The following is a 56919-nucleotide window of genomic DNA, read 5'->3' as shown; positions in this document are numbered from 1 at the left end:
CCCCTGCTGCCGACGCCGCGCCAGTGCTCAAAGGCACCGTGGTCCGTTCGCCAATGGTCGGCACCTTCTACCGCAAGCCATCGCCGACCTCGCCGAACTTCGCTGAAGTCGGGCAGAGCATCAAGAAAGGCGACACCCTGTGCATCGTCGAAGCGATGAAGATGATGAACCACATCGAAGCCGAAATCGGCGGTGTCATCGACGCCATCCTGGTGGAAGACGGTCAGCCGGTTGAATTCGACCAGCCGCTGTTCACCGTCGTTTGATCCTCGGAGAGCCAACGATGTCTGCGAAGCTGGAAAAAGTCCTGATCGCCAACCGTGGCGAAATCGCCCTGCGTATCCTGCGGGCCTGCAAAGAGCTCGGCATCAAGACCGTCGCTGTGCATTCCACGGCTGACCGTGAGCTGATGCACCTGGGTCTGGCGGACGAATCGGTCTGCATCGGTCCTGCGTCGTCCAAGGATTCCTACCTGCACATCCCGGCGATCATCGCTGCCGCCGAAGTGACTGGCGCTACCGCCATCCACCCAGGCTACGGCTTCCTCGCCGAGAACGCTGACTTCGCCGAGCAGGTCGAGAAGTCCGGCTTTGCCTTTATCGGCCCGAAAGCCGACACCATTCGCCTGATGGGCGACAAGGTTTCGGCCAAGGCAGCCATGATCGAAGCTGGCGTACCGACCGTACCAGGCTCCGACGGCCCACTGCCGGAAGACGAAGAAGAAGCCCTGCGCATCGGCCGTGAAGTCGGCTACCCGGTGATCATCAAAGCCGCTGGCGGCGGCGGTGGTCGCGGCATGCGCGTGGTGCACAAGGAAGAAGACCTGATCGCTTCGGCCAAGCTGACCCGTACCGAAGCCGGTGCTGCGTTCGGCAACCCGATGGTCTACCTCGAGAAGTTCCTGACCAACCCACGTCACGTGGAAGTCCAGGTGCTGTCCGACGGCCAGGGCCAGGCAATCCATCTCGGCGACCGTGACTGCTCGCTGCAGCGCCGTCACCAGAAGGTTCTCGAAGAAGCACCGGCTCCGGGCATCGACGAGCAAGCGCGTCAGGAAGTCTTCGCCCGCTGTGTCAAGGCGTGCATCGACATCGGTTACCGTGGTGCCGGGACGTTCGAGTTCCTCTACGAGAACGGCCGCTTCTACTTCATCGAAATGAACACCCGTGTTCAGGTCGAGCACCCGGTTTCGGAAATGGTCACTGGTATCGACATCGTCAAGGAGATGCTCAGCATTGCCGCTGGCAACAAGCTGTCGTTCACTCAGGATGACGTGGTGATCCGCGGCCACTCGCTGGAATGCCGGATCAACGCTGAAGACCCGCGCAAGTTCATCCCGAGCCCAGGCACCGTCAAGCACTTCCATGCCCCAGGCGGCAATGGCGTGCGGGTCGATTCGCACCTGTACAGCGGCTATTCGGTTCCGCCGAACTATGACTCGCTGATCGGCAAGCTGATCACCTACGGCAAGGATCGCGACGAAGCCATGGCGCGCATGCGCAATGCCCTCGACGAAATCGTGGTCGACGGTATCAAGACCAACATCCCGCTGCACCGCGACCTGGTGCGTGATGAAGGTTTCTGCAAAGGTGGCGTCAACATCCATTACCTCGAGCACAAACTGGCCAACCAGGATTGATCTTGAAGTGATGCGCTGAACAAACCCCGGCCCTGTGCCGGGGTTTTTTATTGCCGCTCGTACCTCGCTTGCCTCTCCACGCGCACAAACCGCACACACTGAAGTAAACTGCCCTACTTTGCGCAGCGCAGTCGCTGCCCCCACGGATTTTTTAAGGTACCCGCCATGCCCTGGCTGCAAGTACGTCTGGCCATCAGCCCGGAACAAGCCGAAACCTACGAAGATGCCCTGCTCGAAGTAGGCGCTGTCTCGGTAACCTTCATGGACGCCGAAGACCAGCCGATCTTCGAGCCGGACCTCAACACCACGCCGCTGTGGTCGCACACCCACCTGCTGGCCCTGTTCGAAGCCGACGCCGAGCCTGAGCAGGTATTCGCTCACCTGCGCCTGCTGACCAACGCCGAGCTGCCCGAGCATCAGGCTGAAGTCATCGAAGACCAGGACTGGGAACGCAGCTGGATGGACAACTTCCAGCCCATGCGTTTTGGCCAGCGTCTGTGGATCGTGCCAAGCTGGCACGCAGCCCCTGAGCCGGAAGCAGTCAACCTGCTGCTCGACCCGGGCCTGGCGTTCGGCACCGGCACCCACCCGACTACCGCGCTGTGCCTGGAGTGGCTCGACGGCCAGCAACTGGCTGACGTGCAGGTACTGGACTTCGGCTGTGGCTCGGGCATTCTGGCCATCGCTGCGCTGCTGCTGGGCGCGCGCGAAGCGGTCGGTACCGATATCGATGTGCAGGCGCTTGAAGCTTCGCGCGACAACGCCGGACGCAACGGTATCGAAGCCGAGCGCTTTCCGCTGTACCTGCCTGAAGACATGCCGGCGATGCAGGCCGACGTGCTGGTGGCCAACATTCTGGCTGGGCCACTGGTCTCGCTGGCGCCGCAGTTGTCGGGTCTGGTACGACCGGGCGGCCTGCTGGCGTTGTCGGGAATCCTCGCCGAACAGGGTGAAGAAGTCGCCGCCGCGTATGCTGCAGACTTTGACCTGGACCCGATCGTCGTCCGCGACGGCTGGGTTCGCATCAGTGGCCGCCGTCGCTCGGCAGGCCTGAAATAATCACCTGCACAGCCCCCCGGATCGCCGCATGACCGACAGTTTCGTCACCCAGTGCCCGCATTGCCAGACCAGCTTTCGCGTCACGCATCATCAATTGAGCGTGGCCCGCGGGGTGGTTCGCTGCGGCCAGTGTCTGCAAGTGTTCAACGCCGCCAAGCAACTGCTCGAGCAAAACCGCGTAGCCACTGCCGAGACGGCGCCTGCGCAGCCGGAGCTGGCTACCCCGGTCGAAGCACCAGCGCCTGCTGGGCCGGCGCCGAGCCAGGACGACTGGCAGGCCAGCGCTCAGGCCTTTGACGAAATCGACCTGGACCAGGCATTAGCCAATCTGGAGCGTCGCGATCGGGCCAGCGAAGGCCACAGCGAGGCGCGCAGCGATGCCCTGCAGGCAGTGCGCGAGGTGCACGACCCGGACGAAGACGTCGGCCGCCCGTTCGGTAACGCCACCGATGAGCCTCTGAGCGAGCCTTCACCGCTGGTCCTCGAGCCGCCGCTGATCGAGCCCGAAGCGCTTGAGCAAGAGCTGTTTGAGCAGGAAGCCTTTGAGCACGAGCCATCGCCCCGCGAGCGCACCGAGCCAAGCATTGGCCTGGTGCTTGACCCGGACGATCAACCCAGCCGCCAGCAGCCCACGCTGGGCGCGCCGTTGACCGCAGCCGAAGCGCTGAGCCGCGAGTCTCTGGCCGCCGACGACGGCCATGACACTGTTGTAAGCGGCCTGTCGGCGCTCGATGATGGCCGCCGCAAGGAAAACCTGTCAGCGCTGGACGCCCACGACGATGAACTTGAGCAGCCGCTCGATGAGCGTATCGAACCGGGCCTGAACAGCCGCGCCAACCGACGCAAGGAGCCGCTGATCGATGTGGTCGACGACCCGCTCCAGCTGGACTGGCAAAAACCCCAGGTCAACTGGGGCAAGCGCTTGCTGTGGGGCACGCTGACCCTGCTTGCCGCCGGCTTGCTGGCCTTTCAGTACGTGTGGTTCCACTTCGACGAAATGGCCCGCCAGGACCAGTACCGGCCGTGGTTCCAGCAACTGTGCCCGACGCTGGGCTGCAAGGTGCCGACCCGGGTCGACATTGCCCGGATCAAGAGCAGCAACCTGGTGGTGCGCAGCCATCCGGACTTCAAGGGCGCCCTGATCGTCGACGCGATCATCTACAACCGCGCGCCGTTTGCCCAACCGTTCCCATTGCTGGAACTGCGCTTTGCCGACCTCAACGGCCAGTCGATTGCCAGTCGTCGTTTCAAACCCAGCGAGTACCTCTCCGGTGAATTGGCCGGGCGCGGCGAAATGCCCAGCCAGACGCCTATCCATATCGCCCTGGATATCCTTGACCCGGGCCCCAAGGCCGTCAACTACAGCCTGAGCTTCCGCTCGCCGGAGTGACAATTGCCTGCAGACGCCGGTTTACCGGCGCCTGCAGCTTGTCCAGAACTGCTAGGCATAAGGCCGCAGCTGTTCAGATTTTATCCAAATTGACCTTTATCCAGTCATCCAGAGCGGGTATTATGCCCACCCTTTTTGACCTCAATGATTCGGCCCCACAACAGGGAACACCTATGTCGGCGGTACGCATCGGCCCATATACGCTTCGCAACAACCTGATCCTTGCGCCTATGGCCGGGGTTACGGACCAGCCTTTCCGCACGCTTTGCCAGCGCTTGGGCGCAGGCATGGTGGTGTCGGAGATGGTCAGTAGCGACATGAGCCTGTGGGACAGCCGCAAGTCACGTTTGCGTCGCATCCATGAAGGTGATCCCGAGCCGCGCTCGGTACAGATCGCCGGGGGTGACGCACAGATGATGGCGGCGGCGGCCCGGGCCAATGTCGAGGCCGGCGCGCAGATCATCGACATCAACATGGGTTGCCCGGCAAAAAAAGTCTGCAACAAAGCTGCAGGCTCTGCTTTATTGAGAGATGAAGTGCTGGTCAGCGAGATCCTCGATGCCGTCATTGGCGCTGTGGATGTCCCGGTGACCCTGAAGATTCGTACCGGCTGGGACCGTTCGAGCAAGAACGGCCTGAACGTGGCAAAAATTGCCGAACAGGCCGGCATCCAGGCGCTTGCGGTGCATGGCCGCACACGCGCCGACCTGTACACCGGTGAAGCCGAGTACGACACCATTGCTGCGATCAAGCAGGCAGTGTCGATCCCGGTCTTTGCCAATGGCGATATCACCTCGCCAGAAAAAGCCCGGGCGGTGCTGCATGCCACCGGTGCCGACGGCCTGCTGATTGGCCGTGCGGCCCAAGGCCGGCCGTGGATCTTCCGCGAGATCGAGCATTACCTGCAGACCGGTGAATACCTGCCGGCGCCAGGGCTGGACGAAGTTGAACGCATTTTGCTGGAGCACCTGGCCGCGCTGCATGCCTTCTACGGCGATGTAATGGGCGTACGTATCGCCCGAAAGCACGTTGGCTGGTATCTGGCAACCCGACCCGGCGGCAAGGAGTTCCGCTCCCGGTTCAACGCTTTGGATGAGACACACGCGCAATGCGCCAACGTTCGCGAGTTTTTCTCCGAATGCCGACAGAGCCTTGAAACAAAGGACGAACAAGGGGTGGCCGCATGACGATGATGACCGAGACTTTAGTGAGTGGAACAACGCCCGTGAGCGACAACGCCAACCTCAAGCAGCACCTGAATACGCCGAGCGAGGAGGGCCATACCCTGCGCGACAGCGTCGAGAAGGCGCTGCACAACTACTTCGCCCACCTCGAAGGCGCCTCCGTCACGGACGTGTACAACCTGGTGCTCTCGGAGGTCGAGGCGCCGTTGCTCGAAAGTGTGATGAATTACGTCAAGGGCAACCAGACCAAAGCCAGCGAGATGCTCGGACTCAACCGTGGCACCCTGCGCAAGAAGCTCAAGCAGTACGATTTGCTCTAAGGCCAGAATCCCAATCAGAAAAGGCGGCTCCCGCAGGAGGCGCCTTTTTTGCTGACTCCACCGCGTTATGGAATCCGAAATGACCGACCAGACTACCCGCCTGCCGATCCGCCGCGCCCTGATCAGCGTCTCCGACAAGACCGGGATCCTCGAATTCGCTCGCGAGCTGCAACAGCTCGGCGTCGAGATCCTGTCCACCGGTGGCACCTACAAGCTGCTCAAGGACAATGGCGTCGACGCGGTGGAAGTGGCCGACTACACCGGCTTCGCTGAAATGATGGACGGCCGGGTGAAGACCCTGCATCCAAAAATCCACGGTGGCATCCTCGGTCGGCGTGGCACCGACGACGCGATCATGAACGAGCACGGCATCAAGCCAATCGACCTGGTGGCAGTCAACCTGTACCCGTTCGAAGCCACCATCGCCAAGCCTGGCTGCGACCTGCCGACCGCAATCGAGAACATCGATATCGGCGGCCCGACCATGGTTCGCTCGGCAGCCAAGAACCACAAGGACGTGGCCATCGTGGTCAACGCCGGTGACTACGGCCAGGTCCTCGAAAGCCTCAAGGCCGGTGGCCTGACCTACGCTCAGCGCTTCGACCTGATGCTCAAGGCGTTCGAGCACACCGCCGCCTACGACGGTATGATCGCCAACTACATGGGCACCGTGAACCAGGCTGCCGAGACCCTGTCGACTTCCGACCGCAGCCTGTTCCCGCGCACCTTCAACAGCCAGTTCGTCAAAACCCAGGAAATGCGCTACGGCGAGAACCCGCACCAGAACGCGGCGTTCTACGTTGAAGCGAACAAGGGCGAAGCGAGCATCTCTACCGCCACCCAGCTGCAGGGCAAAGAGCTGTCGTTCAACAACGTGGCCGACACCGATGCCGCCCTCGAGTGCGTCAAGAGCTTCGTCAAGCCGGCCTGCGTGATCGTCAAGCACGCCAACCCGTGCGGCGTTGCCGTGGTTCCGGAAAACGAAGGCGGCATTCGTCAGGCCTACGAACTGGCTTACGCCACCGACACCGAGTCGGCCTTCGGCGGCATCATCGCCTTCAACCGCGAGCTGGACGGCGAGACCGCCAAGGCCATCGTCGAGCGTCAGTTCGTTGAAGTGATCATTGCGCCGAAGATCTCCCAGGCTGCCCGTGACGTAGTAGCCGCCAAGCAGAACGTGCGTCTGCTCGAGTGCGGCGAGTGGCCAGCCGAGCGCAGCGCTGGCTGGGACTTCAAGCGGGTCAACGGTGGCCTGCTGGTGCAGAGCCGCGATATCGGCATGATCAGCGCCGACGATCTGAAGATCGTTACCCAGCGCGCGCCGAGCGAGCAGGAAATTCACGACCTGATCTTCGCCTGGAAAGTAGCCAAGTTCGTTAAGTCCAACGCTATCGTCTACGCCAAGCAGCGCCAGACCATCGGTGTCGGTGCTGGCCAGATGAGCCGCGTCAACTCGGCACGCATTGCTGCAATCAAAGCCGAGCATGCTGGCCTGCAAGTACAAGGTGCTGTCATGGCCTCGGACGCGTTCTTCCCGTTCCGCGACGGCATCGACAACGCTGCCAAGGCAGGCATCACTGCAGTGATCCAGCCAGGTGGTTCGATGCGCGATGCTGAAGTGATCGCTGCTGCCGACGAAGCCGGCATCGCCATGGTATTCACCGGCATGCGCCACTTCCGCCACTAATTTCGCCCGCCCCACCGCACCCCTGTAGGAGCGGCCTTTCGCGACGCAAGGCCACTCCTACAGAAAAGCGTCTGGGGTCGTCGCTAAACAGTTTTCGAGGTTTTAGACATGAAAGTTTTGATCATCGGCAACGGCGGCCGTGAACACGCCCTGGCCTGGAAAGTTGCCCAGGACCCACGCGTCGAAAAAGTCTTCGTCGCCCCAGGCAACGCTGGCACCGCCACCGAAGCCAAATGCGAGAACGTCGACATCCAGGTGACCGCTCTGGAGCAGTTGGCCGATTTCGCCGAGCAGAACGTCGACCTGACCATCGTCGGCCCGGAAGCGCCACTGGTTGCCGGCGTCGTCGACCTGTTCCGCAGCCGCAAGCTCGACTGCTTTGGCCCAACCAAGGGCGCTGCGCAGCTTGAAGGCTCCAAGGCATTCACCAAGGACTTCCTGGCCCGTCACCAGATCCCTACCGCTGATTACCAGAACTTCACCGAAGTCGAGCCAGCCCTGGCCTACCTGCAAAAGGTCGGCGCGCCGATCGTGATCAAGGCCGACGGCCTTGCTGCGGGCAAAGGCGTGATCGTTGCCATGAGCTTGCAGGAAGCCGAGGACGCCGTGCGCGACATGCTCGCCGGTAACGCCTTTGGTGATGCAGGTTCGCGGGTCGTCATCGAAGAGTTCCTCGACGGCGAAGAAGCCAGCTTCATCGTCATGGTCGACGGTGAAAACGTGCTGCCGATGGCGACCAGCCAGGACCACAAGCGCGTCGGCGACGGCGACAGCGGGCCGAACACCGGCGGCATGGGCGCCTACTCGCCAGCCCCGGTGGTTACCGCCGAAGTGCACCAGCGGGTGATGGACCAGGTGATCTGGCCGACCGTGCGCGGCATGGCCGCCGAAGGCAACGTCTACACCGGCTTCCTGTACGCCGGGTTGATGATCGACAAGGCCGGTAACCCCAAGGTGATCGAGTTCAACTGCCGCTTCGGCGACCCGGAAACCCAGCCAGTCATGCTGCGCCTGGAGTCGAGCCTGGTGCTGTTGATCGAAGCCGCCTTCGCCAAGGCCTTGAACAAGGTCGAAGCACAATGGGACCCGCGGCCAAGCCTGGGTGTGGTGCTGGCTGCCGGCGGTTACCCGGCCGACTACGCCAAGGGCGCTACCATTCATGGCCTCGACACTGCGGCCAAGCTGGAAGGCAAGGTCTTCCATGCCGGCACTGCGCTGCAGGACGGCCAGATCGTGACCAACGGCGGTCGCGTGCTGTGCGCCACTGCCCTCGGTCAGACCGTCGCCCAGGCCCAGGAACAGGCTTACCGCCTGGCCAAGGAAGTCAGCTGGGACGGTAGCTTCTACCGCACCGACATCGGCTACCGGGCCATTGCCCGCGAGCGTGGTGAGGCGCAGTAACAGCGCTTTGGCGAATGGCCGTGACACCCTTTGGTGCACGGCCTTCGGCTCGTCGACAGGATGCCGATGGGCCTTGCCTTCGCCTTCACACGCCGCGCATAGTTGTGCTTCGGCACACCCGCTAAGAAAGGATCTCGTCTTGCGTCGGCTTCGGATTGCCCTTGCCCTGTTCGTCAGCTTGCTGACCCTGCTCTGCCTGCCGCCGGCCTCGGCCGAGCAAGGTGCTGGCTGGTCGCTGCTGCTCGATGAACAGGCCAACCTGCAACTGAGCGACGTTCGCTCCGAACGCTACCGCAACCAATTCAGTCCGCTCCAGCTCAACGAGCTGGAGGCTGCCGAGCCTGATCAAGCGCTCTGGCTGCACTACCGGCTGGAACCGGATGACCAGCAACGCCTGCTGCGCATCTTCGCTCCCGACCTGTCCCGCCTCGATCTGTATGTGCTCAACGGTGACAAACTGCTGCGCCAGCGCCACCATGGTCCGCAGGCCAACACCGTCAGCGAGCCGACCCTGCTCGGCAGTGACCACTTGCTGACTTTACCCAACAGCAGCCAACCACTGGACGTCTACCTGCACCTGGTCTCGGAACACCAATTGCGCCCAGCCATCAGCCTGCTGTCTGCTGCCGAGGCTGCGGGTGACCAACACTTGCTGCTGTTGTTCGGCCTGTTGTTCGGCGGTCTGGTTATGCTGATCCTGCACAACGTGATCCGCTTCCTCTACGTGCGCTCGAGCACCACCCTGATTCTTGCCCTTTACCACGGCCTGATGCTGCTCAGCGCGCTGATCCTGCTCAACCTCAGCGGCCCCTGGTGGCACGTCTGGCACAGTGCACAGACGCCTGCCGCCTACCTGACCCTGGTCATGGCCGGGCTGGCCGGTCTGTACTTCACCCAGCACTTTTTCAGTACCGGCAATTCGCCGCGGCTGAATCGGCTGTTGCAGGGCGAGATGCTGTTGGTTGGCGTCAGCAGCCTGATCCTGCTGTTCGTCGACACCCTGCCGCTAAACCTGATGACCTACGCCCTGCTCGCGATTGGCAGCGCAAGCATGCTGCTGGTCAGCAGCTATCACTGGTACAAGGGCTACAGCCCGGCACGTTTGTTCGCCTTGGCGATGCTGGTGTACAACCTCGGCGGGCTGGTGTTGCTGCCAGCGTTGCTCGGCCTGACCCGCACGCCGACGCCATGGTTGCTGTGCATTCTGATGGCACTGGCGGTAAGCAGCGGCCTGCTGCTCAACCTGGCAGTGAGTGAACGCTTGCGACGCATCAACGAGGACCGCTTCCGCGCCAGCCGCGCGCTGGCAGCCAGCGACGCCGAGCTTAACGCCAAGGCCGAGTTCCTGGCCAAGATCAGCCATGAAATCCGCACCCCGATGAACGGCGTGCTGGGCATGACCGAGCTGTTGCTGGGGACGCCGCTATCGGTCAAGCAGCGCGACTACGTGCAGACCATCCACAGCGCCGGCAACGAGCTGCTGACCTTGATCAACGAGATCCTCGACATCTCCAAGCTGGAGTCGCGGCAGATCGAGCTGGACGATGTGCAGTTCGACCTCAACGCCTTGATCGAAGACTGCCTGAATATCTTTCGAGCCAAGGCCGAACAACGCAACATCGAGCTGATCAGCTTTACCCAACCGCAAGTCCCGCGGGTCATCAGCGGCGACCCGACGCGCTTGCGTCAGGCCCTTTCCAGCCTGCTGGAAAACGCGCTGAAAAACACCGAGCAGGGCGAAATCCTGTTGGTGGTGGCGCTGGATCAACGCGGCGAGCTGCCTCGCCTGCGCATTGCCGTCCAAGACAGCGGCAGCGCCATGCCACCGGCCGAGCGCGAAGCCTTGCTGCAGGCCGAGCTGCACAGCCATCAGTTTCTCTCCAGCAACAAGCTCGGCGGCCATCTGGGGCTGGTGATCGCCAAACAATTGATTGGTCTGATGCAGGGCGAATTCGGCATCAAGAGCAGCAGCAACATGGGCAACACCCTGTGGTTGACCCTGCCGCTCGACCCGTCACGTCTGGAGCAGCCACCGGCCGACCTGGACGGCCCGCTGCGCGACGCACGAGTACTGGTGGTCGACGATAACGACACCTGTCGCAAGGTCCTGGTGCAGCAATGCAGCGCCTGGGGGATGAATGTCAGTGCCGTGCCGTCGGGCAAGGAAGCGCTCGCCCTGCTGCGTACCAAGGCGCACCTGCGCGACTATTTCGACGCGGTCCTGCTCGACCAGAACATGCCCGGCATGACCGGCATGCAACTGGCAGCCAAGATCAAGGAAGACCCAAGCCTCAACCACGACATCCTGGTGGTGATGCTGACCGGCATCAGCAACGCCCCGAGCAAGGTCATCGCGCGCAACGCCGGCGTCAAGCGCATCCTCGCCAAGCCGGTGGCCGGCTACACCTTGAAGACCACCCTGGCCGAAGAGCTGGCCCAGCGCGGACGTGAGCAGGCCACGCCGCCGGCCGCGCTGGGCATGCCGCCGGCGACACTGGAAGTTCCAGCCGACTTCCACGTGCTGGTTGCCGAAGACAACAGCATTTCGACCAAGGTCATCCGTGGCATGCTCGGCAAGCTCAACCTCGAACCTGATACCGCCAGCAATGGCGAGGAGGCCCTGCAGGCCATGCAGGCTCGTCGCTACGATCTGGTCTTGATGGATTGCGAGATGCCCGTGCTGGATGGATTCTCAGCAACCATTCGCCTGCGCGAGTGGGAGGCGGCCAACCAGCGCCAGCGCACGCCGGTTGTCGCTCTGACCGCCCACATCCTCAGCGAGCACAAGGAACGTGCACGCCTGGCTGGTATGGACGGCCACATGGCCAAGCCGGTCGAGCTGTCGCAACTGCGCGAACTGGTCCAGTACTGGGCCGGGCAGCGCGAGGCGAGAGCCGCTGAGGTGGATGCATCATGACCGGCAGCGCTGAGTGCAGCCGGGCAAAGCTCAAACCCACCGCCTGAGCGGCTGATACACTTGCCGCACCCATCCCTTCGCCATGGATCCTGGCCATGCTTCATGAGTTGTTCAGCGTTTACCTGAAGATGCTCGTGCTCTACAGCCCGTTCTTCGTGCTGTCCTGCTTCATCAGCCTGACCCGCGGCCACTCCAGCAAGGAGCGCAAGCAACTGGCCTGGCGCGTGGCGATTGCCGTGCTCATTGCCAGCGTGCTGTTGTACCTGTTTGGCCGGGTGATCTTCGGCGTGTTCGGCATCACTGCCGACGCCTTTCGTATCGGTGCCGGCAGTGTGTTGTTCATTTCTGCGCTGGGCATGGCCCAGGGCAAGCCGGCGGTGCAGAGCGACAACGTCCAGCAGGACGTAACCATCGTACCGCTGACCATCCCGCTGACCGTCGGCCCCGGCACCATCGGCGCGCTGCTGGTGATGGGCGTCAGCCAGCCGCACTGGGATGACAAGCTACTGGCAATCGTCAGTATTGCTCTGGCCAGTTTCACTGTCGGCCTGGTGCTGTACCTCTCGCACCGTATCGAACGAATCCTGGGTGACCAGGGCTTGCAGATCGTCAGCCGCTTGATGGGGCTGTTCGTCTGTGCCCTGGCTGCGCAGATCATCTTTACCGGGATCAAGGGCTACTTGCTGAGTTAGGTTTGATAGTCCTCGATATTCAGCAGCGCTTGCTTCACCTCGCCAGCCAGAACCTTGGGCAGGTAAGTACTGATGAACGCACGAGCATTGAACCGAACCAGCTCGGCGCGCACGTTTCGGTAGCTACGCTTGCGATCCATGAAGCCCGTCGAGAAGCTCGACTTCTTGTCATTCTCGAAGTATAGGACCATGTCGACCCGACCGTTGCCGGCCGGCGCACAGGGCAGAAATTGAATGCACTGACGCTCTGCGGCTTTTCGCTCGAATGAGCGCAGCGTGGTCGGATTGGCCATCAGCCGGCTCAAGGCGAACTTGGTCGATTCGGCAAAATGTTCACCTGCCGTAACCGCGATGGTCTGCAGTGCCTTGTCGACCAGTTTCGGCCGTTTGTCAGACGGCCAGTGAATGTCTTCAGCCGACACCGCATCCCAGCCCATGAACTTGAGCTGATTGCGAAAGTAGCTCAGCCAGTCCTCGATCAGACCATCATTGAACACGCTCAGGGTGGCACGCTCAGCCAACGCAACCGCCGTCTTCACCGCATCACGCTGTTGCAGATCAAGGCCAGGCAGAAAACTCACGATCGATGAGCCAATCAATGCCGCTTGGTTGTTCACCATAATGTTCTCCTATGCGGTAGTTCCCAAGTCGAGCACGTATGGGGTCTGCTGTTGTTTACTGGCTATCAGCGTATGTAACTTGCTACGCATGGGTTCGAATGCCTGCACGTCGCACACCAGCGAGATACAGCGCAATTGAACCTCTGCCGGCAACGCTGCCATTTCGTCCAGGCTGGGTTGCATCGTCCCCTCGACAGAGGCCGTGCATTGCCAGGTCAGGCTGCACAAATGCAGATGCGCCTGCGCGTCCAGCAGCCCGATTTCCAGCACTACAGGTTGCTGCAATTTATCGACCGGACAAATGAAGCCTTCGAGCTGTCGCTGCCCTGCGCAATGGTGGCGCAGGCCTCCGATAGCCCTGCGCAAGACCTGAACGCCGTCGATTCCGGCCTGCCCGAGCCAGGCCTGAAGCGGCTCAGAAATGACCAGCTCAGTGATGGCCGTGACGTTTTGCGTATCATGGGCCTGACCAGTCACGAGCCACTTGATCTCGCCATACACCGCTCGATAAGCGCGATACCAGATGGACGGCTGTGCAAAGCGATTGCCTGCACGCTTGTTCGCGATCAACTGCGCGTAGAGCAAGCAATCGATGGCGGCCTGACGTTGCGCAGCAGTGATCTGAGGAGCAATCAACAAAGCTGTTCCGGCTACCAGCACTAGAGATTGATTTTGTGTTTGCATGGGATGCCTGCTATCTGCAAGACGCTGGAGTGACAGCGACCTAGGTCGCCGCCAGCCTAATCAGATCTCGTATTCGAGAATGTCTTCAACGGAACGTACCCCGAGCTTGTTCTCGACGTGATCACGTACGCGGTCGTAGATAGTTCGGTTGAGCGACAACACTGCGCTGCCGGCGTAGTACTCCGAGGAAGTAATGTTCCACTCCACACCAAGCAGATCGGTGTTGGCCTTTGGCGCGGCGGCGTTGACGCAGCTCATCACCAGCACCACTTCGCCGTCCGGCGTCTCTATGCACGCGCCCAGTCCGACCATGCCGCTTTGCTTGTTCTTGCGATCGGTGATGAACACCCGCTTCTCGCCTTCGATGGAGCCGAGTTTTTCCATCGCCTTTTTTGCAAGTGTGCCCAATGCGTCACCGATAGGTCCGCCCAGCACTGCAGTACCGGCAGCGGCCATAATGCGGAACACCACGGCACCGACGGTGACGGTCACCGAAGATGCGGTTTCCAGTTCGAAGCTGCGGCGCGCGGCAACAAAGCCGCAATCCTGCATGACCTTCAAAAACTGGTCGTACCAAGCTTTACTCTGCACTTGCGGGTCATACAGTTTGTCGGCCACCAGGGTGGCGAAATGGAAGGCATTTTTGACATCGTTGCGGCTTTGCAAGGACATCCCGGCACCGCAGGCGAGCAGCGAATCCTGAACCAGAATGGCGGTATTGGAGCTTTGGATGTTGTTGATGTCAGACATGGCGAAAACCCTCAGTGGTAGCCCCTGCGATTCAGGGGCTACCACCCTATGGGGATACCACTAGGCAAACAGCGCTGCAGGATTTCCGCAGGACATCAGCTCCGTGCCGGGTACCAGCGCGGGGTGTAGACCCAGGTGCCACCGTCAGCACGCGGTAACGTGCAGGTTGTAGAAGACCCGACCAACACCATGGTGCGCATGTCGACCATTTCTGGCAGCAGTTCGGCCAGTGTGACTACGCGCAGCGTCTGCCCTGGCCTACCAATATCGCGACCAAGGACTACCGGCGTGGCGCCTGAGCGATGACGGCGCACGACGTCCAGCGCTACACCCAATTGCCAGGGTCTGGCTTTCGAAATCGGGTTATAGAACGCCAGCACCAGATCAGCCTGGGCGGCAAGGTCCAGGCGTGTCTCGATGATCGACCAGGGTTTGAGGTTGTCCGACAGCGACATCACGCAGAAGTCATGCCCCAGCGGCGCGCCAGCCTGAGCAGCGGTAGACAACGATGCCGATACGCCAGGTAGGATCTGCAGATCGACCTGATGCCAGGCCGGGTCGGTCGACTCGTGCAAGGCCTCGAGCACGGCGGCTGCCATGGCGAACACGCCGGGATCACCCGACGACACCACCACGACCGAACGGCCCTGTGCGGCCAGCTCAAAGGCATGCCGGGCGCGCTGCATTTCTTCGCGGTTGTCGGTGTTGTGCAGTACCTGATCCGGGCGGAACGGGCCAGCCATACGCACGTAGGTTTCGTAACCGAGCACATCCTCGGCCAGGCTCAGCTCGCGCTTGACTGCAGGCACCATCAGTTCGGCCGCGCCGGGGCCGAGGCCGATCACTGCCAGCCGGCCACGACCGCGACCGACCTGGGCAGGGTCGATGGGCGCGCTGGCAACTGCCACCAACAACCCCGAGTGTTCACTCAAGCGGGCGCCAGGCACGCTCTGTTCGACCATCTCGGCCAGGCTCACTGCCGGCGCGGCAAAGCGCAGTGCGACACCGAGTTGCTGCGCCGCCTGGTGCAGGCCCGGCAGGGCCATGTGCTGGTCACTGGCAAGCAGGCACGCCAGCGCTGGCTCGGCAATATTGGCCTCGCGCAGAGCCGCGCGCACGTGTTCGGCAAGCTCGGCAGACTCGGCACTGACGGCGACCAGCACCGAACGTGGATGGATCAGCAGTTCGTCACGGCTGGCGGGGCGCGCTTCGCAGCCCACGTGAATGGTTCGTTGCGCTGCCGCATCGGCGGGCAGTTGCGCCTGCGCAAGCCACGGCGCATCACCCTCGATACGCACGCTCTGACCGGCCAGCAGGTCGGAGACAAAGCGCTTGCCCTGCTCCAGGTCTGCCAAGGCATAGCCAACCGGCGGATTGAGCAGGCAGGTGCCAAAACGCAGTTCACCACTCGTGGTGATCGCGGCAGCGACCGACAACGCCGCGCCGATCTCGCGCGCCATCACGTTGACCCCGCCGAGGCCGCCGAGCAACGGCACTACGGCACTGCCATCTTCGGCAACCACCAGTACCGGAGGCTCGACATCCTTGTCGCTCAGCACGCTGGCCAGGCTGCGGATGACGATGCCGGCAGCACACAGGGCAATGATCGGCGTGTCTTGCAGATACAGCTCGCGCAAGGTGCTGCCAAATGATTCATAGCCACTGTCGGCGCCCGCGACCCGGCCATTCAGGCCATGGATGCTGGCCTCGGGATACAGTTGCTGGAGGCGCTGCGCAGTAGCCAGGCTGGCCTGGCCGAGGATGATGATGGCCGGCGCTTTGCGTGGGTTCAGCCCTGCCATTTTTCACCCGGCACGATGATCAGCGAAAAGTAGGGCGACGACTGCGGATCGACCGCGTCCAGCGCAACGATTTTCTGATTGGCCATGGTCGCACGCTCAACGTACAGCGCGCGCTGGTCCAGGCCCAACTCGGCCAGCACCTGGCGCACCTTGGGGAAATTGCGCCCCAGTTTCATGATCACAGCCGCATCGGCGTCGGCCAGCCGCCGCTTGAGCTCTTCGGCAGACAACACACCGGACAATACGGTCAGGGTCTGGTTGCGGTAGACCAGCGGCGCGCCAAGCACCGAGGCGCCGCCAAGCATCGAGCAGACACCGGGGATCACCTCGGCCTCGAAGCGCTGCGCCAGCCGATCGTGCAGGTACATGTACGAGCCGTAGAAGAACGGGTCGCCTTCACAGATAACTGCCACATCGCGGCCGGCATCCAGATGCGCAGCCACCTGCTCGGCCGCTTCATCGTAGAAATCGCTGATCACCTGCTCGTACGACAGCGGCGCCGGCAGCGCCTCGGTAGTCACTGGGTAGACCAAGGGCAGCAAGGTCTGCTGCGCCTGCAGGTGTGCCTCGATGATGCCGAAGGCATTGCCGCGTTTGCCCTTGGCGACGAAGTAAGCCACCACCGGCGCCTCGCGCAGCAGGCGCAGCGCCTTGACCGTGATCAGCTCCGGGTCGCCGGGGCCAACGCCAAGGCCGAACAGTCGTCCGCGTGGGTTCATCATTCCACCTCCGTGGCCAGCGAGTTGACTGCGGCGGCGGCCATTGCGCTGCCGCCGAGGCGGCCCTGCATGATCACGAACGGCACGCCGCGGCTGTCGGCAGCCAGCATCGCCTTGGACTCGGCAGCGCCGACAAAGCCTACCGGGAAGCCAAGAATCAGCGCTGGTTTCGGCGCGCCCGCGTCGATCATCTCAAGCAGGTAGAACAGCGCCGTCGGTGCATTGCCGATCACCACCACGCTGCCTTCCAGGTGCTCGCGCCACAGCTCCAGCGCGACTGCCGAGCGAGTATTGCCCTGCTCTTTGGCCATCGCCGGCACGCGCGGGTCGCGCAGGGTGCAGATCACCGGGTTGTTGGCCGGCAGCCTGGCGCGGGTGATGCCCTCGGCAACCATGTGCGCGTCACACAGAATCGGCGCGCCCTTGGCCAGGGCTTCGCGCCCGGCAGTGCCGGCGCCCGCGGAAAACTGCAGACCATCGATCGCCTCTACCATGCCGCAGGCGTGAATCACCCGCACCGCGAGCTTTTCCAGATCAGCCGGGATCCGCTCCAGGCGGGCCTCCTCGCGGATGATCCGGAAGGAATTGCGATAGATCTCCTGACCATCGCGAATGTAGTCAATCATCAAGGTGCTCCGTGGGCAGGTCGAGCATGGCGCCTGCTGCTTTCAAGGTAAGGTCGGTCGCACGCAGGGCACCAAAGCCGGGCTGCTGCGCGTCACGCAAATAAAGGTCGTAGCGGCCCGGCGAACGGGCCAGCAAGGTCGCCGGGGCGACATGGGCCACAGCGCAGGAGCGCGGGCAGCCGCTGAGGTGCACGCTGGCCGGTGCGCCGGGCGCAATCAGCGCGGCGAGCTGGACGGCATCGGCCTTGGTCTCGGCCAGTGCCTTGGCACAACCGCTGGCGCCGCTGCAGGCGGTCACTCGTGCCAGTGGCTCGCGGCTGGAGCAGACCAGGCCGAGCGCCTGCAACTGGGCCTGGGCGGCCTGCAATTGACTTGTTGCGATGCTGCTCAACACCAGGCTCTGCCAAGGACTCAAGTGCAATTCACCGTCACCACAAACGCGCGCTACCTGGGCGGCGCCACGCAGCGTCGCCGGGGTCAAGCGACCCAGCGGTGGGGCAACGCCAAGCGCAGTGCCCTGGGCTTGCGCCAACGGCCCGAGCCAGTTAGTACAGGCCTTGGCCCGCCGCCATTGGAGCACTGGCGGGTCGCGCCGCAGCTCGATGCCGAGGCCTTCGACGAAATGCTCGACCGGGCAGGTCTGCAGCAACTGGCGCATACGCGACTGCTCAGAACTGGCTAACTGGAGAAAACGCTCCAGCACCGCCCGAGTCAGCGCCAGCCCAGCGGCCAACGGCACCGCGCCCAGCGGCTGATCGGTGCCTGGGCAACCGGCCAGACCGAAGGCCAGCCAGGTCTGCTGCTCCAGTTGCAGCGGCGACAGCCACAGGTCATGCGGGTGTTCGAGCATGGCCAGGTGCTCAGCGCCATCCAACTGCACGGCAAACTTGGCCGAAAGTTGATGCAGATGCGGCGTGCTTTCGAGCATCTCGAGGATCTGCCCGGCCAGCGGCCGGGTATCCAGCAGCATGGCCGGGTCGCGCCCGGCCAGCGGGCTCAGCATCAGGTTGCGGACATCGTCGCCAGCCGCCTGGCGCGGGCCGAGGCCAGCCGCCAGCAAATGTTCGATCAGCGCAGCGTGCTGCGCGCCGACCCCGCGAATCTGCAGATTGCCACGGTTGGTAGCCTCGATCACACCGCCAGCAAAGCGCTCGGCAGCCTCGGCCACAGCGTCGGCCTGATCGGCCAGCAGCAGGCCACCCGGCAGCTTGATCCGGCAGATGCCGCCATCGCGGGCGGCGACGATGCGCCACAACCCCGGGCAGGCCGAGGGGCGGGGCGAAACGGCAGGGTGTAGGGGCGGGTTCAAGAAGGCATCCGGCAATCGTCAAAGTGCGCTTGAGTGTAGAAGGCGCGGTATTATGCCTGCTTTGCTCGACGGCATGAAAAACCGGCGGTCGAAGATCGTGTGAATTTGCGGCCGTTGTGGCCCACTCAAGCTTGATGAGGAAGCAGATGGCCCCCTGGCTGACAGTTGTAGGTATCGGTGAAGACGGTTTCAGCGGCCTGGGCAAACCTGCCCGGCGTGCCCTGCTGGCGGCTTCGCGGATCTTCGGCAGCCCGCGCCAGCTGGCGCTGTTGCCGCACTGTGTCAGCGCCGAGCAACTGCCTTGGTCGAGTCCGTTCAGCCTGGAACCGGTGCTGGCCCTGCGCGGCGAGCCGGTATGCGTATTGGCCAGCGGCGACCCGATGTTCTTCGGCGTCGGCGCCAGCCTGGCGCGGCAGGTGCCAGCCGAGCAGTTGCAGGTTCTGTCGGCGCCATCGTCCTGCGCCCTGGCAGCTGCGCGCCTGGGCTGGCCATTGCAGGAGGTGCAGATCGTGTCGCTGGTCGCCCGCCCGCTGGCCGCACTCAACGCCTACTGCTACACCGGCTTGCGCCTGCTGGTGCTGAGCAACGATGGCGACAGCCCGGCACAGATCGCTGCGCTGCTGCGCGACAAAGGCTTCGGCCCGAGCCGCTTGCAGGTGTTCGAGCACCTTGGAGGGCCGCAGGAACGTCATGTGCAAGGCACGGCCGAAGACTGGCCACACGGTCAGCTGGCTGCGTTGAATGTGGTCGCCATCGAATGCCAGGCTGCAGCGGACACACCGCGCTTGTCACCTGCTGCCGGCTTACCGGACTCGGCCTTCGAACACGACGGCCAGCTGACCAAGCGCGATGTTCGCGCGATCACCCTCGCCCGCCTGGCACCGCAACCCGGCGCGCTGTTGTGGGATGTCGGCGCTGGGTGTGGCTCGATCGGCATCGAGTGGATGCGCGCCCACCCCAGCTGCCGCACCCTGGCGATCGAAGCCGATGCAGGCCGGCAAGCGTTGATCGAGCACAACCGCGACGCGCTTGGCGTGCCGGGGCTGCGCCTGATCCGCGGCAAGGCCCCGCAGGCGCTGGCCGAACTGGAGCGGCCCGACGCGATCTTCATTGGTGGCGGCGTCACCGGCGAAGGCATGCTCGCCCTGTGCTGGGAGCGCCTGCGCCCCGGTGGCCGGCTGGTAGCCAATGCCGTCACCCTGCAAAGCGAAATGGCCCTTGCCCAGTTTCGCGAAGCGCACGGCGGCGAGCTGACCCGCATCCACATTGCCCACACGCAACCGCTGGGCAACTTCGACACCTGGCGCCAGGCCTTGCCGATCACCTTGCTCGACGTAGTGAAAGCCCTGGATGCGTGAGGAAACCCGCGAACAACCCGCGCCCCTACGCAGCGGCCTGACCACCGGCAGCTGCGCCACGGCAACCAGCCTCGCCGCCGCACGTCTGCTGCTGAGCGGTGTCGACGCCGACGCGGTGCACATCACCCTGCCCAAGGGCAAGGTGGTGCAGATGCGCCTGGAGTTCTGCAGGCGTAACGGCGACTGCGCCGAGGCCGGCACCTTGAAGGACGCCGGCGACGACCCCGACGTGACACACGGCGCCCTGCTCTACAGCCAGGTGCGCCTGCTCGCCACGCCCGGCGTACGTTTTGTCGCGGGTGTCGGTGTCGGCACCGTAACCCGGCCCGGACTGGTGCTGGCGGTCGGCGAGCCGGCCATCAACCCGGTACCGCGACGGATGATCAGCGAGCACCTGCAGCAACTGGCCAACGACTGTGGCTACAGCGGCGGTTTCGAGGTCACGGTGAACGTGCGTGACGGTGATCAGTTGGCCCTGAAAACCATGAACCCACGCCTGGGCATTCTCGGCGGTCTGTCGATTCTCGGCACCAGTGGTATCGTCCGGCCGTTCTCCTGCGCGGCCTACATCGCCTCGATCCAGCAAGGCATCGATGTCGCCCACAGCAACGGCTACACGCATGTCGCTGCCTGCACCGGCAATGCCAGCGAAGACACCATGCGCCGGGTCTACAACCTGCCGGAAATCGCCCTGATCGAGATGGGCGACTTTGTCGGTGCGGTGCTCAAGCACCTGCGCAAGGTGCCGATGGCGCGCCTGAGCCTGTGCGGCGGTTTCGGCAAGATCAGCAAGCTGGCTGCAGGCAACATGGACCTGCACAGCCGTCATTCCAGTATCGACCTGCCGCAGTTGGCCGGTTGGGCTCAAGCGCTGGGCGCCGATCAGTCGCTGCAGCAGGCGATCATCACCGCCAATACCAGCCAGCAGGCGCTGGCCCTGGCGCATGCAGCAGGCATCGCGCTGGGCGACGCAGTGTGTGCTCATGCCCGCGCCTTTGCCTGCAGCGTGGTGCCGGCGCAGGTGCAGGTCGAGGTGTTTGCCATCGACCGCCAGGGCGGCATCGCCGGCCGGGCGGGTGTGCAATGAGCGAGCGGATTCTGCTGCTTGGCGGTGTTACCGAAGCCTTGGCCATTGCCCGGCGGCTGGGCCCGCAGCATGTCTACAGTCTGGCCGGCGTCGGCCGCGTGCCGCAAGATCTGCCCTGCCAGCTACGGGTCGGCGGCTATGGTGGCGCCGAGGGCCTGGCGCAGTACCTGCGCGAAGCCGGCATCAGCTTGCTGATCGACGCGACCCATCCCTACGCGGCGCAAATCAGCGCCAACGCCGCGCAGGCTGCGCGCAGTGCCGGTGTGGCCTGCTGGGCACTGCGCCGCCCGGCCTGGCAGCCCCAGCCGGGAGATGACTGGCGTGAGGTGGCGGACTGGGCCGAGCTGGTCACGGTCCTCTCGCCGTTTGCCCGGCCACTGTTCACGCTGGGCCGCGAGCCCCTGGCGCATCTGCACGAAATACCCGAGCAGCAGTTCTGGACCTTGCGTGCCCTCGATAGCTACCCGGGCAATGACCGCTGCGAAGTCATCGCCGCCCGCGGGCCGTTCGCCCTGGCGGATGAGCACGCATTGTTCGCCCGCCGCCAGATCGACGTGCTGATCAGCAAGAACAGCGGCAGCGTCGCCACCGAGCCCAAGCTTGAGGTCGCCCGCGAGCTGGGCATACCGGTGCTGGTGCTCAAGCGCCCACTACTACCGACAGTGGATCGTGAATTTGCTCAGGTAGACACCTTGCTGGCCGCGCTGGGGCTTTGATCGCGCTGCTGGCGCCAGCGGGCGGACTGGTAGAGAAATTTCCTGCACAGCTTTAGGAACCGGCTTAATGGCCGCCATCCGGCCATCTGCCGTAAACTGCGCATTCCCCTCCTGGAAGGCCACCCATATGGAAATGCAATGGTGGATCTGGCTCGTCTTCGGCGTTGCCCTGATCCTGCTTGAACTGGTCCTGCCCACGTTCTTCATTCTCTGGTTCGGCATCGGCGCCGTGCTGGTGGCGCTGATCGCCCTGATCGCACCCAGCCTGCAACTGGACAGCCAGGTGGTGCTGTGGGTGCTGTTCTCGTCGGCCACTACCCTGCTCTGGTTCAAGCTGTTTCGCCGAAAAAAACCCGACGTGCGCTGGACTGCCGACAGCGTGATCGGCGAGGTCGGCCTGCTTACCGTGGCCGTCTCGGAGTTTCAGAAGGGCCGGGTGCGCTTCCAGAAGCCGATCCTCGGCAACGAGGAATGGGTGTGCATCGCCGACAGTGACATCGCCGCCGGCGAGCGCGTGCGCCTGACCGCCATCGAAGGCAACACCGCCCGGATCACCCGGGCCTGAATCCGTACTTAAAGGACGCTGCACCATGACCAGCCTAATCGTCGTCGCCTGCCTGGCACTGTTTGTTCTGATTACCGTATTCAAAGGGGTGCGCATCGTGCCCCAGGGCGAAGAGTGGATCGTCGAGCGCCTGGGCCGCTACCACAGCACGCTCAAGCCCGGCCTGAACATCCTCATCCCGTACATGGACGTGGTTGCCTATCGCCTGCCGACCAAAGACATCATCCTCGATGTCCAGCAACAGGAAATCATCACCAAGGACAACGCCGTCATCGTCGCCAACGCACTGTGCTTCGCCAAGGTGATCGACCCGCAGAAGGCCTCCTACGGCGTGCAGAACTTCTCGTTTGCCGTGACCAGCCTGACCATGACCTCGCTGCGGGCGATCGTCGGTGCCATGGACCTCGACGAAGCGCTGTCCAGCCGCGAGCAGATCAAGGCGCGCCTGCGCGAAGCGATGTCCGAGCAAACCGAAGACTGGGGCGTGACCGTGCGCTCGGTAGAAATCCAGGACATCAAGCCGTCGCCGAACATGCAGCTGGCGATGGAACGTCAGGCCGCCGCAGAGCGTGAGCGTAAAGCCGACGTGACCCGCGCCGAGGGTGCCAAGCAAGCGGCCGTACTGGAAGCCGAAGCGCGCCTGCAGTCGGCTCGGCTCGACGCAGAAGCGCAGATCAACCTGGCCGAAGCCTCGGCCCGAGCGATTACCCTGGTGCGCGAGGCGGTCGGCAGCGAGACCACTCCGGCCATGTACCTGCTTGGCGAGCGTTACATCGGTGCGATGGAAACCCTCGCTGCGAGCAACAATTCCAAGATCGTGGTGTTACCGGCCGACCTGCAAGAAACAGTGCGCGGGCTGCTCGGGCGCAAGGCCTGATACACCGCCGCCCCGCTTAGGTCAGGGCTGGGCGGCCATTGCACAGGCGCAGCTGCGGCACTTCACCGCACCGGGGTATTTTTACCTATACTGCGCCTTACAATGGCCACCACGATTCCTGACCGGATCTCTCCATGCCCCCACGTCGGCCCATCGCCTGGATCGCCTGCCTTGCAGTGCTGTTCAATCTGCTGGCCATGCCGCTGTCTTCCGCTGCGCCGAAAAGCGCGGCCGAGCAGCTGCTGTGGGGGGCGTTCTGCTCCAGCATGGGCGTCAAGCCCACGCCGGCAGTGCAGGCGCTGGCCAAGATCGACCTCGGACCGCAAGGCGACGAGCACGCGAGCATGCAGCATTGCTGGTGCTGCTCAGGCGGCCTGACGCTGCTGGCCTTGCCTGGGCATCCGCCGCAGTTGCACAGCCCTGTCGCCATGGACAACGGCACTGCGAGCATTCTTGCCAGCTACCAACCAACGCCGCGCCAGTTATGGCCTGCGCTCAATCCGCGCGCCTCTCCTCTGACCTGAGTTACAGCCGCCCCGCGTCCTGAACCTGTCCAGATTGGAGATTTACCCATGCTCAAGCAAGCCCTCGTCGTGGCCGCCCTGTTGCTGCCTGGCGCATTCGCCAATGCCCATGAATACACTCAGGGTGACCTGCACATCGCCCACCCGTGGTCACTGCAGCTGCCGCCCAATGCGCCCAACGTGGCGGCGTATTTCACCGTGCACAACAGTGGCAGCAGCGACGACCGCCTGCTCAGCGTCGACAGCCCGATCAGTGATGACGCGCAGCTGCATGAGCACGCCATGAACGCAGCAGGCCTGATGAAAATGCAGCAGGTCGACGGCGTGACCATCCCCGCCGGCAAGGACCTGCTGTTCGCCCCGAGCGCCTACCACGTGATGCTGATGCAGCCCAAGGACCGCAGCCTGCTCACCGACGGCAAGCGCTTCCCGCTGACCCTGCACTTCGAAAAAGCCGGGGACATCACCGTGCAAGTGGCTGTCCAGAAGCAGCCGCCGGCCGACCAGCCGGAACAGCAACACGCGCACTGACCGCTGACAGGCGCCAGCCGTGAACGTGCTGGGCAAACACAGCTACCGCCGTACCACCCGCCCTGCTCGCAGGCGCGCCGGTGGCGGCTGGCTGAGCCTGTTTGCCATGTGGATGATCTTCATCGGGCCGCTGATTTCTCAGTCGATGCCGATGGAGCACCACACGGGCATGAGCATGAGCATGTCCAGCGACATGGCCATGAACATGCCCATGCCCGCCAGCCATGCCCACGCCGACAGCAAGCAACACCACAACCACAGCGATGACGCCGAGCTGCACGCGCTGTGGGCCAAGTGCGGCTATTGCACCCTGCTGTTCAACTGCCCGGCGCTGCCGCAGAGCTTCAGCCCGCTCAACGCCAGCCGCGTTCCACCTGCCCCGCCCCCGCCAAGCGTCACCCGCCACGGCCACGCGCGCCAGGCAATTTTCCCCGGCGCCCGCAGCCGGGCGCCACCTGCCCAGTCTATCTACGTCTGAACATCCATTGACCGCACGCAGCCAGGAGGCTGTGCGCTCATATTCGACTGATCGACTGGAATCACTATGTCCGGCTGCATCCCCGTTTTCACCCTTTCCCTGCGCGGCACTATCGCCGTGCTCTGCGGCTCGCTGCTGAGCCCCTTGGCTATCGCCGCCGACAGCGGCCATGTTGGCCACGACCACGACGTCGCCGAGCTGAGCCCGACGGTAATCACCGCCGTCGCCCCCAGCTCGCCGCTGACCATCGTCACCAACCCCAAGGACCCGCGCCAACCAGTGCCGGCCAGTGATGGTGCCGACTACCTGAAGACCATCCCCGGCTTCTCGGCGATCCGCGCTGGCGGCACCAATGGCGATCCGGTGCTGCGCGGCATGTTCGGCTCGCGCCTGAACATCCTCACCAATGGCGGCCAGATGCTCGGCGCCTGCCCCAACCGGATGGACGCGCCAACCTCGTACATCTCGCCGGAAACCTACGATCGCCTTACCGTGATCAAAGGCCCGCAAAGTGTGATCTGGGGCCCCGGCGGCTCGGCCGGGACGATCCTCTTCGAACGCGAGCCGGAGCAGTTCGGCGAGCTTGGCAGCCGAGTCAACGCCAGCCTGCTGGCCGGCTCCAATGGCCGCTTCGACAAGCTGCTCGATGTCGCCGCCGGCAATAGCGAGGCGTATGCGCGCTTCGTCGGCAACCAGTCACGCTCGGATGACTACCGCGACGGCAACGGCGACAGCGTGCCGTCGCGCTGGGACAAGTGGAACGGCGACGTCAGCCTCGGCTGGACGCCGGATGCCGACACCCTGCTCGAGCTCACCGCCGGCAAAGGTGACGGCGAAGCCCGTTACGCCGGGCGCGGCATGGACGGCTCGCAGTTCAAGCGCGAAAGCCTGGGCCTGCGCTTCGAAAAATCCGACCTCGGCGAGGTGCTCGATAAGATCGAAGCGCGGGTCTATTACAACTACGCCGACCACGTGATGGACAACTACAGCCTGCGCACCCCGTCCGGCAGCGGCATGATGGGCATGCCGATGGTCGCCAACGTCGACCGGCGCACTCTCGGCGCACGGATCAAGGCCACCTGGCGTTGGGCCGATGTGCAGTTGATCAGCGGTATCGATGCGCAAAGCAGCGAGCACCGCCAGCGCAGCGGCATGGGCGTCGACGCACACCGTGGCCAGCCGTGGAGCAAGGATGCCGAGTTCCACAACTACGGCGCGTTCGCCGAGTTGACCTGGTACGCGAGCGGCGAAGACCGATTGATCAGCGGCGCCCGCCTTGACCGCGCTTCGGCGCGCGATCTGCGCAGCGACCAGGCCACCGCCGGCAACACTCGCGCCGATACCCTGCCCAGCGGCTTTGTGCGCTATGAGCATGACCTCAGCGCGCTGTCGGCCACCACCTACATTGGCCTTGGCCATGCGCAACGCTTCCCGGATTACTGGGAGCTGTTCTCGGCCGACGGCCCGGCCGGCACACGCAACGCCTTCGACGCGATCAAGCCGGAAAAAACCACCCAGCTCGATTTCGGCATCCAGTACCGTGACGAACGCCTGGAAGCCTGGGCCTCGGGCTATGTCGGGCAGATCCGCGACTACATCCTGTTCGATTACCAGACCGGCATGATGGGCATGAGCACCACCCAGGCGCAGAACATCGATGCGCGGATCATGGGCGGCGAGCTGGGCGCGGCGTACAAGCTGTCGGAAAACTGGAAGGCCGATGCGACCCTGGCTTACGCTTGGGGCAAAAACAGCAGCGACGGCAAGGCACTGCCGCAGATGCCGCCACTGGAAAGCCGCCTGGGCCTGACCTACAGCCAGGACAACTGGAGCACCGGGGCATTGTGGCGGTTGGTCTCGGCGCAGAACCGCGTCGCTGAAAATCAGGGCAATGTGGTCGGCAAGGATTATCAAAAAAGCGCAGGCTTTGGCGTGTTCTCGCTCAACGGCGCCTACAAGGTCTCGCGCAATTTCAAGCTCAGCGCCGGCGTCGACAACCTGTTCGGCAAGGCTTACGCCGAGCACCTGAACCTGGCCGGCAACGCCGGTTTTGGATACCCGGCGAACGATCCGCAGCCGGTGCCTGAACCTGGCCGGACCTTCTGGACCAAAGTCGATCTCAGCTTCTGACAATTACAACGGGCGCGGCCATGACCGCGCCCCTCTGATGGGAGGTTCCATGGGCGGACCGCGTATTTCCTTCTACAACCTGGCCTGGCGCTGGCACTTCTATGCCGGGCTGTTCGTTGCGCCATTCATGATTCTGCTGGCGCTCACCGGGATCATCTACCTGTTCAAGCCACAGCTCGACCCGCTGATGTACCGCGAGCTGATGGTGGTCGAAGCCGGCCACCATCGCCAAAACGCCGACGCGCTGCTGGCGCAGGTTCAGCAGGCTTATCCACAGGGCCACGTCGGCCAGTACCTGCCGCCGCTGAACAGCGAGCGCAGCGCGCAATTCGTGGTGCATGACGGCGGCCGTGAGCTGAACGTGTTCGCCGATCCGTACAACGCCAAGGTGCTCGGCGAGCAGGACGCCAAGCAGAACCTGCAGGCCATCGCCCGTGCCCTGCATGGCGAGCTGATGGTCGGCACCGTCGGCGACCGGCTGGTGGAACTGGCCACTGGCTGGGGCATTGTGCTGGTGGTGTCGGGGCTGTACCTGTGGTGGCCGCGCGGGCGCAGCAGTGCCGGCGTGCTCTGGCCGCGCTTTGCCGCGCGCGGCAGGCTGCTGTGGCGCGACCTGCATGCGGTCAGCGGCTTCTGGGGATCGGCGCTGTTGCTGCTGATGCTGCTCAGCGGCATGACCTGGACTGGCATGTGGGGCAAGCAGTATGCCGATCTGTGGAACCGCTTCCCGGCGGCGATGTGGAATGACGTGCCCAAGTCGGACCAGCAGGCGCGGGTGCTCAACCAGGCGCATCGGCAGACCGTGCCCTGGGCGATGGAGAACACGCCGATGCCGCAGTCGGGCGCCCATGCCGAACACGCCGGGCACCATATGATGTCGAGCAAGCCAGCGGCGCCGCAGGTCAGCTTGCAGCAGGTCGAGGACATTGCCAGCAGCCGCCAGGTCGAGCCCGGCTACAGCATCACCCTGCCGACCACCGCCGATGGCGTGTTTACCATTGCGGTGTTTGCTGATGATCCCCGCAACGACGCCACCCTGCATGTCGACCAGTACACCGGCCAGGTGCTGGCCGATGTGCGCTGGCAGGATTACAGCCCGGTCGCCCGTGCTACTGAACTGGGAGTGATGCTGCATGAAGGCAAGATGTTTGGCGCGCTCAATCAGATCGTGATCTTGCTGGTGTGCCTGATGATTCTGCTCGGCTCGGTGAGCGGTCTGGTGATGTGGTGGAAGCGCCGGCCCGAGGGTGGCCTGGGGGTGCCGCCGTTGCGCCATGATTTGCCGCGCTGGAAGACGGCGACGGTGGTGATGCTGGTGTTGGGCGTCGCGTTTCCGCTGGTAGGGGCGTCGATGCTGGTGATGTGGGTGGTCGATCGCTGCGTGGTGCGGCGGCGGGCGGTGGTCAGCGTTTGAGATTTGCTGGGGCTGCTGCGCAGCCCCAGCCTGCACTGCAATACTCGTGTCGATCTGTCACGCCCCGATCTGGAACGGGCGTGTTAGCCTACTCGGCTAGCAAAAAAAGACTGAACCAATAATGGAATGCAGCCAATGACCGTGACCTCCACCCCCGAGCCAGATGATCAGCATCTGCAACGCAACCTGAGCAACCGCCACATTCAGCTTATCGCCATCGGTGGCGCCATCGGCACCGGCCTGTTCATGGGCTCGGGCAAGACCATCAGCCTTGCTGGCCCGTCGATCATCTTCGTCTACATGATCATCGGTTTCATGCTGTTCTTCGTCATGCGGGCGATGGGCGAGCTGCTGCTGTCGAACCTCAACTACAAGTCCTTCATCGACTTCTCGGCCGACCTGCTCGGGCCCTGGGCCGGTTACTTCACCGGCTGGACCTACTGGTTCTGCTGGGTCGTCACCGGTATCGCCGACGTGGTCGCGATCGCCGCCTACACCCAGTTCTGGTTCCCTGACCTGCCGCAGTGGATACCGGCGCTGAGCTGCGTGGCGCTGCTGCTGTCGCTGAATCTGGTGACGGTGAAGATGTTCGGCGAGATGGAATTCTGGTTCGCCCTGATCAAGATCGTCGCCATCCTCGGCCTGGTCGCCACTGGCCTGTATATGGTCATCACCGGCTTCCAGTCGCCCTCTGGCAGCACTGCGCAGCTGGCCAACCTGTGGAACGATGACGGCATGTTCCCCCATGGCCTGATGGGCTTCTTTGCAGGCTTCCAGATCGCCGTGTTCGCCTTTGTCGGTATCGAGCTAGTCGGCACCACCGCCGCCGAAGCGAAAGACCCGGAGCGTACCCTGCCGCGGGCGATCAACTCGATCCCGATCCGCATCATCGTCTTCTACGTGCTGGCCCTGATCGCGATCATGGCAGTGACGCCGTGGCGCGACGTGGTCCCGGGCAAGAGCCCGTTCGTCGAGCTGTTCGTCCTCGCCGGCCTGCCTGCGGCGGCCAGCATCATCAATTTCGTGGTGCTGACCTCGGCCGCCTCGTCGGCCAACAGCGGCGTGTTCTCCACCAGCCGCATGCTGTTCGGTCTGGCCCAGGAAGGCGATGCACCGAAGGCCTTCGAGAAGCTCTCGCGCCGCGCGGTCCCGGCCAACGGCCTGTTCTTCTCCTGCGCCTGCCTGCTGCTGGGCGCGGTGTTGATCTACCTGGTGCCTAACGTGATCGAAGCCTTCACCCTGGTGACCACGGTGTCGGCGGTGCTGTTCATGTTCGTCTGGACGCTGATCCTGCTGTCGTACCTGAAGTACCGCAGCCAGCGCCCGGCGCTGCATCAAAGCTCGATCTACAAGATGCCCGGCGGGCGCTTCATGTGCTACGTGTGCCTGGTGTTCTTCGCCGCCATTCTGGTGCTGCTCAGCCTTGAGGCCGACACCCGCTCGGCGCTGGTAGTAACGCCGATCTGGTTCCTGCTGCTGGCAGTGACCTACCAGTTCGTGCGCAGCAAGCGCCAGCCGCGGGCTGCAATGGACCGCTGACTGCTTGGGGCCGCCCAGCGGCCCCAATACCGTGCACGCCTCGGGCGCCAGCACCAAGCTGGACCCAGCAACCCCACCCTTCCCCCGCAAAGCCCCGAAAACCGGGACTTTGGCCGTGTCCAAAAAGCGGGCACAGCGCTTGCAATGTCTCCTGCAGAGTCGCCAACAGCACAATAAAACTCAGCGGAGAGAGCACATGAAGCGTCGCAGTCTGATCAAGGCCTTTACCCTTAGCGCATCGATTGCGGCGATGGGCCTGAGCTGGAGTATCCAGGCCGCCGAGACCATCAAGGTCGGCATCCTGCATTCGCTGTCGGGGACCATGGCCATTTCCGAGACCTCGCTCAAGGACATGGCGTTGATGACCATCGAGCAGATCAACGCCAAGGGCGGGGTCAATGGCAAGATGCTCGAAGCGGTGGTGGTCGACCCGGCCTCGAACTGGCCGCTGTTCGCAGAGAAAAGCCGCCAGTTGCTGACCCAGGACAAGGTCACGGTGGTGTTCGGATGCTGGACGTCGGTGTCGCGCAAGTCGGTGCTGCCGGTGTTCGAGGAGCTCAATGGGCTGCTGTTCTACCCGGTGCAGTACGAAGGTGAAGAGATGTCGCCAAACGTCTTCTACACCGGCGCGGCGCCTAACCAGCAAGCGATCCCGGCGGTGGAGTACGTGATGAGCGAAGACGGCGGCAGCGCCAAGCGCTTCTTCCTGCTCGGCACCGACTATGTCTATCCGCGCACCACCAACAAGATTCTGCGGGCCTTCCTGCACAGCAAAGGTGTGGCCGACAAGGACATCGAAGAGGTGTACACGCCGTTCGGCCACGCTGATTACCAGACCATTGTCGCCAACATCAAGAAGTTCTCTGCCGGCGGCAAGACCGCGGTGATCTCCACCGTCAACGGCGACTCCAACGTGCCGTTCTACAAAGAACTGGCCAACCAGGGCCTGAAGGCCACCGACGTACCGGTAGTGGCGTTCTCGGTGGGCGAAGAAGAGCTGCGCGGTATCGACACCAAGCCGCTGGTCGGCCACCTGGCGGCGTGGAACTACTTCGAGTCGGTGGATAACCCGGTCAACCAGAAGTTCGTCGCGGACTGGAAGGCCTACGCCAAGGCAAAAAATCTGCCGGGCGCCGACAAGGCGGTGACCAACGACCCGATGGAAGCCACCTATGTGGGTATCAATATGTGGGCGCAGGCGGTCGAGAAGGCCAAGTCCACCGATGTCGACAAGGTCCGCGAAGCGCTGGCCGGGCAGACCTTTGCCGCGCCGTCGGGCTACACCCTGGCCATGGACAAGACCAACCACCACCTGCACAAGCCGGTAATGATCGGCGAGATCCAGGATGACGGTCAGTTCAGTGTGGTCTGGGAGACTGAGCAGCCCCTGCGTGCGCAGCCGTGGAGCCCGTTCATTCCTGGCAACGACAAGCGTCCGGATTATGCGGTGAAGGGTAACTAAGTGACGGGGGCCGCTCTGCGGCCCTTTCCGACCGGTCCGGCGCCCCGGCGAGGCCGCTCCGACAAGGACCGCGCTGGCCTCGCATTGCGCTGTACCTGTAGGAGCGGCCTTGTGTCGCGATCGAGGGCGCAGCCCTCGCCTCCCCCTGACACAACAGGATCAACCAATGCTCAGATTCCTGCTCGCTCTGCTCCTGCTGCTGCCGCTGGCAACCCAGGCCAGCGAGGGCGACCTCTTCTACGCTGCCAAGGCTGCAGACCAGGCCCGCCTGCTACAGGACTGGGCAGCCCAGCCAGAGCCTGCGCGGCTGGCGCTGCTGACCGCGCTGAAACAAGGCCGGATTGCCGCCGACGACACCCGCAAACTGCGCCTGAACAACCGCCTGCGTGGCCTGATCGACAATGCCCTGGCCAGTCATCAACTGCTGAGCGACGACGCCAAGCTACGCCTGGCCGCAGCGGGCGAACTGCAACGCAGCGCCCAGCCGGCACAGATGGCATTCCTCGACCGACGCTTCGCCAACGAGCCAGACCCAGCCGTGCAGGCCGCCCTGGCGTTGGCCCTGGCCAACCTGCAACTGGTCGCCAGCGAGCCCTCGGTACGCCTCGCGGCCGTGCGCCTGCTCGGCGAAACCGGCGACCCACTGGCCCGTACTCGTCTCGAAACCCTGCTGCAGCCCGGCGTCGAAAGCGATGCCGGCGTACGCACCGCCGCCGAAACCAGCCTGGCCCAGGTCAAGCGCAAGCTGCTGATCGGTGAACTGCTCGGGCAGGCCTTCAGCGGCCTGTCGCTGGGCTCGATCCTGCTGCTGGCAGCACTGGGCCTGGCGATCACCTTCGGCCTGCTTGGGGTGATCAACATGGCCCACGGCGAGATGCTCATGCTCGGCGCCTACAGCACCTACATGGTCCAGGTGCTGCTGCAGCGCTATGCGCCCGGCGCCATCGAGTTCTACCCGCTGATCGCCCTGCCGGTGGCGTTTGCCGTCAGTGCCGGGGTCGGCATGGCGCTGGAACGCACGGTGATCCGCCATCTGTACGGCCGCCCACTGGAAACCCTGCTGGCGACCTGGGGCATCAGCCTGATCCTGATCCAGGCGATCCGCCTGCTGTTCGGCGCGCAGAACGTCGAGGTGGCCAACCCGGCGTGGCTGTCTGGCGGCATTCAAGTGCTGCCGAATCTGGTACTGCCCTACAACCGCATGGTGATCATCGGCTTTGCCCTGGCGGTGGTGCTGCTCACCTGGCTAGTGCTCAACCGCACCCGGCTGGGCCTGAACGTGCGCGCGGTAACCCAGAACCGCAACATGGCTGCCTGCTGCGGGGTCTCAACTGGCCGCGTCGACATGCTCGCCTTCGGCCTGGGCTCGGGCATTGCCGGTCTTGGTGGGGTGGCCCTGAGCCAGGTCGGCAACGTCGGCCCTGACCTTGGCCAGAGCTACATCATCGACTCGTTCCTGGTGGTGGTACTCGGTGGTGTCGGCCAGCTTGCCGGCACACTGTGGGCCGCGTTTGGCCTGGGCATCGCCAACAAACTGCTCGAGCCGCAGATCGGTGCGGTGCTGGGCAAGATCCTTATCCTTGCGCTGATCATCCTGTTCATTCAGAAGCGCCCGCAAGGTTTGTTCGCTCTCAAGGGACGGGTAATCGACTGATGAACCAGCCACTGCTTGTCACCGCCGCACAAAAAGCCGGGCCGCGCCTGTCGCTGGCCATCGGCATCATTGTTGTCCTGCTTTTGCTGGCCTTGCCGCTGTTGTCGCTGCTACCCGCAGAGCACTCGTTGCAGGTCTCGGCCTACACCCTGACGCTGGTCGGCAAGATCCTTTGTTACGCCATTGTCGCGCTGGCGCTGGACCTGGTGTGGGGCTACGCCGGCATGCTTTCGCTGGGGCATGGACTGTTCTTCGCCCTCGGCGGCTACGCCATGGGCATGTACCTGATGCGCCAGGCGGCGGGTGACGGCCTGCCGGCATTCATGACCTTTCTGTCGTGGACCGAGCTGCCATGGTTCTGGGCCGGCACCCAGCATCTCGCCTGGGCACTGTGCCTGGTAGTGCTGGCGCCGGGCCTGCTCGCGCTGGTGTTCGGTTGGTTCGCCTTCCGCTCACGGATCAAGGGCGTGTACTTCTCGATCATGACCCAGGCACTGACGTTTGCCGGCATGCTGCTGTTCTTCCGTAACGAAACCGGCTTTGGCGGCAACAACGGCTTCACCAACTTCCGCACCATTGCCGGCTTCGACGTCGCCGCGCAAGGCACCCGGGCGGTGTTGTTCCTGCTCACCGTCGGCCTGCTGCTGGCCAGCCTGTACCTGTGCTGGCGGCTGACCCAGAGCAAGTTCGGCCGCCTGCTGACGGCACTGCGTGATGCGGAAAACCGGCTGATGTTCTGCGGCTATGACCCGCGCGGTTTCAAGCTGCTGGTGTGGGTGCTCAGCGCCGTACTGTGCGGCCTGGCCGGGGCGTTGTACGTACCGCAGGTGGGCATCATCAACCCCAGTGAAATGTCGCCGACCAACTCCATCGAGGCTGCCGTATGGGTAGCACTGGGCGGACGCGGCACGTTGATCGGGCCACTGCTCGGTGCGGGCCTGGTCAATGGCATGAAGAGCTGGTTCACCGTGGCCTTCCCGGAGTTCTGGCTGTTCTTCCTCGGCGCGCTGTTCATCATCGTCACCCTGTACCTGCCCAAAGGCGTGGTCGGCCTGTTGAAGAAAAGGAACCAGCCATGAGAGGCATCCCACCGGTACACCCTGAATTCATGCTCGAACCGGTATTCGACCAGATCGGCGCCGGGCGCGATGCGATCGGTCTCGGCCAGCGCCGCGGCAAAGGCCTGGATGTGCGCCACGGCACGGTGCTGAGCCTGGAAGACATCAGCGTCAGCTTCGATGGTTTCAAGGCGCTCAATGCGCTGAACCTGTACATCGGGGTTGGCGAGCTGCGCTGCATCATCGGCCCCAATGGTGCCGGCAAGACCACCATGATGGACGTGATCACCGGCAAGACCCGCCCGGACACCGGCACGGCGTTTTTCGGCGACACCCTCGACCTGACCCGCATGAGCGAATACCAGATCGCCCAGGCCGGCATAGGTCGCAAGTTCCAGAAGCCGACGGTGTTCGAGGCGCTGACCGTCTATGAAAACCTCGAACTGGCGCTCAAGACCGACAAGTCGGTATGGGCTAGCCTGGCCTCGCGGCTGTCATCCGAGCAGCGCGAGCGCATCGACTCAGTGTTGATCCAGTTGCGCCTGCTGCCCTTGGCCCAGCGCCAGGCCGGGCTGCTGTCGCACGGGCAAAAACAGTTTCTGGAAATCGGCATGCTGTTGGTGCAGGAGCCGCAACTGTTGCTGCTCGATGAGCCGGTGGCAGGCATGACCGACGCCGAAACCGAATTCACTGCCGAGCTGTTCAAGGGCCTCGCGCGCAGCCATTCGCTGATGGTGGTGGAGCACGACATGGGTTTTGTCGGCAGCATCGCCGACCACGTCACCGTGCTGCACCAAGGCAGCGTGCTGGCCGAAGGCTCGCTGGAGCAGGTGCAGGCGGATGAGCGGGTGATCGAGGTTTACCTGGGCCGCTGATCGTTGTTTGCCAACAGACCGCGCCAACCGTTGCGCTCAAGGATTTGCACATGCTGAAAATCGATACCCTGCATCAGTACTACGGCGGCAGCCATATCCTGCGTGGCCTGTCATTCGAGGCCAAGGTCGGTGAAGTGACCTGTCTGCTCGGGCGCAATGGGGTGGGCAAGACTACCTTGCTGCGCTGTTTGATGGGGCTGGTGCCGGCGCGGGAAGGCAGCGTGCACTGGGAAGACCAGCCGATCACCACGCTCAAGCCGCAGCAGCGGGTGCATGCCGGCATCGCTTATGTGCCACAGGGGCGGGAGATCTTTGCCCGACTGACCGTTGAAGAAAACCTGCTGATGGGCCTGTCACGTTTCCCGGCCCGCGAGGCGCGGGAAGTGCCGGCGTTCATCTATGAGCTGTTCCCGGTACTTGAGCAGATGAAGCAGCGCCGTGGCGGTGACTTGTCCGGCGGCCAGCAACAGCAGCTGGCCATCGGTCGTGCCCTGGCCAGCCGGCCACGCTTGTTGATCCTCGACGAGCCTACCGAAGGCATCCAGCCGTCGGTGATCAAGGAAATCGGCGCGGTGATTCGCAAGTTGGCCGACCGCGGCGACATGGCCATTTTGCTGGTCGAGCAGTTCTATGATTTTGCCGAGGAGCTTGCCGACCAGTACCTGGTGATGGCCCGCGGCGAGATCATCCAGCAAGGCCGTGGCGAAAACATGCAGGCCGAAGGTGTGCGCGGGTTGGTAACCATTTAATCTGCAGGCAATCCTTCTGCGAGACGTCGTCATGAGCTACCCCATTCGCGATGCCCAGGCTGCTGATGTACCGGGCATTCTCGCCATCTACAACGATGCCGTGCGCAATACCACGGCGATCTGGAACGAGACCCCGGTGGACCTGGCCAACCGCCAGGCCTGGTTTGCGGCGCGGGCCGAGCAGGGCTATCCGATCCTGGTGGTGGCCGATGACAGCGGCGTGCTGGGCTATGCATCGTTTGGCGACTGGCGCCCATTCGAGGGTTTTCGGCACACCGTCGAGCATTCGGTGTATGTGCGCGATGATCAACGCGGCAAGGGCCTCGGGCCGTTGCTGATGGCGGCATTGATCGAGCGTGCGCGTGAGAGCGGCAAGCATGTGATGGTGGCCGCGATCGAGAGCGGCAATGCAGCGTCGGTGCGGCTGCATGAACGGTTGGGGTTTGTCGTGACCGGGCAGATGCCGCAGGTCGGCATCAAGTATGGCCGTTGGCTGGATCTGACCTTCATGCAATTGCTACTGGACCCCGCGCACCCGTAGGCGGATCACATCTGGGTAAACCGCCCCAAACGCTGGCGCAGCATGGTGTTCTCGCTGCGCAGGTGCTGCACTTCTTCCAGCAACTCCAGCGCCAGCGCCACGCCTTCCCACTCCAGTTCCAGCTCCTGATGCAGCTTGACCGCGCGCTTGAGCGTTACCGGCGCGCGGTCGTCGAACAGCCAGTCTTCCGGCGTTCGCCCTGACGGTTCAACAATGCCGTGCTCGACGATTTCGATCACCCAGTCAGCCGTGATATCGGCTTCCTGGCAGAGGGTGCGCATGTCCAGCTGAACGATCAGGGTGCTGCTCATGATCAACTACTCCATTGAGTCCTCGGGTTGAACGCGGCCTTCTCGGCAAGCTTGGCCCACAGTTCACGGGTGGCGTCGTCCGACTGGGTCGGCATGACCACCTTCAATTGCGCGTACAGATCACCGCGCTCGCCCTGCTTGTTGCTCAAGCCCATGCCTTTGACGCGCAGACGCTGGCCGCTCTGGCTGTCGGGGCGGATGGTCAGGTTGATCTTGCCGGTCAGGGTCGGTACCGCGACCTTGGTGCCCAGCGCAGCTTCCCACGGCGCCAGCGGCACAGTGATGATCAGGTCATGGCCTTCGACATCGAACAGCGGATGCGGCGCCATGCGAATGGTCAGGAACAGGTCGCCATTGGCACCACCGCCAACCCCTGGCGCACCCTGGCCCTTGAGGCGGATGCGCTCACCGTCGGTGACCCCGGCCGGGATCTTGACGTTGAGGGTCTTGGTGGTGAACCCGGTGCGCTGCCCGGCGGCGTTGGTCTGCGGGATCTGGAAGCTGATCTGCTTGGACTCTTTGTTCAGGGTTTCCTCAAGGAAAACCGCCAGCTCCAGTTCCACGTCCTGCCCTCGTCTGCCCGCACTGCGTTGCTGTTGCTGCTGTCCGCGTCCGAACGGGCTGCCGCCACGTGCGCCAAAGATCGAGCTGAAGAAGTCGGAGAAGTCGCCGCCTTCGAAACCATTGTCCGCGCCAGCGCCACGACCCTGCCAGCCGGGCGGGGCCTGGAACGGCCGGCCGTGCTGGCCGCCATACTTGCGGATCTCGTCGAATTCAGCGCGTTTCTGCGCGTCACCAAGCACTTCGTAGGCCTCGTTGGCCTCTTTGAACTTGTCCTCGGCGTCGCGCTCCTTGCTGACATCGGGGTGATACTTGCGGGCCAGCTTGCGGTACGCGGCCTTGATCGCCTTGTCGTCCGCGGTGGGCTCTACGCCGAGTATCTTGTAATAGTCTTTGAAGTCCATCTATGGATCACCAGTGTGAATTTGCATGTTGCATCTGAAGATAGGGACCAAGCATAGCCTTTCAAGGGCGGTTTGGGGTTGCCGTGGAGCAGACGACTGGTCTTGATTCTGCTGGCAAAGGGCATAAACTGCGCGGCCGTTTTGCCTCCGGAAGTAAATTGTCCATGTCCGACGTATCCCCGGCCCGTGCCCTGGGCATCGATTTTGGCACCTCCAACTCCACGGTCGGCTGGCACCGCCCTGATGCCGAGTCGCTGATCGCCCTCGAGCAAGGCAAGATCACCTTGCCCTCGGTGGTGTTCTTCAATATCGAAGAGCGTCGCCCGGTGTACGGCCGCCTGGCCCTGCACGAATACCTCGAAGGTTACGAAGGGCGCCTGATGCGCTCGCTCAAAAGCCTGCTCGGTTCCAAGCTGATCAAGCATGACACCAGCGTGCTCGGCACTGCCCTGCCGTTCAAGGACCTGCTCGGGATGTTCATCGGCGAGCTGAAAAAACGCGCCGAAGCTGACGCCGACCGCAGCTTCGAGCAAGTCGTGCTGGGCCGCCCGGTGTTCTTCGTCGACGATGACCCGGCGGCCGACCAGGAAGCCGAAGACACCCTCGCCGACGTAGCGCGCAAGATCGGTTTCAAGGACGTGTCGTTCCAGTACGAGCCAATTGCTGCGGCCTTCGACTACGAGTCCGGCATCAGCCGCGAAGAGCTGGTACTGATCGTCGATATCGGCGGTGGTACCTCCGACTTCACCCTGATCCGCCTGTCGCCCGATCGCCACCATCTGGCCGAGCGCCAGAGTGACATTCTCGCCACCGGCGGTGTGCACATTGGCGGTACCGACTTCGACAAGCAGTTGAGCCTGCAAGGCGTGATGCCGCTGTTCGGCTACGGCAGCAAGATGAAGAGCGGCGCGCTGATGCCGACCAGCTACCACTTGAACCTGGCCACCTGGCACACCATCAACGCCGTGTATTCGCAGAAATCGCAGCTGGCGCTGGGCAACATGCGCTATGACATCGAAGACGCGCTGGGCATCGATCGCCTGTTCAAGCTGATCGAGCAGCGTGCCGGGCACTGGCTGGCGATGGAGATCGAGGCCAGCAAGATCGAGCTGACCGACCAGCCCAGCCGCCAGATCGACATGCGCCGGGTCGAACCGGAACTGACCGTCGAGCTGACCCGCGCGTTGTTCGAAGACGCCATTGGCAGCCTGCTGCAACGGGTCCGTGGCAGCGTCAGCGAATTGCTGAACAAGGCTGGCGTCACTGAGAGCCAGGTCGACACGGTGTTCTTCACCGGCGGCTCCAGCGGCATCCCGGCGCTGCGCAACAGCGTCGCAGCGATGCTGCCCAATGCCCGCCACGTCGAAGGCAATATCTTCGGCAGCATCGGCAGCGGCCTGGCGATTGAGGCGCGCAAGCGTTATGGCGCGGTGTGAGCCGTTGCTAGCGTTTGATTTGAGGGCCTGGGGGGCTGCTTTGCAGCCCTTTCGCGACACGAGGCCGCTCCTACAGAAACCGCCTACTTCCTGTAAGAGCAGCCTTGTGTCGCGAAAGGGGCGCAAAGCGCCCCCAAAATCTCTGCCTCACACCAACTCAGCGCGGCGCAGCTCACTTTTCAGATACGCATAATAGATCGGCCCGGCCACCACTCCCGGCAAACCGAACGCGGCCTCGAACACCAGCATCGCCAGCAGCAACTCCCACGACTTGGCCCTGATCTGGCCGCCGACGATCCGCGCGTTGAGGAAGTACTCGACCTTGTGGATAACGATCAGATAGCCCAGCGCCGCCAACGCCACCCAGATCGACAGCGACAAGCCGACGATGGTGATCAGCGTGTTCGACATCAGGTTGCCGATCACCGGCAGCAGGCCGAGCAGGAAGGTCAGCACGATCAAGGTCTTGGTCAGCGGCAGGTGTACGCCGAACAGCGGCAGCACCACTGCGAGGAAGATCCCGGTGAAGAAGGTGTTGAGCAGTGAGATCTTGATCTGGGCGAAGACGATATTGCGAAACGCCTGCACCAGCAGCGCCAGCCGTTCGAACATCGCCGCTGCCAGTGGCTTGCGCCGGGAGATATCGGGGATGCGCTGCAAAGCAACGATGGCACCGAGGATCATCCCGATCAGCAGGGTGACGAACATGTGCGCCATGCCCTTGCCAACCAGCTGCAATTCACCGAGGTGGCTTCTCAGCCATTCGCCAATCGCCACCTTGAACTCGGCCGCACTGGCCGGCAGGTAGCTTTCGATGAACGGCGGCAACTGGGTGCGCGCCTGCTCCACCAGCAGCATGAACTTGTCCAGCGAGGCGCCAGGGTTCTCCGCTTCATGCAGCAAGAAGCTGAACGCGCCCGCAATCAGCAACGTCAGGCTGATCACCACCAGCGTGCCCAGCAACGCCACCGCCAGCCAGCGCGCGCGCTGCCCGGCAATGATCGGCTGTAGCCGTGGGGTAAGCATATTGACCAGTTCGAACACCAGCAGGCCGGCGAGCAGGCTTGGCAACAACTTCAGCGGCAGGGCCAGCAACAGGCCGGCAAAGACGATGATCCAGCTGGCCAGGGTGACCTGGCGAGGGGTGAAAGTCATACAGCCTCAGGGGCAGACAGCAGAAAAGAATCGCAGTCTGCCAGCCTTCGGCGCGCAAACATAGATACAGCTCATTTCTTCTTCAGGCAGGTACTCATGAATGCTTTGCGCTCGTCACCCTTGAGGGTCTTCTCGGTGGCGGTGGCGTTGCAGCGGGTCATTTTCTCCTGCTGGGTGACCTTCAGGCACTTGCTCATGAATGCCTTGCGCTCATCGCCCTTGAGGGTCTGCGCAGTGGCATCGGCGTTGCAGCTCTTCATCTTTTCCTGCTGGGCGGTGGCGGCAAAGCCCTGCGCGCAGATCAACATCCCCAATACCAGCAATGGCGCTTGCAGTCGCTTCATGGAGTGGCCTCCTTGTTCCGCGCCCAATGCACGGATCCAAGCCTGAGTGTAGCCAACTATTTCCGCGTGCCAGCGCCATCAGAGCCCCGCGGCTTTCAAGCGCGCGGCGTGCTCGGTAAACAGCCGCACCGGTTCGGCGCCCTTGCCCACCGCACCGAGTGACTGATTGACGATGTCCAGATGATCCAGCGGGTGGTCATCGCCCAGCACCTGGCCCAGGTGCGAGCTGTTGCGCCCGACCATGCCGTCGCACTGGCCTTTCTCACGGACAAAACTGCGGGCGAACAGGCGACAGAAGCGGTTGCTGCCGTCAAAGCGGTTGCGGCCCTGGTCGGTCAGGCCTGGCTGCAGCGTGCCCGACCACGAGTAATAGCGCACGCCATTGACCTCATAGGCGCCCTCGCCGCCCCATTCCTGCGGCAGGCCCTGTGGATAAGCCTGGTTGAACAGCGCCAAACCCGCGCACGTCAGCGACTGATGCGACGCGTGCACGTCGATCGGCAGCCGCTCACGGCGCCAGCCCGTTTCCAGCCAGCCCATCAATCGCGCCAGGCCGTGCAGCACGGCGCGCAGCACACGCCCTTTGCGCGAGTGGCCGGGCGCCGTGCGTTCGAGGTGGTCGGCCAGCTCCGAGCCGTGATTGGGCCCGGCCACCGACGTCACCGAGGCAACCCGGTCTGGCCGCTTGGCAGCGGCATAGCGCGCGCTGAGTGCGCCCTGGCTGTGGCCGATCAAGTTTACCTTGGTGGCGCCGCTGCGCTGGCAGATGTCTTCGATGATCGCCAACAGCTGCTCGCCACGCACCTCGCTGGAATGCAGCGGCGACACCTGCACAGGATAGACCTTAGCACCGCCGCGGCGCAGCGCCGACACGATGCCGAACCAGTAGGGATAAACCAGCAGCCGGACAAAACCGAGCATGCCCGGCACCAGCACCACGGGGTATCGCGTCGCCAGATCCTGTTTCATTGCCGTTCTCCTCGGGCTTGGCCGTGCGCCAACACTAACGCGAGGTAGATGACGGCCACAATCGAACTCCTGAGCCGCGCTGTGGTTCCAATCCTGCACACACCCTGAGCACGGAGCGGGACCATGTACAAACAGACTTTGGCAATCCTTCTGGCCAGCGCAACCCTAGCCGCGTGCGGCAGCCGTCCGGAAAACCCGGTGGATTACGTTACCTACCGTGACGAGCCGCTGGTCAAGCAGGTCGAGAACGGCATGACCATGCAGAAGGTAATCGCCATCGGTGGCAGCCCGTCGATGGTAATTGACCTGCCCAACGGCGGCACCTGCAATGACTACATCCTCAACCGTGATGGCCATCAGCAGCCCTACTACGTGCGCTTCGATGCCACCGGCCATGTCGATGCCAAAGGCTTCAAGACCTGCAAACAACGCGAAGAAGACAAGAAAGCCGCAACTGGCGCCTGAGTCTTCCTGAAGCCCTGACCACCCTGATATCTCGGAGATGAGTATGAGCATCGTTGAACTGACCGATAAACACACCTTGCGCGAACGCGCCCGCCAGCATGTCGAAGACGGCGCCGTGACCGAAGGCTATAGCGCCGACCGCGAGAAGATCATCCAGCTGCTCAACGAGTCGCTGGCAACCGAGCTGGTCTGCGTGCTGCGCTACAAGCGCCACTACTTCATGGCCAGCGGGATCAAGGCGGCAGCAGCAGCTGACGAGTTCCTTGAGCACGCCACCCAGGAAGCCGAACACGCCGACAAATTGGCCGAGCGTATCGTCCAGCTGGGCGGCGAGCCGGACTTCAACCCGGACAACCTGAGCAAGAACTCCCACGCGCAGTACGTCGCGGGCAACTCGCTCAAGGAGATGGTGCTGGAAGACCTGGTGGCTGAACGCATCGCGGTCGACAGCTACCGCGAGATCATCCAGTACATCGGCGAGAGCGACCCGACCACCCGGCGCATCTTCGAAGACATCCTGGCCCAGGAAGAAGAGCACGCCGACGACATGGCCGATCTGCTCAAGGGTCTGTGATTCGCTAGCCTCTGGCCTCTGCCCGCAACCTGCGGTGCAGAGACAGATAACGAACCCGCCTTACTTCTTCGTCTTGACCTCAGCCGGCGCCTTGCCGGCTTTCATTTGCTCGAGCAATGGCGTGCATTGGTTCTGCTCGCCGTCACCCGGTGCAATCAGCGCCAGCAGCCCTGCTGCCGGGCCAATCGCAACGCCCAGGGCAACCATGCCGGCGCCGCGCAGGGCCAGCGGCAGCGCTTGCACACCGGCGCTGGGTTTGACGAACTTGCCGCGCACATACAGCGGCGAGCGCAGCGAGAACAGGCGCAGGCCCTTGGACTCCGGGGTGATCTTCAGGTCGAGCTGTTCACTGGCGAAGTTGACCGTGCCATCGACATAGATGATCGCGTTCTCGGTATCGAAGACAAACACGCGCGTGCTTGCCAGGCCGTCCTTGATGCCGACATCGGCGGCCGCGCAGTTGATCTGCACATCCTTGTCGCCGAACAATTTGCCGACCACATAGTTACCGACGTTGAGGCCGGCCAGTTCCATCAGCTCGCGGCTGATCGCGCCATCGTTGATCAGCATGCGCATGTCGCCGTTGGCGGTGCCGAGCAGTGCCGCGACCGAATTGCCTCGGCCGCTGATATCGGCATCGCCGTTGAGCTGGCCAAAGCTGGTCTGCATCGGCGCAAAACCTGGGAACAGCTCCTTGAGCTTGAAGCCACGCGCGGTCAGCCGGGCCCGGCCCTGCATCGGCACGTTACGGCCATCCAGGCGGATGTTGGCGGCGAGATTGCCACCGGCCACACCAAAGCGCAGCGGCTGCAGGCGCAACAGGCCGTCATCGAGGATCAAGTGCACGGCCAGGTCGTTGAACGGCAGCTTGGAGCTATGCACGATGCGCTTGCCGCTGAAGCTGACGTCGGCATCCATTGCACGCCAGCGCTCGGTCCGAAACTCTTCGACCGGCAGCACTTTGTCGCCTGGCTGCTTACTGGCACCACCACGGGCCTTTTGCTCGGCGTTGGAGTCAGCGCCGATCAACGGCGCAAGGTCCTTGAACAGCAGTTGATTGGAGACCAGCTTGCCGCTCAGTTTGGGCCGCGGCTTGCTCGCGACAAAGGCCAGATCGCCATGAATGTCGCTGTCGCCGATCTTGCCGTTGAAGCCTTCATAGCTGAACCGCACCCCCTCGGCAGCGTGCAGGTTGGCCAGCAGATGGCCGTCGGTGGAGTAAGCAGGTGTGTCCGGCAGGGTCACGCCAGTCAGCGGAAAGAGGTTGCCCAGGCTAGCGCCGGACAGCTTCAGGCGCAGATCCAGCGCGCCCAGGTTACGCGGGTCGGTCAGGGTGCCGGCGACCACCACATGGGTGTCGGCAATACGCACGTCGGCCTGCAACGGGAACGGCTGGCTGGCGTCCTGCAGCGCCAGCAGGCCACCGATCTTGCCAGTGCCGGACACCGGCTGATCCTTGTAGCGGCCGCTGGCCTTGAGGCCAAAGGCGTAGTCCTGGGCGCCGGCGCTCTTCTCGGCGCGGGCCTTGCCGACGATCTCGCTGAACGGGATTGGCTTGCCCAGCGGGTCGATCTGCACTTTCATGTCGGCCTTGAGGATCTGGTCGTTGTAGCTGACATTGCCCTGATCAAAACCGATGGCGCCGATATCCAACACCCATTTCGACGGTTCGGCGTTTTCATCCTTTGGCCCGAAATCGAACGTCCAGTTGGCGCGGCCATCGGCCAGGCGGGTCAGGCTGGCATTGGGTTTGGTCAGGTTGATGCGCGGGATGACAATGTGCTGAAAGATCAGCGGCAGCGGTGACAGACGAAATTCGACCTTCTCCAGGCCGACCATCTGCGGCTGTTTGAGCCACTCCGGGTTGCCCAGGGTCAGGTCCTCGGCAATGAAGTGCGGCCACGGCACCCAGGCGCGCCAGCCGCCTTCTTCAGGCTCGGTGCTCCATTTGACGGCGAGGTTGCCGTTGATGGCGAACGGTCGCTGCAAGGCGGCCGAGACTTTCTCGTTGAGCAGCGGCTTGGCGCGGTTCCAGTCGAAGGTGGCGATCACCACCACCAGGATCGCCAGCAAGGTGATCAGTGTGGCGAGGGTCCAGGTGATGATTCTGGCGGGGCGCGTCATTGCGTGATTCTCCTGACTGCATGGCTCATGGCGCCACGACGGTGACACTAACAAGTGGACTGATGAAAAGCCGCTGGGTTTAATCCATGGCGCATTCTAGCCAAGAATTTTCTGTCGAACTCATCAGCTTTGTCGCGAGATTGACTGGTTACCAAGCTGCTCAATGGCATGCGCGCGGTGCCGAAATGCCTGGGCTAGAGCCGCTGTTGCAACAGTATCAATCCTGTCGATTGTTACCATTATCCTTATGAACTTTTCTCTGGCGGTGCGGCGGGTAGCATTGGCTTCGTACCCACTTTCCAGCCCTCCCGAGGAGCGCCCTGATCATGAAACGCCAATTACTGCTTAGCCTTGCCCTGTCCATCGCGGCCACCAGTGCCTTCGCCTTGCCTGGTCAGGAGCAGCACCTGACCGCCGAATCCCGCTCCAGCGACGCGGCCGCCGTGCAAACCCTGAATACCCTTGCCGAAGGTGGCTCGGATCGTTTGATCGAACGTACTGACCGCGTAGCTGAAGGCGGCTCTGATCGCCTGATCGAACGCAGTGGCCGCGTCGCCGAAGGTGGCTCGGATCGACTCATCGAGCGCAGTGGCCGAGTAGCCGAAGGTGGCTCGGATCGTCTGCTTGAAGTCAGCCGTGTGAGCTGATTGCCATGGCAGAAAAGGTCGATCCTCGATACTGCGCCTGCTACCCTCCTAGCCCGGTCCATTGACCGGGCTTTGTTTTTTTATCCAGAATAACCCGTCGTACAGCCACAGAAGCCTGCCCCATGCTGCCTCGCGCCGAACAGAAGCTCCAGACCCGTCAAGCCTTGCTGGACGCCGCCTGCCAGTTGATGGAGAGCGGCCGTGGCTTTGGTAGCATCAGCCTGCGTGAAGTGGCCAAGACCGCCGGCATCGTGCCCACCGGTTTCTATCGGCACTTCCCCGACATGGACGCACTCGGGCTGGCCCTGGTCGAAGAAGTCGACGCGACCTTCCGCCACGCGATCCGCCTGGTGCGGCAAAACGAATTTGAAATGGGGGGTATCACCGATGCCTCGGTACGCATCTTTCTCGACATGGTCGCCGCGCACCGCACTCAGTTCCTGTTTCTCGCCCGCGAGCAATACGGCGGCTCGCAGCCGGTGCGCCAGGCCATCGCTCGCCTGCGCCAGCACATCAGTTCCGACCTTGCCACTGACCTCGGCCTGATGCCGCGCTGGAAGCACCTTGATGCAGCAGCCTTGGAAGTGATGGCCGACCTGGTGGTCAAGACCGTCTTCGCCACCCTGCCCGAGCTGATCGACAGCCCTGACCCGCACACCGCCCAGCCGCTCAGCGCGCAAGAGAAGATCACTCAGCAGCTGCGCTTCATCTTTGTCGGTGCACGCCACTGGCAGGGTTTGAGCAGCCCTGGCTGACGACCCTTGGCCGCTAGCTGCTATCATGGCGCCCTGCCCGATTGCGACGAGCGTTGCCATGTCCGACCCCCGCCCTACCCTGCCCGAGCTGAGCACCCGCCTTGAGCGCTTCTGTCAGCACTTCGCTGAACGCATCGTGCCACTGTGGCAAGGCCCAGGCTGGAACGACGAACTGGCTCTGCCTTTCGAAGCCCTCGATGAACAGCACCAGCCACTGCCCGTGCAGCGCTACCGGGCGATGGCCGTCGCACGTCAGTTGTATCTGTTCAGCAGCCGTATCGAGCAAGCCGGCGCCGCCGAGCGCGCTGCAGCATTGTTCCGTTCGCTGCAGCGCCACTTCCACGATGCCGAACACGGCGGCTGGTTCTACAGCGTAGACGCCGCCGGCAAGCCGCTGGACCGGCGCAAGGACCTGTACACCCATGCGTTCATCGTGTTCGCCTGCGCGCATTACTGGGGCAAGGTGCAGGAGGGGCTGGTCGAAGCCACACTGAACGCAGCGCTGGAAGTGGTAGCCGAACGCTTCGCGCGCGATGATGGCCTGTATGAAGCAAGCCTGGGTGAAGACTGGGCGGACCTGAGCAGCGGCCCGCTGCAAAACCCGCAGATGCACTTGGCCGAGGCCTTCCTGCAAACCCTCGCAGTACGCGACGATCAGGACGTCCAGCAAGCGCTGCTGCAGCTGTGCGAGGCGCTGCAAACGCACTTCATCGAGCCCGAGCACGGCCTGATGCTGGAAAAACCGCGCGGTGCTGTGGATAACTGGTTCGAGCCTGGGCATCAGTTCGAGTGGTTTTACCTGCTCGAAACATCGCCGCTGCTCAACGGCAGCGCGCTGCATGGGTCGATCGCCCGTGGCTTTGACTACGCCGAGCGCCATGGCGTGATCGATGCGGCGGTACTCGCCAGCCTGGATATCAATGGCGAGGTGCTCGACCCGACCCAGCGTATCTGGGCCAAGGCAGAATACCTGCGCGCGTTGGCATTGCGCCCAGGCAGTGAGCAGCAGCTGCTGCAACAGCTACGCTCGCTGGAGGACAAGTTCCTGCATGCAGGCGGCTGGCGCGAATGCCTGGACGCCACCGGCGCGGTTAGCCGTCATGACATGCCGTCGACCACGCCCTATCACCTGGCGACGTGCCTGCAAGGGCTGGACGCGCTGTCCTGACGGTTACGCGTCGCACCAAGGGGCCGCAGGCCGGCCCCGCTACTGCGCTCAGCCTTTGGGCGAGCGATCGATCGAGAACCCAGCCCAATCCTGACTCACCGGCATCAACTCAAGGCTGTTGATGTTGATGTGCGCCGGCTGGTTGAGAATCCAGAAGATGGTCTCGGCGATGTCCTGCGGCTGGATCGCTTCGGCGCCAGCGTAGGTTGCATCGTACTTGGACTGATCGCCACCGAAGCGCACCAGCGAAAACTCGCTTTCGCACAGGCCGGGCTCGATGTTGCTGACCCGCACGCCAGTGCCCCGCAGGTCGCAGCGCAAGCTCAGCGAGAACTGACCGACAAACGCCTTGGTGCCGCCATAGACGTGGCTGCCAGGGTATGGATAGTTACCCGCCACCGAACCCACGTTGAGGATCGACGCGCCACGACCATGAGCGATCAGCCGCGGCAGGAGCAGGCGGGTGGTGTACATCAGGCCCTTGATGTTGGTGTCGACCATGGTGTCCCAGTCGTCCAGGTCGCACTTCTGCGCAGGGTCTGCACCCAGTGCCAGGCCTGCGTTGTTGACCAGCCCGCGCAACTTGTCGAACGCAGGCGGCAGGTTGGCGATGGCCTGCTCCATTGCTGCGCGGTCGCGCACGTCGACCACGATGCCATGCACGTCGGTCTTGGCCGACAACTCGGCGCACAGCGCATCCAGGCGCTCTTTACGGCGGCCGGTCAGGACCAGCTTCCAGCCTGCGTCGGCAAACAGGCGGGCGGTGGCCTCGCCGAAACCGGAAGTGGCGCCCGTGATGAATACGGTAGACGTCATGCTGTTCTCCTTCGCAATGGGGTGTCGTCGGCAAGCCTTGAAGCATGCCCGTGGCCGGCCCCGCCAGCAAGCCGTTTAAGCGACTGGTCAAAAAACGTACACGTTGCGCAAAGCCTTGCCGCAGAAGGTCCGGTGCAGGCTATGCGCATGTTATCCACAGGGCTTTCCCCACCGATTGGGGGCAACTTGCAACCAGCTTAGACGCGGTCTCTGTAGGAGCGGCGTGCACCCTTCGAGCAAAGCCATGCTAGCTGCCACTTGCAGCAGTCTGTCCAAGGCTTTTGCACAGAGTTATCCACAGATTGATCAGGCGCGAAACCTTTCCTCTGCAGAGCCAATCTGGGCCCCGTTACAGAGATTCAAACGGCATTGATCAAAATATGATCAAACCTCTGCAAGCCTTGAATATAAAGGCCTGCAACAGAGTGCCACCATGTTGTCCACAGGCAGTTCCACACGATCCGTGGACAAGTTTCTAACTGTGCAAACAAGGGCTTGGCGAGGGATTCGAAGAAGCGAAATCAACGGTGTGCGACAAGTTGTCCACATTTGCTGAAAGAAGGGGCCGCGTGGCGGCCCCGGACCATCAATGGCCGCCAAGATAGGCGTTGCGCACATCCTCGTTGACCAACAGCTCCTGGCCGGTGCCGGTCATGCGGATCTCGCCGTTGACCATCACATAGGCGCGGTCCGACAGCTTCAAGGCATGGTTGGCGTTCTGCTCCACCAGAAAGATGGTCATGCCGCTCTGGGCCAGCTCGCGCAGGGTGGCAAAGATCTGCTTGACCACGATCGGCGCCAGGCCCAGCGATGGCTCATCAAGCAGCAGCAGTTTGGGCCGGCTCATCAGCGCGCGGGCGATTGCCAGCATCTGCTGCTCGCCGCCAGACATGGTCATGGCCCGCTGGCTGCGGCGCTCCTTGAGCCGCGGAAACAGCTCGTACATACGCTGCATGTCTTCGCTGGCGTGCTTGTCGCCGATGGGGATGGTGCCCATCATCAGGTTTTCCTCGACGGTCATGTCCGGGAACACCCGGCGCCCTTCCGGCGATTGGGCAATGCCGTTGGAAGCGATGAAGTGCGGCGATTTGCGGGTGATGTCGGTGCCGCGATAAAGGATTTGCCCGGACGCTGCCCGTGGCTGGCCAAAGATCGACATCAGCAACGTCGACTTGCCGGCACCGTTGGCGCCGATCAGGCTGACCGTCTCGCCCTCGTTGATGTGCATCGAGACCTTTTTCAGGGCCTGGATCGGCCCGTAGAACACGTCCAGCTCCTTCAGCTCGAGAATGGGTGCACTCATACCAGTTCCTCTTCATCTGCACCCAGGTAGGCGGCGATCACCGTCGGGTTGTGGCGGATTTCCTGCGGCGCGCCTTGCGCGATCACCGTGCCGTGATCGAGCACGACGATGTGGTCGGAGATGCTCATGACCATGCCCATGTCATGCTCGATCAGCACGACGGTGATGTCGTGCTCGTCGCGCAACACGCGGATCATCCGGCTCAGTGCTTCGGTTTCCTGCGGGTTGAGGCCGGCGGCCGGTTCGTCCAGACAGATGATCTTGGGCCGGGTACACATGGCCCGGGCGATCTCCAGGCGGCGCTGCTGGCCGTACGACAATTCGCCAGCCAGGCGGTTGGCACAGTCGACCAGATCAACCACTTCGAGCCAGTAGAAAGCGTGGTCCAGCGCATCGTTTTCGGCTTTGCGGTAGCTCTTGGTGTTGAGCACGCCGGCGAGCAGATTGCGGTTGACCCACATGTGCTGCGCCACCAGCAGGTTCTCCACCACGGACATTTCCTTGAACAGGCGAATGTTCTGGAAGGTCCGCGCCAGCCCGGCGCGATTGACCAGGTGGGTGCCGCCGAACATCTTGTAATACACGCGGCTGGCAAAACGCGCCGGCGACACGAAGTCGCTGGGCTGGAAGCGCTCGCCCAGCAAATGGATCACGTCGGTCTGGTTACCGCGCAGGTTGAGCTGGATGCGCCCGCCGCTGGCCTTGTAAAATCCGGTCAGGCAGTTGAACACGGTGGTCTTGCCGGCGCCGTTGGGGCCGATCAAGGCAAAGATCTGGTTGCGCCTGACCTGCAGGCTGACGTCGCTCAATGCCTTGATGCCGCCAAACTGCATCATCAGGTGTTCGACCGAGAGAATGACTTCGTCGCTCATGGCGCCACTCCTTTACGCGGGACTACCCCGGTGCGGCTGATGCGGATCAGCCCACGCGGTCGCCAGATCATCATCAGCACCATCAGTACCCCGAACAGCAGCACGCGGTATTCCGAGAAACTGCGCAGCAGCTCAGGCGCCACGGTCAGCACGAAGGCCGCAATCACCACGCCCACGGTCGAGCCCATGCCGCCCAGCACCACGATGGCGAGGATCAACGCCGACTCGAAGAAGGTGAACGAGGACGGGTTGACGAAGCCTTGGTAAGTGGCAAAGAACACCCCCGCCAGGCCCGCAGTAGAAGCGCCCAGGGTGAATGCCGAGAGTTTCACCAGCACGTGGTTCAGACCCATCGAGCGGCAAGCAATCTCGTCTTCGCGCAGCGCTTCCCAGGCGCGGCCAACCGGCATCCGGGTCAGCCGATGTTTGATGTACAGCACCGCCAGCACGACCAGGAACAGCACGATATAGATGAACAGGAATTTCACGTTGGGGTTGTAGTCCAGCCCAAAGAACTCATGGAACGGCACCCCGCCGTCCTTGGCCCGGCGGCCAAACTCCAGGCCGAAGAAGGTCGGTGATGGCGCCGGCATGCCGTTCGGCCCGCCGGTGAACGACAGCCAGTTGTTCAGCACCAGGCGGATGATCTCGCCAAAGCCCAGGGTCACGATCGCCAGGTAGTCGCCGTGCATGCGCAACACCGGAAAGCCCAATATGCAGCCGGCCAGTGCCGCTGCAAGGGCCGCCAGCGGCAACACCGTCCAAAAGCCCAGGCCGAGGTACTGGTAACCAAGCGCCAGGCCGTAGGCGCCGATGGCATAGAACGCCACGTAGCCAAGGTCGAGCAAGCCGGCCAGGCCGACTACGATGTTCAGGCCAAGGCCCAGCAACACGTAGATCAGGCCCAGAATCACCACCGTCAGCAGGTACTTGTTGGCGAAGATCGGGAACACGATGGCGATCACGATCAGCGCCGGAATGATGTAGCGCAGCCGCGACTTGTAGTCCGGCGCCAGCACATGCACGCCCGAGCCACCACTGTCGAAGCCCTGCAGCATGCGCTGGCCGGTGCCGCTCTGGAAGAACAGGCTGAGCACGAAGCGCCCGACCATCACCGCGCCGACCAGCCAGGCCACGCGGGCGGGCTCGGCGTTGAAGGTATAGCCATCGAGCACCACTCCGACCACCGGGCCGAACACGATCAGGGCAAGCAGGCCGGCGACGATGGTCTCGATCAGGCTGCGCTTGATATCAAAACCGGAAGAAGCAGAATTGGCAGCAGACATGTTCACACCTTAGCCACGAGCGGGCGGCCCAACAGGCCTTGTGGCCGGAAGATAAGGATCAGCACCAGCAGCGAGAAACTGAACACGTCCTTGTAGTCGGAGTTGATCAGGCCGGCGAAGAGTGATTCGGAGATGCCCAGGATGATCCCGCCCAACATGGCTCCAGGCAGCGAACCGATGCCGCCGAGCACCGCGGCGGTGAACGCCTTGATGCCGATGATGAAGCCGGCATAGAAGTCGAAGGTGCCGTAGTTCATGGTGATCAACACGCCAGCCAGGGCGGCCATGACCGCACCGATGACGAATACGTAGGAGATCACTCGGTCGGTGTTGATGCCCAGAATCGAGGCCATCTTGCGGTCTTGCTGGGTGGCGCGGCACATCCGCCCAAGTTTGGTGTACTTGATCACGTAGGTGAGCAGGGCCATGCCGGCAAAGGCAGCAATCAGAATGAATATCTTGGTGTAGGTCAGTTGCACGAAGCCGCTACCAACCTCGACCCGCAGCGCGCCTTCGAGCAGGGTCGGCACGCCCTGCTGGCGAGCGCCCTGGCTGATCTGCGCATAGTTCTGCAGGATCAACGAGATACCGATAGCGCTGATCAGCGGCGCCAGGCGGGTGGAGTTACGCAGGGGTTTGTACGCGATACGTTCGATGGTGAAGCCGTACACACCGGTCACCACCACGGTGAACAGCAGCGTGCCGAGCATCAGCAGCGGGAAGGATTCGACACCGAAATAAGCCAGCAATGCCAGGCTGATTGCCGCCAGGTAGGCGGAAATCATATACACCTCGCCGTGCGCGAAGTTGATCATGCCGATGATGCCATAGACCATTGTGTAGCCGATGGCGATCAGGCCGTAGACCGACCCGAGGGTCAGGCCGTTGACCAGTTGCTGCAGGAAAATACCATCCATAACGCAATCTCGCTGAGTGAGATCGCCCCTGCGCTGGCCACAGCGGGGCTGCCGTCAGGCGGCCCGCGTGGTGCAGCACAGGTGCAGATCTACGGATAAAGACAGATACCGCCTGGGCGTCAGCCCGGGCTTGAACCCGGGCCTTGCGCCGTTGTTATTTTTGTTTTTCCAGCTGGTGGTACTTGCCGTCTTTATCCCACTGATAGACCACGTAGTCGGAGATCTTCAGGTCACCCTTGGCGTCCCAGGTCTTCTCGCCCATGACGGTCTGCACGGGGTTGGCCTTGAGCCACTTGGCGGCGTCTTCGCCCTTGTTCGACTTGGCGCCATTGAATGCAGCAGCCAGGGCCTGTACCGAGGCGTAGGCATACAGGGTGTAGCCTTCAGGCTCGGTGCCGTTCTTGCGGAACTGATCCACTACCGCCTTGCTGTCTGGCAGCAGACGCGGGTCGGCGCCGAAGGTCATGTACACGCCGTCGACGTATTGCGCGCCGCCTGCGGTGGTGACCAGTTCGTCGGTGACGATACCGTCATCGGACATGAACTTGACGTCTTTCAGGCCGGCTTCACGCAGCTGCCGTACCAGCGGACCGGCTTCCGGGTGCAGGCCGCCGAAGTAGACGACATCGGCGCCGGCGCCACGGATCTTGGTGACCACCGCGCTGAAGTCTTTCTCGCCGCGGGTCAGGCCTTCATACAGCACCGGTTTGACGCCGCGTTTTTCCAGCTGCGCCTTGGTCGCATCGGCCAGGCCTTGGCCATAGGTGTCCTTGTCGTGCAGCACCACGACCTTCTTGCCCTTGAGCACATCAACGATGTAGTCGCCGGCAACGATGCCTTGCTGGTCGTCACGCCCGCACATGCGGAACATGGCCGACAGGCCCCGCTCGGTGACCTGCGGGTTGGTCGAGCCTGGGGTGATCGCGATGATGCCGGCCTCGTCGTACACCTCGGAGGCTGGGATGGTGTTGGACGAGCAGAAGTGCCCGACCACGCCAACCACTTTCTCCTGGTCGACCAGCTTGTTGGCTACCGCTACGGCCTGTTTCGGTTCGCAGGCGTCATCGCCGGCTACCAGTTTGATCTGCTCGCCGTTGACCCCACCGGCCTTGTTGATCGCGTCGGCCGCAGCCTGCGCACCTTTCATGTACTGCTCGCCAAACGCTGCGTTGGCCCCGGTCATTGGCCCCGCGACGCCGATCTTGATGTCGGCCTGAACATACGAAGAAACACCCAGTGCCGTTGCCACGGCCAGAGCCAGGAAGCCTTTCTTGTAAAACGTCTGCGACATGAGGTGGTGCTCCTAGAGTCTTTTTTTTGGTTGGCACTACAACGTTCTGCTTGCTGATCAGAGCAAGCGCCGTGCCACTGACTTTGCATTTCGAGCAAACACGCCTGGCTGGCCGTCTGGAGGCCGGCGCCGGGCATCGTTCATTGAGCGTGCAACCGTCTACACCGAGGCGGGCGCCACCATTCCTCCAATATAGGCGCAACCGAGCAGTGCCATCATTGCAACCAGCACCAGTGTCAACGTGCAACCTGCCGGTAACTGTCGACGTCACCGAAGTGCACACCGCTGGTGCGTGACTGCTACGGGGGCACTGTTTCAAGGCTAGTCGCTGCGCGCGAAAACGTCCGGGTTTTGGCAGTTACAGCCCCGGTACAGGGCTGCGCGAAGGTTGCCCGCACCAGTCGCGACACGGTCAGGTGTAGGAAGCGGCCTTGTGTCGCGAAAGGGTCGCGTAGCGGCCCCAGCATTTGTACTGCACCGCAAAATCGCGGGGCCCGCTGCGCGCGCCTTTCGCGACACAAGGTGATCCCACAGAGGCCTCGCGCGAGGTAAAGGTAATGCGGTCAACTGTGAGTGCCCTGTGAAGCGCAAAGGCTGGCACAATGATCGCCATTCCCGCGCGCTTGCGCCGTTTCAGCGAGCGCCGCCGACCTGGAGCTTTCAATGAGCGAGAGCGCATTCTCTGAGCGCATCGTGCACAACCTGCTCGACACCGATTTTTACAAGCTGACGATGATGCAGGCGGTGCTGCACAACTATCCCGATGCTGATGTCGAGTGGGAGTTTCGCTGCCGCAACGGCGAAGACCTGCGCCCTTATCTGGGCGAGATTCGCCGCCAGATCGAGCGGCTCAGCGAGCTGACCCTGGACGACGGCCAGCTGGAGTTTCTTGAGCGCATCAGCTTTCTCAAGCCAGACTTTCTGCGCTTTTTACGCCTGTTCCGCTTCAACCTGCGTTATGTCCATCTGGGCATCGAAGACGATCAGCTGTGCTTGCGTCTAAAAGGCCCGTGGCTGCATGTGATCCTCTTCGAGGTGCCGCTGCTGGCGTTGATCAGCGAGGTGCGCAACCGTCACCTGCACCCGCACATGCCGCTGGCGGCTGCCCGCGATCAGCTCTACCGCAAGTTCGACTGGCTCAGGGCCAACGCCAGCGAGGACGAACTGGCCGAACTGCAGGTAGCCGACTTCGGTACCCGGCGGCGCTTCTCCAGCCGGGTCCAGGAAGAGGTCGTGCGGGTCCTGCGCGATGACTTCCCCGGGCGCTTCGTCGGCACCAGCAATGTCGATCTGGCATGGAAACTGGATATCAGACCATTGGGCACCATGGCCCATGAATGGCTGATGGCCCATCAGCAACTCGGCCCGCGCCTGATCGACAGCCAGATCGCCGCGCTCGACTGCTGGGTCCGCGAGTACCGCGGCCTGCTCGGCATCGCCTTGACCGATTGCATCACCATGGATGCCTTCCTCAATGATTTCGATCTGTACTTTGCCAAGCTGTTCGACGGCCTGCGCCACGACTCCGGCGAGCCGGTGGCCTGGGCGGAAAAGGCCATCGCTCATTACCAGCAACTGGGCATCGATCCGATGACCAAGACCCTGGTGTTCTCCGACGGTCTCGACCTGCCGCGTTCGTTGCAGATATTCCGTGCCCTGCGTGGTCGCATCAATGTCAGCTTCGGCATCGGCACCAACCTCACCTGCGACCTGCCGGGGGTAGCGCCAATGAGCATCGTGCTTAAAATGACCGACTGCAATGGCTCGCCGGTAGCGAAGATTTCCGACGAGGCCGCCAAGACGCAGTGCCGCGATGAAAACTTCGTCGCCTACCTGCGTCACGTATTCAAAGTTGCCCACAAGGAGTAATCCATGCAAGCCGTTCAGCAAGAGATCGCGCAGCAGCTCAAGGTGCAGCCGCCGTTCGCCGATGCCGCCGCGCTCGAGGCCGAAGTTGCCCGGCGTGTGGCTTTCATCAAGGACTGCCTGGCCAACGCCCGGCTCAAGACCCTGGTGCTAGGCATCAGTGGCGGGGTCGACTCGCTGACCGCCGCCCTGCTCGCCCAGCGCGCCGTCAACGAACTGCGCGCCAGCAGCGGCGACGACGGCTATCGCTTCATCGCCGTGCGTCTGCCGTACAACGTGCAGCACGACGAACACGACGCACAGGCCTGCCTGGATGTGATCAAGGCCGATGAAGTGCACACCATCGACATCGCTCCCGCCGTGCTTGGGCTCAAGAGCAAGGTCGATGTGCTGCAGGACGGCGCACCGGCCATGGTCGATTTCGTGGTCGGCAACATCAAGGCGCGCATGCGCATGGTGGCCCAGTACAGCGTCGCCGGCGCCCGTGGCGGCCTGGTGATCGGCACCGACCATGCGGCCGAAGCGGTGATGGGCTTCTTCACCAAATTCGGTGACGGCGCCTGTGATCTGGCGCCGCTCAGCGGCCTGGTGAAGAACCAGGTACGTGCCATTGCTCGTGCCTTTGGTGCGCCTGAGTCACTGGTCGAGAAAGTACCGACTGCGGACCTCGAAGACCTTGAGCCAGGCAAGCCAGATGAAGCAGCGCACGGCATCACTTATCAGCAGATCGATGCCTTCCTGCACGGTGAGCCTGTCGACCAGCATGCCTTCGATATCATCGTCAGCACCTACCGCAAGACTCAGCACAAGCGCGAGCTGCCGTTCGCGCCGTAATCGGCGGCGATAAAAAAAAGCCCGACCGCGACGTTGATCGCGGCCGGGCTTTTTTTGTGGCGTGGCTTACTTGACCACGACCTTGCCTTTCATCATCGAGATGTGGCCTGGGAAGGTGCAGAAGAAGCTGTAGTCGCCGCCAGCTTCCAGCTTGGAAGTGTCGAAGGTGACCTTGGTTTCTTTCTCTGGCGCACCGATCATCGCGGTGTGAGCGATGATATTGGCGTTGTCTTCCTTCAGGTAACCCTTGTCGATGCCTTGGGTCATGCCTTCGGTGGCAATGGCCTGCATGTCGGCAGTCTTGCTGACCACCAGGTTATGGCCCATGACGTTCTTCGGCAGGTTGCCGGAGTGAGTCAGGGTCACGGTGAATTCTTTGCAGCTCTTGTCGACGGTGAATTCTTTGCTGTTGTAGGACATCTGGTCAGTCGAATCAATGGTCACCGCGCACTCGGCTGCAAACA

55 protein-coding genes (2 of these 55 running past the window's edge) are annotated in these 56919 nt (G+C 63.0%); 35 read left to right on the top strand and 20 right to left on the bottom strand.

Translation table 11 applies throughout. The features are described from left to right. From accB to FW789_RS16190, 10 genes are all read left to right on the top strand, one after another. A protein-coding gene (gene accB / locus FW789_RS16235) for an acetyl-CoA carboxylase biotin carboxyl carrier protein (protein ID WP_103435906.1) crosses the window boundary here: on the top strand, positions 1-266 show its 3' portion. It extends 193 nt beyond the left edge of the window; the window shows 266 of its 459 coding nt (coding positions 194-459); the start codon falls outside the window, past its left edge; the stop codon is at positions 264-266. A 17-nt stretch (positions 267-283) separates the two neighbouring features. Then, positions 284-1639 (top strand): acetyl-CoA carboxylase biotin carboxylase subunit, encoded by a 1356-nt coding sequence (gene accC, locus FW789_RS16230; protein WP_186700589.1) that lies wholly within the window; start codon positions 284-286, stop codon positions 1637-1639. A gap of 165 nt (positions 1640-1804) precedes the next feature. Next, positions 1805-2698: a 50S ribosomal protein L11 methyltransferase gene (prmA, locus tag FW789_RS16225; RefSeq protein ID WP_103435904.1), complete on the top strand. Its 894-nt coding sequence runs from the start codon at positions 1805-1807 to the stop codon at positions 2696-2698. A 28-nt stretch (positions 2699-2726) separates the two neighbouring features. Then, on the top strand, positions 2727-4088 hold the full coding sequence (locus FW789_RS16220; RefSeq protein ID WP_207073777.1) for a DUF3426 domain-containing protein: 1362 nt from the start codon (positions 2727-2729) through the stop codon (positions 4086-4088). Positions 4089-4261: 173 nt separating this feature from the next. Next, complete coding sequence (dusB, locus tag FW789_RS16215) at positions 4262-5275, top strand: tRNA dihydrouridine synthase DusB (protein WP_101316073.1); 1014 nt, start codon at positions 4262-4264, stop codon at positions 5273-5275. Then, a complete protein-coding gene (gene fis, locus FW789_RS16210; RefSeq protein WP_207073776.1) occupies positions 5272-5592 on the top strand; it encodes a DNA-binding transcriptional regulator Fis in 321 nt (106 codons plus the stop codon). The genes dusB and fis overlap by 4 nt, the downstream gene beginning before the upstream one ends. Positions 5593-5671: 79 nt before the next feature. Continuing rightward, on the top strand, positions 5672-7279 hold the full coding sequence (gene purH / locus FW789_RS16205; protein ID WP_103438686.1) for a bifunctional phosphoribosylaminoimidazolecarboxamide formyltransferase/IMP cyclohydrolase: 1608 nt from the start codon (positions 5672-5674) through the stop codon (positions 7277-7279). Positions 7280-7387: 108 nt separating this feature from the next. Next, a complete protein-coding gene (gene purD / locus FW789_RS16200; RefSeq protein WP_446431750.1) occupies positions 7388-8680 on the top strand; it encodes a phosphoribosylamine--glycine ligase in 1293 nt (430 codons plus the stop codon). Positions 8681-8819: 139 nt separating this feature from the next. Further along, complete coding sequence (locus FW789_RS16195) at positions 8820-11597, top strand: hybrid sensor histidine kinase/response regulator (RefSeq protein WP_207073774.1); 2778 nt, start codon at positions 8820-8822, stop codon at positions 11595-11597. A 95-nt stretch (positions 11598-11692) separates the two neighbouring features. Then, positions 11693-12289 (top strand): MarC family protein, encoded by a 597-nt coding sequence (locus FW789_RS16190; RefSeq protein WP_103435899.1) that lies wholly within the window; start codon positions 11693-11695, stop codon positions 12287-12289. On the opposite strand, the gene FW789_RS16185 is transcribed toward FW789_RS16190, so the two are convergent. The 7 genes from FW789_RS16185 to cobG form a co-directional block, all read right to left on the bottom strand. Then, on the bottom strand, positions 12286-12909 hold the full coding sequence (locus FW789_RS16185; RefSeq protein ID WP_186700596.1) for a hypothetical protein: 624 nt from the start codon (positions 12907-12909) through the stop codon (positions 12286-12288). The two genes, FW789_RS16190 and FW789_RS16185, sit on opposite strands and share 4 nt — an antisense overlap. A 9-nt stretch (positions 12910-12918) precedes the next feature. Continuing rightward, entirely contained in the window at positions 12919-13593 is a 675-nt protein-coding gene (locus tag FW789_RS16180; protein WP_411562250.1) for a hypothetical protein, read from the bottom strand. A gap of 60 nt (positions 13594-13653) precedes the next feature. Continuing rightward, positions 13654-14343: a hypothetical protein gene (locus FW789_RS16175; protein WP_446431749.1), complete on the bottom strand. Its 690-nt coding sequence runs from the start codon at positions 14341-14343 to the stop codon at positions 13654-13656. Between the two features lie 95 nt (positions 14344-14438). Beyond that, entirely contained in the window at positions 14439-16145 is a 1707-nt protein-coding gene (gene cobJ, locus FW789_RS16170; RefSeq protein WP_446431748.1) for a precorrin-3B C(17)-methyltransferase, read from the bottom strand. Further along, complete coding sequence (locus tag FW789_RS16165; RefSeq protein ID WP_446431747.1) at positions 16133-16867, bottom strand: precorrin-2 C(20)-methyltransferase; 735 nt, start codon at positions 16865-16867, stop codon at positions 16133-16135. Before FW789_RS16165 ends, cobJ begins: the two co-directional genes overlap by 13 nt. After that, positions 16864-17490 carry a precorrin-8X methylmutase gene (locus FW789_RS16160; RefSeq protein WP_103435893.1) on the bottom strand — a complete coding sequence of 209 codons (627 nt, stop codon included), beginning with the start codon at positions 17488-17490 and terminating at the stop codon, positions 16864-16866. The genes FW789_RS16165 and FW789_RS16160 overlap by 4 nt, the downstream gene beginning before the upstream one ends. After that, positions 17483-18814 (bottom strand): precorrin-3B synthase, encoded by a 1332-nt coding sequence (cobG, locus tag FW789_RS16155; protein WP_446431746.1) that lies wholly within the window; start codon positions 18812-18814, stop codon positions 17483-17485. Before cobG ends, FW789_RS16160 begins: the two co-directional genes overlap by 8 nt. A gap of 131 nt (positions 18815-18945) precedes the next feature. On the opposite strand from cobG, the gene cbiE reads away from it, so the two are divergent. From cbiE to FW789_RS16070, 17 genes are all read left to right on the top strand, one after another. Next, a complete protein-coding gene (cbiE, locus tag FW789_RS16150; protein ID WP_186700608.1) occupies positions 18946-20157 on the top strand; it encodes a precorrin-6y C5,15-methyltransferase (decarboxylating) subunit CbiE in 1212 nt (403 codons plus the stop codon). Then, positions 20150-21244: a cobalt-precorrin-5B (C(1))-methyltransferase gene (locus FW789_RS16145; protein WP_446431745.1), complete on the top strand. Its 1095-nt coding sequence runs from the start codon at positions 20150-20152 to the stop codon at positions 21242-21244. The genes cbiE and FW789_RS16145 overlap by 8 nt, the downstream gene beginning before the upstream one ends. After that, entirely contained in the window at positions 21241-21960 is a 720-nt protein-coding gene (locus FW789_RS16140) for a cobalt-precorrin-6A reductase (RefSeq protein WP_446431744.1), read from the top strand. Before FW789_RS16145 ends, FW789_RS16140 begins: the two co-directional genes overlap by 4 nt. 127 nt (positions 21961-22087) lie before the next feature. After that, the gene (locus FW789_RS16135) at positions 22088-22525 is read left to right on the top strand and encodes an NfeD family protein (protein WP_103435889.1); all 438 of its coding nucleotides are present in this window, start codon (positions 22088-22090) and stop codon (positions 22523-22525) included. A gap of 25 nt (positions 22526-22550) precedes the next feature. Continuing rightward, the gene (locus FW789_RS16130) at positions 22551-23402 is read left to right on the top strand and encodes an SPFH domain-containing protein (RefSeq protein ID WP_101316041.1); all 852 of its coding nucleotides are present in this window, start codon (positions 22551-22553) and stop codon (positions 23400-23402) included. Between the two features lie 134 nt (positions 23403-23536). Then, positions 23537-23926, top strand: a complete 390-nt coding sequence (locus tag FW789_RS16125; protein WP_101316039.1) for a DUF2946 domain-containing protein — start codon at positions 23537-23539, stop codon at positions 23924-23926. 48 nt (positions 23927-23974) lie between these two features. Then, a complete protein-coding gene (locus FW789_RS16120; RefSeq protein ID WP_103435888.1) occupies positions 23975-24457 on the top strand; it encodes a copper chaperone PCu(A)C in 483 nt (160 codons plus the stop codon). Between the two features lie 25 nt (positions 24458-24482). Beyond that, positions 24483-24935, top strand: coding sequence for a DUF2946 domain-containing protein (locus FW789_RS16115; RefSeq protein ID WP_446431765.1), 453 nt, complete (start codon positions 24483-24485; stop codon positions 24933-24935). Positions 24936-25001: 66 nt separating this feature from the next. Further along, a complete protein-coding gene (locus tag FW789_RS16110; RefSeq protein ID WP_446431743.1) occupies positions 25002-27065 on the top strand; it encodes a TonB-dependent copper receptor in 2064 nt (687 codons plus the stop codon). A gap of 49 nt (positions 27066-27114) precedes the next feature. After that, a complete protein-coding gene (locus FW789_RS16105; protein WP_446431742.1) occupies positions 27115-28479 on the top strand; it encodes a PepSY-associated TM helix domain-containing protein in 1365 nt (454 codons plus the stop codon). 135 nt (positions 28480-28614) lie between these two features. Continuing rightward, positions 28615-30018, top strand: a complete 1404-nt coding sequence (gene cycA, locus FW789_RS16100) for a D-serine/D-alanine/glycine transporter (RefSeq protein WP_103435885.1) — start codon at positions 28615-28617, stop codon at positions 30016-30018. A gap of 196 nt (positions 30019-30214) precedes the next feature. Then, on the top strand, positions 30215-31480 hold the full coding sequence (gene urtA, locus FW789_RS16095; protein WP_446431741.1) for an urea ABC transporter substrate-binding protein: 1266 nt from the start codon (positions 30215-30217) through the stop codon (positions 31478-31480). Positions 31481-31646: 166 nt separating this feature from the next. After that, the gene (gene urtB, locus FW789_RS16090) at positions 31647-33134 is read left to right on the top strand and encodes an urea ABC transporter permease subunit UrtB (protein WP_446431740.1); all 1488 of its coding nucleotides are present in this window, start codon (positions 31647-31649) and stop codon (positions 33132-33134) included. Next, positions 33134-34213, top strand: coding sequence for an urea ABC transporter permease subunit UrtC (urtC, locus tag FW789_RS16085; protein WP_103435882.1), 1080 nt, complete (start codon positions 33134-33136; stop codon positions 34211-34213). Before urtB ends, urtC begins: the two co-directional genes overlap by 1 nt. Continuing rightward, the gene (gene urtD / locus FW789_RS16080; RefSeq protein ID WP_446431739.1) at positions 34210-35067 is read left to right on the top strand and encodes an urea ABC transporter ATP-binding protein UrtD; all 858 of its coding nucleotides are present in this window, start codon (positions 34210-34212) and stop codon (positions 35065-35067) included. Before urtC ends, urtD begins: the two co-directional genes overlap by 4 nt. Before the next feature lie 50 nt (positions 35068-35117). Beyond that, positions 35118-35816: an urea ABC transporter ATP-binding subunit UrtE gene (gene urtE, locus FW789_RS16075; protein ID WP_103435880.1), complete on the top strand. Its 699-nt coding sequence runs from the start codon at positions 35118-35120 to the stop codon at positions 35814-35816. A 31-nt stretch (positions 35817-35847) separates the two neighbouring features. Then, entirely contained in the window at positions 35848-36357 is a 510-nt protein-coding gene (locus FW789_RS16070) for an N-acetyltransferase family protein (RefSeq protein WP_446431738.1), read from the top strand. Between the two features lie 5 nt (positions 36358-36362). On the opposite strand, the gene FW789_RS16065 is transcribed toward FW789_RS16070, so the two are convergent. Continuing rightward, positions 36363-36668, bottom strand: a complete 306-nt coding sequence (locus FW789_RS16065) for a chaperone modulator CbpM (protein WP_103435878.1) — start codon at positions 36666-36668, stop codon at positions 36363-36365. Positions 36669-36670: 2 nt separating this feature from the next. Beyond that, positions 36671-37633, bottom strand: coding sequence for a curved DNA-binding protein (gene cbpA, locus FW789_RS16060; RefSeq protein WP_101316014.1), 963 nt, complete (start codon positions 37631-37633; stop codon positions 36671-36673). 164 nt (positions 37634-37797) lie between these two features. On the opposite strand from cbpA, the gene FW789_RS16055 reads away from it, so the two are divergent. After that, on the top strand, positions 37798-39069 hold the full coding sequence (locus tag FW789_RS16055; RefSeq protein WP_446431737.1) for an Hsp70 family protein: 1272 nt from the start codon (positions 37798-37800) through the stop codon (positions 39067-39069). Between the two features lie 147 nt (positions 39070-39216). On the opposite strand, the gene FW789_RS16050 is transcribed toward FW789_RS16055, so the two are convergent. The 3 genes from FW789_RS16050 to FW789_RS16040 all read right to left on the bottom strand — a co-directional run bounded on the left by FW789_RS16050 (position 39217) and on the right by FW789_RS16040 (position 41537). Beyond that, a complete protein-coding gene (locus tag FW789_RS16050; protein ID WP_446431736.1) occupies positions 39217-40224 on the bottom strand; it encodes an AI-2E family transporter in 1008 nt (335 codons plus the stop codon). Positions 40225-40295: 71 nt separating this feature from the next. After that, on the bottom strand, positions 40296-40568 hold the full coding sequence (locus FW789_RS16045; protein WP_101316008.1) for a PsiF family protein: 273 nt from the start codon (positions 40566-40568) through the stop codon (positions 40296-40298). A gap of 78 nt (positions 40569-40646) precedes the next feature. After that, complete coding sequence (locus FW789_RS16040; protein WP_103435873.1) at positions 40647-41537, bottom strand: esterase/lipase family protein; 891 nt, start codon at positions 41535-41537, stop codon at positions 40647-40649. Positions 41538-41660: 123 nt separating this feature from the next. On the opposite strand from FW789_RS16040, the gene osmE reads away from it, so the two are divergent. Further along, complete coding sequence (gene osmE / locus FW789_RS16035; RefSeq protein WP_101316004.1) at positions 41661-42002, top strand: osmotically-inducible lipoprotein OsmE; 342 nt, start codon at positions 41661-41663, stop codon at positions 42000-42002. Positions 42003-42045: 43 nt separating this feature from the next. Continuing rightward, on the top strand, positions 42046-42576 hold the full coding sequence (locus FW789_RS16030; protein WP_207073759.1) for a ferritin-like domain-containing protein: 531 nt from the start codon (positions 42046-42048) through the stop codon (positions 42574-42576). A 60-nt stretch (positions 42577-42636) separates the two neighbouring features. Here FW789_RS16030 and FW789_RS16025 read toward each other — a convergent pair whose 3' ends face one another. Continuing rightward, on the bottom strand, positions 42637-44700 hold the full coding sequence (locus FW789_RS16025; protein WP_446431735.1) for an AsmA family protein: 2064 nt from the start codon (positions 44698-44700) through the stop codon (positions 42637-42639). 326 nt (positions 44701-45026) lie between these two features. Between FW789_RS16025 and FW789_RS16020 the strand changes: the two genes are divergently transcribed. From FW789_RS16020 to FW789_RS16010, 3 genes are all read left to right on the top strand, one after another. Continuing rightward, positions 45027-45347, top strand: coding sequence for a hypothetical protein (locus FW789_RS16020; protein ID WP_207073757.1), 321 nt, complete (start codon positions 45027-45029; stop codon positions 45345-45347). Between the two features lie 122 nt (positions 45348-45469). Further along, positions 45470-46102, top strand: a complete 633-nt coding sequence (fabR, locus tag FW789_RS16015; protein ID WP_103435870.1) for an HTH-type transcriptional repressor FabR — start codon at positions 45470-45472, stop codon at positions 46100-46102. Between the two features lie 58 nt (positions 46103-46160). After that, entirely contained in the window at positions 46161-47270 is a 1110-nt protein-coding gene (locus tag FW789_RS16010) for an AGE family epimerase/isomerase (protein WP_446431734.1), read from the top strand. A gap of 48 nt (positions 47271-47318) precedes the next feature. Here FW789_RS16010 and FW789_RS16005 read toward each other — a convergent pair whose 3' ends face one another. From FW789_RS16005 to FW789_RS15980, 6 genes are all read right to left on the bottom strand, one after another. After that, complete coding sequence (locus FW789_RS16005; RefSeq protein ID WP_103435868.1) at positions 47319-48086, bottom strand: SDR family oxidoreductase; 768 nt, start codon at positions 48084-48086, stop codon at positions 47319-47321. A 586-nt stretch (positions 48087-48672) separates the two neighbouring features. After that, a complete protein-coding gene (locus FW789_RS16000) occupies positions 48673-49389 on the bottom strand; it encodes an ABC transporter ATP-binding protein (protein ID WP_103435867.1) in 717 nt (238 codons plus the stop codon). Then, positions 49386-50261 (bottom strand): ABC transporter ATP-binding protein, encoded by an 876-nt coding sequence (locus FW789_RS15995; protein ID WP_446431733.1) that lies wholly within the window; start codon positions 50259-50261, stop codon positions 49386-49388. The genes FW789_RS16000 and FW789_RS15995 overlap by 4 nt, the downstream gene beginning before the upstream one ends. Next, a complete protein-coding gene (gene livM, locus FW789_RS15990) occupies positions 50258-51547 on the bottom strand; it encodes a high-affinity branched-chain amino acid ABC transporter permease LivM (protein ID WP_186700638.1) in 1290 nt (429 codons plus the stop codon). The genes FW789_RS15995 and livM overlap by 4 nt, the downstream gene beginning before the upstream one ends. Before the next feature lie 2 nt (positions 51548-51549). Beyond that, on the bottom strand, positions 51550-52464 hold the full coding sequence (locus FW789_RS15985; protein ID WP_101315985.1) for an ABC transporter permease subunit: 915 nt from the start codon (positions 52462-52464) through the stop codon (positions 51550-51552). Between the two features lie 154 nt (positions 52465-52618). Next, entirely contained in the window at positions 52619-53755 is a 1137-nt protein-coding gene (locus tag FW789_RS15980; RefSeq protein ID WP_101315983.1) for a branched-chain amino acid ABC transporter substrate-binding protein, read from the bottom strand. Between the two features lie 663 nt (positions 53756-54418). On the opposite strand from FW789_RS15980, the gene pncB reads away from it, so the two are divergent. Both pncB and nadE read left to right on the top strand, forming a co-directional pair. Continuing rightward, complete coding sequence (pncB, locus tag FW789_RS15975; protein ID WP_186700640.1) at positions 54419-55624, top strand: nicotinate phosphoribosyltransferase; 1206 nt, start codon at positions 54419-54421, stop codon at positions 55622-55624. Positions 55625-55627: 3 nt separating this feature from the next. After that, positions 55628-56455, top strand: coding sequence for an ammonia-dependent NAD(+) synthetase (gene nadE, locus FW789_RS15970; RefSeq protein ID WP_103435863.1), 828 nt, complete (start codon positions 55628-55630; stop codon positions 56453-56455). Between the two features lie 66 nt (positions 56456-56521). Here nadE and azu read toward each other — a convergent pair whose 3' ends face one another. After that, positions 56522-56919, bottom strand: the 3' portion of a protein-coding gene (gene azu / locus FW789_RS15965; protein ID WP_103435862.1) for an azurin. It continues 52 nt past the right edge of the window; the window shows 398 of its 450 coding nt (coding positions 53-450); its start codon lies beyond the right edge, outside the window — the gene reads right to left on this strand; it ends in the stop codon at positions 56522-56524.

Source organism: Pseudomonas sp. 1121_17 (assembly GCF_052850745.1).
The sequence above is the reverse complement of the archived record's forward strand: the minus strand, read 5'-3'. Positions and strand labels throughout refer to the sequence as shown.

Bases quoted from the DNA above. Each gene is read 5' to 3' on its own strand.
- accC (WP_186700589.1), top strand. From the start codon at position 284: ATGTCTGCGAAGCTGGAAAAAGTCCTGATCGCCAACCGTGGCGAAATC.
- prmA (WP_103435904.1), top strand. From the start codon at position 1,805: ATGCCCTGGCTGCAAGTACGTCTGGCCATCAGCCCGGAACAAGCCGAA.
- FW789_RS16220 (WP_207073777.1), top strand. From the start codon at position 2,727: ATGACCGACAGTTTCGTCACCCAGTGCCCGCATTGCCAGACCAGCTTT.
- dusB (WP_101316073.1), top strand. From the start codon at position 4,262: ATGTCGGCGGTACGCATCGGCCCATATACGCTTCGCAACAACCTGATC.
- fis (WP_207073776.1), top strand. From the start codon at position 5,272: ATGACGATGATGACCGAGACTTTAGTGAGTGGAACAACGCCCGTGAGC.
- purH (WP_103438686.1), top strand. From the start codon at position 5,672: ATGACCGACCAGACTACCCGCCTGCCGATCCGCCGCGCCCTGATCAGC.
- purD (WP_446431750.1), top strand. From the start codon at position 7,388: ATGAAAGTTTTGATCATCGGCAACGGCGGCCGTGAACACGCCCTGGCC.
- FW789_RS16190 (WP_103435899.1), top strand. From the start codon at position 11,693: ATGCTTCATGAGTTGTTCAGCGTTTACCTGAAGATGCTCGTGCTCTAC.
- FW789_RS16185 (WP_186700596.1), bottom strand. From the start codon at position 12,909: ATGGTGAACAACCAAGCGGCATTGATTGGCTCATCGATCGTGAGTTTT.
- FW789_RS16180 (WP_411562250.1), bottom strand. From the start codon at position 13,593: ATGCAAACACAAAATCAATCTCTAGTGCTGGTAGCCGGAACAGCTTTG.
- FW789_RS16175 (WP_446431749.1), bottom strand. From the start codon at position 14,343: ATGTCTGACATCAACAACATCCAAAGCTCCAATACCGCCATTCTGGTT.
- cobJ (WP_446431748.1), bottom strand. From the start codon at position 16,145: ATGGCAGGGCTGAACCCACGCAAAGCGCCGGCCATCATCATCCTCGGC.
- FW789_RS16165 (WP_446431747.1), bottom strand. From the start codon at position 16,867: ATGATGAACCCACGCGGACGACTGTTCGGCCTTGGCGTTGGCCCCGGC.
- FW789_RS16160 (WP_103435893.1), bottom strand. From the start codon at position 17,490: ATGATTGACTACATTCGCGATGGTCAGGAGATCTATCGCAATTCCTTC.
- cbiE (WP_186700608.1), top strand. From the start codon at position 18,946: ATGGCCCCCTGGCTGACAGTTGTAGGTATCGGTGAAGACGGTTTCAGC.
- FW789_RS16145 (WP_446431745.1), top strand. From the start codon at position 20,150: ATGCGTGAGGAAACCCGCGAACAACCCGCGCCCCTACGCAGCGGCCTG.
- FW789_RS16140 (WP_446431744.1), top strand. From the start codon at position 21,241: ATGAGCGAGCGGATTCTGCTGCTTGGCGGTGTTACCGAAGCCTTGGCC.
- FW789_RS16135 (WP_103435889.1), top strand. From the start codon at position 22,088: ATGGAAATGCAATGGTGGATCTGGCTCGTCTTCGGCGTTGCCCTGATC.
- FW789_RS16130 (WP_101316041.1), top strand. From the start codon at position 22,551: ATGACCAGCCTAATCGTCGTCGCCTGCCTGGCACTGTTTGTTCTGATT.
- FW789_RS16125 (WP_101316039.1), top strand. From the start codon at position 23,537: ATGCCCCCACGTCGGCCCATCGCCTGGATCGCCTGCCTTGCAGTGCTG.
- FW789_RS16120 (WP_103435888.1), top strand. From the start codon at position 23,975: ATGCTCAAGCAAGCCCTCGTCGTGGCCGCCCTGTTGCTGCCTGGCGCA.
- FW789_RS16110 (WP_446431743.1), top strand. From the start codon at position 25,002: ATGTCCGGCTGCATCCCCGTTTTCACCCTTTCCCTGCGCGGCACTATC.
- FW789_RS16105 (WP_446431742.1), top strand. From the start codon at position 27,115: ATGGGCGGACCGCGTATTTCCTTCTACAACCTGGCCTGGCGCTGGCAC.
- cycA (WP_103435885.1), top strand. From the start codon at position 28,615: ATGACCGTGACCTCCACCCCCGAGCCAGATGATCAGCATCTGCAACGC.
- urtA (WP_446431741.1), top strand. From the start codon at position 30,215: ATGAAGCGTCGCAGTCTGATCAAGGCCTTTACCCTTAGCGCATCGATT.
- urtB (WP_446431740.1), top strand. From the start codon at position 31,647: ATGCTCAGATTCCTGCTCGCTCTGCTCCTGCTGCTGCCGCTGGCAACC.
- urtC (WP_103435882.1), top strand. From the start codon at position 33,134: ATGAACCAGCCACTGCTTGTCACCGCCGCACAAAAAGCCGGGCCGCGC.
- urtD (WP_446431739.1), top strand. From the start codon at position 34,210: ATGAGAGGCATCCCACCGGTACACCCTGAATTCATGCTCGAACCGGTA.
- urtE (WP_103435880.1), top strand. From the start codon at position 35,118: ATGCTGAAAATCGATACCCTGCATCAGTACTACGGCGGCAGCCATATC.
- FW789_RS16070 (WP_446431738.1), top strand. From the start codon at position 35,848: ATGAGCTACCCCATTCGCGATGCCCAGGCTGCTGATGTACCGGGCATT.
- FW789_RS16065 (WP_103435878.1), bottom strand. From the start codon at position 36,668: ATGAGCAGCACCCTGATCGTTCAGCTGGACATGCGCACCCTCTGCCAG.
- cbpA (WP_101316014.1), bottom strand. From the start codon at position 37,633: ATGGACTTCAAAGACTATTACAAGATACTCGGCGTAGAGCCCACCGCG.
- FW789_RS16055 (WP_446431737.1), top strand. From the start codon at position 37,798: ATGTCCGACGTATCCCCGGCCCGTGCCCTGGGCATCGATTTTGGCACC.
- FW789_RS16050 (WP_446431736.1), bottom strand. From the start codon at position 40,224: ATGACTTTCACCCCTCGCCAGGTCACCCTGGCCAGCTGGATCATCGTC.
- FW789_RS16045 (WP_101316008.1), bottom strand. From the start codon at position 40,568: ATGAAGCGACTGCAAGCGCCATTGCTGGTATTGGGGATGTTGATCTGC.
- FW789_RS16040 (WP_103435873.1), bottom strand. From the start codon at position 41,537: ATGAAACAGGATCTGGCGACGCGATACCCCGTGGTGCTGGTGCCGGGC.
- osmE (WP_101316004.1), top strand. From the start codon at position 41,661: ATGTACAAACAGACTTTGGCAATCCTTCTGGCCAGCGCAACCCTAGCC.
- FW789_RS16030 (WP_207073759.1), top strand. From the start codon at position 42,046: ATGAGCATCGTTGAACTGACCGATAAACACACCTTGCGCGAACGCGCC.
- FW789_RS16025 (WP_446431735.1), bottom strand. From the start codon at position 44,700: ATGACGCGCCCCGCCAGAATCATCACCTGGACCCTCGCCACACTGATC.
- FW789_RS16020 (WP_207073757.1), top strand. From the start codon at position 45,027: ATGAAACGCCAATTACTGCTTAGCCTTGCCCTGTCCATCGCGGCCACC.
- fabR (WP_103435870.1), top strand. From the start codon at position 45,470: ATGCTGCCTCGCGCCGAACAGAAGCTCCAGACCCGTCAAGCCTTGCTG.
- FW789_RS16010 (WP_446431734.1), top strand. From the start codon at position 46,161: ATGTCCGACCCCCGCCCTACCCTGCCCGAGCTGAGCACCCGCCTTGAG.
- FW789_RS16005 (WP_103435868.1), bottom strand. From the start codon at position 48,086: ATGACGTCTACCGTATTCATCACGGGCGCCACTTCCGGTTTCGGCGAG.
- FW789_RS16000 (WP_103435867.1), bottom strand. From the start codon at position 49,389: ATGAGTGCACCCATTCTCGAGCTGAAGGAGCTGGACGTGTTCTACGGG.
- FW789_RS15995 (WP_446431733.1), bottom strand. From the start codon at position 50,261: ATGAGCGACGAAGTCATTCTCTCGGTCGAACACCTGATGATGCAGTTT.
- livM (WP_186700638.1), bottom strand. From the start codon at position 51,547: ATGTCTGCTGCCAATTCTGCTTCTTCCGGTTTTGATATCAAGCGCAGC.
- FW789_RS15985 (WP_101315985.1), bottom strand. From the start codon at position 52,464: ATGGATGGTATTTTCCTGCAGCAACTGGTCAACGGCCTGACCCTCGGG.
- FW789_RS15980 (WP_101315983.1), bottom strand. From the start codon at position 53,755: ATGTCGCAGACGTTTTACAAGAAAGGCTTCCTGGCTCTGGCCGTGGCA.
- pncB (WP_186700640.1), top strand. From the start codon at position 54,419: ATGAGCGAGAGCGCATTCTCTGAGCGCATCGTGCACAACCTGCTCGAC.
- nadE (WP_103435863.1), top strand. From the start codon at position 55,628: ATGCAAGCCGTTCAGCAAGAGATCGCGCAGCAGCTCAAGGTGCAGCCG.